The following is a 54,036-nucleotide window of genomic DNA, read 5'->3' on the forward strand; positions in this document are numbered from 1 at the left end:
CTGGATGCCGATCAGCGAGCCGTCGCCGACGGTGCAGCCGTGCAGCATGGCCTGGTGGCCTACGGTGACGTTCTTGCCGAGCGTGAGCGGATAGCCCATATCGGTATGCATCACCGTGCCTTCCTGTACATTGCTGTTCTCGCCGACCGTGATGCGCTCGTTGTCGCCGCGGATCGTCACGCCGTCCCAGACCGAGGCTTTCGCTTCGATCGTCACCTTGCCGATCAGGTTGGCCGAATCGGCGACATAGCTCGAAGCGTCGATCTCGGGCGCATGCTCGCCCAGCTGGTAGATTGCCATGGATGTGCTCGCAGAAGAGTAAAGGGGTTGTAATACCGCTATTTTACGCCCTCGTGCCAGCTGTCGTCCGGCAAGGGGCAGAGATGGGGACGGTGAGCGGCAAATCAAGCTTTCGGCATATAATCTGAACGGTCGTTCTATTTTCCACCATTCAAGCAGGCTCGTCATGACTCCTTCCCGTTCCGAATTCCTCACCATCCGCGGTCTGCGCACCCACGTCCGGCACTGGGGACGGGAAGGCGCACCCAAGCTCTTCATGGCCCACGGCTGGATGGACATGTCGGCTTCCTTCCAGTTCGTGGTCGACGCCCTGCAGGGCGACTGGCACGTCATCGCCCACGACTGGCGCGGCTTCGGCCTGACCGAGCGTCCGGGCACGGACACCTACTGGTTCCCGGATTACTTTGCGGATCTCGACGCCATCCTCGACCATTACGCGCCGGGCGAGGCGGTCAAGCTGCTGGGGCACAGCATGGGTGGCAACATCGTCAGCGTGTACGCGGGCATCCGGCCGGAGCGCGTGGCGCGCCTGATCAACCTGGAAGGCTTCGGCCTGGCGGCGACCCGCCCGGAATCGGCGCCGGGCCGCTACGCCGCCTGGCTGGACGAACTCAAATCGCCGCCGGCCATGCGTCCCTACGCCAGCCTCGAGGAGGTGGCGTCGCGCCTGCGGAAGACCAATCCGCGCCTGCCGGCGGAGCGTGCCGCCTTCCTGGCGCCGCACTGGGCAGCGCGGAACGCCGACGGCGAATGGGAGATCCTGGGCGACCCGGCCCACAAGATGCGCGGCCCGCTGCTGTACCGCATCGAGGAAGTGCTGGCCTGCTGGCGCCGCGTCACGGCGCCGGTGCTGTGGGTCGAGGCCGAGCACACGAATATGTGGCTGTGGATGGGACCGAAGGAGGAGGCGCGCAGCGAAGTCGAGCGCCGCATGGGCCACCTGGCGAAGGTGACGCCGCGCATGATGCCGGATGCGGGCCACATGCTGCATCATGACCAGCCGGAAATGCTGGCGCGGATGATCGAAGAGTTTCTGGCGGTATGAGGTAAGGCGTGGGCACGGAGTGCCCACGCGTAACGCATCGTGACCGCCCGATGCAGGTACAATGAAGGCATGCTGAAAGTCGATCTCCACTGCCATTCCAATGTCTCCGACGGCGTACTCGCGCCAGCCGCCGTCGCTGCCTATGCCCGCAAGGGCGGGGTCGACGTCTGGGCGCTGACCGACCACGACGAGGTCGGCGGCATCAAGGCGGCGCGCCAGGCTGCCGGCGAGCTCGGCATGCGCTTCGTGCCCGGTGTCGAGATTTCCGTCACCTGGGGCGGCGAAACCGTGCACGTGGTCGGCCTGCAGGTGAACGAGGACGAGCCCGCGCTGGTGCAGGGCCTGGCGGCAACCCGCCATGGGCGCGATGCGCGCGGCCGCGAGATCGCGACCCAGCTCGACCGCGCCGGCATTCCGAATGCCTACGAGGGCGCGCTCAAGTACGTCGGCAATCCCGACCTGCTGTCGCGCACCCATTTCGCGCGTTACCTGGTCGAGATCGGCGCCTGCGGCAGCACCGCCGAGGTGTTCCGCAAATACCTGACCGAAGGCAAGCCCGGCTATGTGCCGCACCGCTGGGCCGGCCTGGCCGAGGCGGTCGGCTGGATCCGCAAGGCCGGCGGCGTTCCCGTGATCGCCCACCCGGGCCGCTACCGTTTCACGCCGGTGGCCGAGGGCGCGCTGTTCGACGAGTTCAAGCAGCTGGGCGGCAATGCCATCGAAGTCGTCACCGGCAGCCACACGCCGGACCAGTACGAGACCTATGCGGAGACCGCGCGCCGCTACGGCTTCCTGGCGTCGCGCGGCACCGATTTCCATGCGCCGGGCGAGGCGAGGGTCGAATTCGACAAGCTGGCGCCGCTGCCGGCGGGCCTGACCCCGGTGTGGCACGACTGGTTCTGAGAGGAGGCTTCATCTCATGAAAAGAGTCATCCTGTTCCTGGCCACCAATCTTGCGGTGGTGCTCGTGCTGACCATCGTGCTCAACGTCCTCGGCGTCGGGCGCACGGTGGGGCCGGGCGGTCTCAACATCGGCGCCCTGGCGGTATTCTCGCTGGTGGTCGGCTTCACGGGTTCGATCATCTCGCTCCTGATGAGCAAACCGATGGCCAAGTGGAGCACCGGCGCGCGCGTGATCGAACAGCCGGGCAACGGCACCGAGGCCTGGCTGCTGAATACCGTGCGTTCGCTGGCCGAGCGCGCCGGCATCGCGATGCCGGAAGTGGCCGTGTACGACGGCGAGCCGAACGCCTTCGCCACCGGCGCCTTCAAGAACTCCTCGCTGGTGGCGGTGTCCACCGGCCTGCTGGCAAGCATGAACCATGAAGAGATCGAGGCCGTGCTCGGCCACGAGATCGCCCACGTGGCGAATGGCGACATGGTCACGCTGACCCTGATCCAGGGCGTGGTCAACACCTTCGTCGTGTTCCTGGCGCGGGTGGTCGGCTTCTTCGTCGACAGCATGCTGCGCCGGGGCGACAGCGACCGCGGTCCCGGCATCGGCTATGCCATTACCGTGTTCGTGTGCCAGATCGTGTTCGGCCTGGTTGCGTCCATCATCGTGGCCTGGTTCTCGCGCCAGCGCGAGTTCCGCGCGGACGCCGGCTCGGCCCGTCTGCTGAACAGCCCGCTGCCGATGCAGCATGCGCTGATGCGCCTGGGCGGCACCCACGCCGGCGGCCTGCCGCAGTCGATGGCGGCCTCCGGTATTGCCGGCGGCGGCAGTGGCTGGGGCGCCCTGTTCGCCACCCACCCGCCGATGGAAGAACGGATCGCGGCCCTGCAAACCCTGCAACAGCCGGGGTTTGCACGATGAGCCAATTCTTCGAGATCCATCCGGAAAACCCGCAGCCGCGCCTGATCCGCCAGGCCGCCCAGATCATCCAGTCGGGCGGCATCGTCGCCGTCCCGACCGACTCGGCCTATGCCCTGGTCTGCCGCCTCGACGACAAGGGCGCGGTCGAGAAGCTGCGCCGCATCCGCGGCGTCGACGAGAAGCACCACCTGACCCTGCTGGTGCGCGACCTGTCCGAAATCTCGACCTATGCGCGCGTCGACAACCGCCAGTACCGCCTGCTGAAGGCGGTCACGCCCGGCCCCTACACGCTGATCCTGGACGCCACCCATGAAGTGCCGCGCCGCCTGTCGCATCCTTCGCGCAAGACGATCGGCATCCGCGTGCCCGAGAGCCCGATCCTGCTGGCCCTGCTGGAAGAGCAGGGCGAGCCGCTGATCGGCACCACCCTGCAGCTGCCTGGGGACGACCACATGCTGTCCGATCCGGAAGAGGTGAGGGAGCGCCTCGGCAAGCAGCTCGACCTCATCATCGACGGCGGCGCCGGCACTCTCGAGCCAACCACCATCGTCGACCTGACCGGCGACGAGCCTGTGCTGCTGCGCGCAGGCCGCGGCGATCCGGCCGTCTTCGGCCTCTAGCCGGCCCTGACGGCCGGCCCGTCCGCGGCGTCTGTTAGAATCTCCTTTATGGATGAACTCATACGCAACCTCGCAGTCTATGCACTGCCCGTTCTTTTTGCGATCACGATGCACAACGCCGCCCAGGCGTATGCCGCAAAATATTTTGGAGACATGACGCCGTTCGCCGCCGGACGCGTCACCACCAACCCGCTGGCGCATATCGATCCTTTCGGTACCGTGATCCTGCCGATCATGCTGTATCTGGTTTCCGGCTTTGCCTTCGGCTACGCCAAGCCGCTGCCGATCGACTACGGCCGCCTGCGCAACCCGAAGCGCGACATGGCCTTCGTGGCGCTGGCCGGCACCGCCGCCAACTTCGCCATGGCGCTGCTGTGGCTGCTGCTCGGGATTTTCCTCGAATACTTCGGCGTCTCCGAACCATTCCCGAACCGGGTTGCCAAGGCAGGTGTCCTCACCAACCTGGTGCTGCTGGCCTTCAACCTGCTGCCGATCCCGCCGATGGACGGCGGCCGCATCGTCTTCAGCCTGCTGCCGAACAAGCTGGCCTATAAATACGCGAAGATCGAGCCCTACGGCTTCTTCATCCTGCTGGGCCTGATGCTGCTGAAGCTGCTGGCATACTGGGTGGTGCCGATCATGGCGGTGGCGAACCTGCTGCTGCAGCTGATCGTCTATCCGCTTAATCTCGTGCTTGGCTAAGCCCATGTTTCCCGATCGTGTCGTTTCCGGCATGCGCCCGACGGGGCACATGCACCTCGGCCATTACCATGGAGCCCTGAAGAACTGGATCCGCATGCAGTCCGAACTGCCTTGCCTGTTCTTCGTGGCCGACTGGCATGCCCTGACCACGCATTACGACGACCCGAGCATCATCGAAAAGAGCACCTGGGACATGGTGATCGACTGGCTCGCCGCCGGCATCGATCCGTCCCAGGCCACCATCTTCATCCAGTCGCGCGTGCCCGAGCACGCCGAGCTGCACCTGCTGCTGTCGATGGCCACGCCGCTGGGCTGGCTGGAGCGCGTGCCGACTTATAAAGACCAGATCGAGAACCTGGCCAACCGCGACCTCGCCACCTACGGCTTCCTCGGCTATCCGCTGCTGCAGGCGGCCGACGTGCTGATCTACCGCGCGACCCAGGTGCCGGTGGGTGAGGACCAGGTCCCGCACATCGAGATGATGCGAGAGATTGCGCGGCGCTTCAATCACCTGTATGGCAAGGAGCCGGGCTTCGAGCAGAAGGCGCTGGATGCCGTGAAAAAGCTCGGCAGCAAGCGCGCCAGGCTCTACACCGAGCTGCGCACCGCCTACCGCCAGGAAGGCGACGCCGCCGCGCTGGAACAGGCGCAGGCCATGCTGATCGATGCCGGCAGCCTGTCGAACATCGACCGGGAACGCCTGTTCGGCTACCTCGAAGGCAGCCACAAGATCATCCTGGTCGAGCCCCAGGTCAAGCTGACCGAGGCGTCCCGCCTGCCGGGCCTGGACGGCCGCAAGATGAGCAAGAGCTACGGCAATTCGATCTCGCTGCGCGAGGATCCGGCGTCAAGCACCAAGAAAATCCGCACCATGCCGACCGACCCCGCGCGTGTGCGCCGCAGCGACGCCGGCGATCCGCTCAAGTGCCCGGTGTGGCAGCTGCACGAGGTTTATTCGGACAGCGATACCAGGGACTGGGTCATGAAGGGCTGCACCAGCGCCGGCATCGGCTGCCTGGAGTGCAAGCAGCCGGTGGTGGAAGCCGTGCTGGCCGAGCAGGCGCCGATGCACGAGCGCGCCCAGCAATACCTGGACGATCCTTCGCTGGTGCGCGCCATCGTCGCCGACGGCTGCGAAAAGGCGCGCAAGCTGGCCCAGGAAACCATGCGCGACGTGCGCGAAGCGATGGGCTTGTCGTATGTCTGAGCGTATGTCCGAGGTGTCGCCATGGGTGGCGCGCTGGGCGCCGCTGGTGCCGAACGGGCGGGTGCTCGACCTGGCCTGCGGCAGCGGCCGCCATGCACGCCTGTTTGCCGGCCTGGGCCATCCCGTGACCGCACTCGACCGCGATGCCGGGGCGCTGGCCGCCGCGGCAGGGCCGGGCATCGTGACCTTGCAACACGACCTGGAAGCGCCGGGCGCGGTCTGGCCCATCGCGCCGGGCAGCCTGGCGGGACTCGTCGTCACCAACTACCTGCACCGCCCGCTGTTCGGCGATATCGCCGCGGCGCTGGCGCCGGATGGGGTGCTGATCTACGAAACTTTCGCCCACGGGAACGAAATCTTCGGCAAGCCGTCGAACCCGGACTTCCTGCTGAATCCCGGTGAGTTGCTGGAACTGGCCGCGCGCGGCGGCTTGCGCGTGGTGGCTTACGAGGATGGCGTCATCGATGCGCCGAAACCTGCGCGCGTACAGCGCCTGTGCGCGGTGGGGCCGGCCTTCGATCCCGGCATGGCAAATTTGGTTTCTGGTAATTTGTAACTGAGCTGTAAATGTCCGATAAGTGAGGTCATTTATCTAAGGCGTAATGAACCATAACCGCGGGCTATCCAGTACAATCGAATTTTTATTTATTAACGGCACGGTCCACTGATTATGATTAAGGGCAGCATAGTAGCAATCGTCACTCCGATGTTTGAAGACGGCAGTCTGGACAAAGACAGCCTCCGCAAACTGATCGACTGGCATGTTGCGGAGGGTACGGACGGCATCGTCATCGTCGGCACGACCGGCGAATCCGCCACCGTCAGCCCGGAAGAGCACTGCGAACTGATCAGGCTGACGGTCGAGCACGTCGCTGGCCGTATTCCGGTGATCGCCGGTTCGGGCGGTAACTCGACCGCCGAAGCGATCGCACTGACCCGCCATGCCAGGGACGTCGGCGCCGACGCCTCGCTGCAGGTGGTTCCGTACTACAACCGTCCGACCCAGGAAGGCATGTACCGGCACTTCAAGGCGATCGCGGAAGCGGTCGACCTGCCGGTGATCCTGTACAACGTGCCGGGCCGAACCGTGGCGGACATGAGCAACGAGACCGTGCTGCGGCTGGCGCCGATCGACAACATCGTCGGCATCAAGGATGCGACCGGCAACATCGGCCGCGGGGCCGAGCTGCTGCGCGACCTCGATCGCTCATTCGCCGGCGGCAAGCCTTTCGGCGTGTATTCGGGCGACGATCCGACCGCGATGGCGCTGATGCTGATGGGCGGCGCCGGCAATATCTCGGTGACGGCCAACGTCGCACCGCGCGCCATGCACGAGCTGTGCGAGGCGGCGATGGCGGGGCAGGTTGCCCGTGCTGTGGAAATCAATAACCGCGTGCTGTCGCTGCACAGCAAGCTGTTCGTAGAACCGAATCCGGTCCCGGTCAAATGGGCGCTGGCTGAAATGGGCAAGATGCCGGCGGGCCTGCGTTTGCCGCTGGCGCCGCTGTCCGCGCAATACCACGACACCGTACGCGCCGCGTTGCGCGACTCCGGCGTCCTTTGATAGCTTCAGACTCAGAACGACATGATGAATCGCAAGTTCAAGACTCACCACGCAGCCCGCACCGTCGCCCTGGCCACCGTGGCGCTCAGCCTGGCCGCCTGCACGACCGTGTTCGAATCGGATAAAGTGGACTACCGCTCGGCCAAGAAAGCCGCGCCGCTGGACATCCCGCCCGATCTGACCCAACTCCAGAAGGACAACCGCTACGCCGTGCCTGACGGCCGCGGCATCGCCACCGCTTCCGGCTTCCAGCAGGCACGCGGCACCCCGGCCGCCGGCCCGGCAGCCGTGAACGGCGCCGTGGGTCCGGTCTCGACCGATGCCGTGCGCATCGAGCGCGCCGGCAACCAGCGCTGGCTGGTGGTCAAGGAGACCCCGGAACAGCTGTGGCCGCAGCTCCAGGCCTTCTGGCCGAGCGTCGGTTTCACGGTGGAATCCGAGAACCTCCAGACCGGCATCATGGAGACCAACTGGGCCGAGAACCGCGCCAAGATCCCGCAAGACATCATTCGCCGCACCATCGGCAAGGTCTTCGATTCGGCCTACTCGACCGGCGAGCGCGACAAGTACCGCACCCGCCTGGAGCGCCGTCCGGACGGCTCGACCGAGATCTACATCAGCCACCGCGGTGCAGAGGAAGTGCTGGTTGGTCCGCAGAAGGAAAGCACGACCTGGACCTCGCGTCCGAGCGATCCGGGCCTGGAAGCCGAATTCCTGGGCCGCCTGATGGCCCAGCTGACCGGCCAGATCAAGCCGGCGGAAGTCAAGCAGGCCACCGAGGCCGTCGCCAGCGCCGCGCCGGAAGCCCAGCACGCCAAGCTGGAAAACGGCAAGGTCGTCGTCGACGAAGGCTTCGACCGCGCATGGCGCCGCGTCGGCCTGGCACTCGACCGCGTCGGCTTCACCGTCGAAGACCGCGACCGCGTGCAGGGCATTTACTTCGTGCGCTATGTCGATCCGGACAAGGCCAGCAAGGAAGGCTTCTTCAGCAAGCTGTTCGGCAGCGAAGACAAGAACAAGGAAGCCCAGCGCTACCGCGTGCTGGTCTCGGCGGTCCCGAACGCGACCACCACCGACATCACCGTCCAGAGCAACGACGGCAAGCCGGAGACCTCGGAAACCGGTGCCAAGATCCTGAAGCTGCTGGCGGATGAGCTGAAGTAATCGGGTTCGAGCCCAAAGAAAGACCGGCCTTTGGCCGGTTTTTTTATTGTTGACTCCAAAGCGTCATTCCCGCATTCGCGGAAATGACGTGTTCGGCTAGTACAGGCGTAAAAAAACCGGCCCGCAGGCCGGTTTTTTTCTGAAGCAATTCAGAATTACTTCGAAGCAGCCGGAGCAGCAGCAGCGGCAGCAGCGTCAGCAGCAGCCGAAGCGGCCGAAGCAGCAGCCGAAGCGGCCGAAGCAGCAGCCTCAGCAGCGGCCGGAGCGGCCGGGGTTGCAGCGGCGTCAGCCGGAGCGGCCGGAGCAGCAGCCGGAGCGGTGGCTTCAGCAGCCGGTGCCGGAGCAGCAGCAGGAGCTTCTTCTTTCTTGCTGCAAGCAGCCAGAGCAACAGCCAGCAGGGACACGATCAGCAGAGATTTTTTCATGATTTTTCCTTAGTAAATTCAAAAGGTAAGGTACATCTAATGCGATGAATAATTACCGGTAATTATCGCTCGTTAGGAATTTCGATACGGAATCTTCCTAACCCGATATTATAGCCAAATTTACTGAATCGCAATAGAAAACTCATGCCAGGATGGCACGTTTAGAGGTAACAACAACATTCATATTGTATCAACTTGTAACACGAATGTGCAGCTAGCGTGTCATAGGGAAACCGGCTCACAGCCCGGTCGTGGACGGGCTCAAACCCGGCTGCGATTCTTCCCAGATTGCCGCAAAACGCTCACGCGGGATTTCACTTTCTTGTGGCGCATCAAACGCCGCTTCGCCCCGTAAATGGTCGCTGTGGAAGCGCCGCACGAGGTGCACGCCGTCCGCGATGCAGAAGGAATCCGTGAGCTGGCGGATGCCGCGCCCGGTGAGCCGGCATTCGATCCGGTGGCCGTGGTCGCGCAGCAGGCGCAGGAAGCGCGGAAAGTGGCGCTCGGTGTGCGCGCTGTCATGCATCGCCAGGCGCAACCGGCCGCCGCCCAGAAAGAAGCGGCGCAGGGTAGTGTCGACATCCGGATCGCCCAGCGGGAATAGCGAGAAATCCGGATCGAACATGTCGAGCGAGGCCTGCGCCCGCTCCAGCACCGCGCGCAGCTGGCGCTGGAACTCGGCACGGGTGTCGAAGCGCAGGATGTCCATCGTGCTCAGTCTACGCCTTCAACCCAGTTCCAGCCAGCCGTCCGAATACCAGGTGTGGAGCGCTTCCAGCACGTCATCGGAGGCCTGGTCCAGCATCGCGCCGTCAAGGCCGCGCTGGTTTGCCAGCACGTCGAGCACGGCTTTGTCCGCACGGCCAACGGCAAACGATTCGCCGTTGATGAACACGTGCTTGCCGCGGTAGAGCATCAGGGTCTTGGCCGACAGCTTCAGCCCGCGCTTGGCGGCCTGTTCCATGAAGCGGCCCACGGTCAGCGGTTTGGCGACCGGCGTGAAGAACACATTGTGTTTGGGTTCGGACAGGTATTCACCCAGGAAGATGGTGACGTCTTCCTCGTCCCAGCGCACCTTGTTCAGTTCTTCGGTGATGCTGCTCAGCATGTCCTTCGGGATCTCGGCCGGATTCCTGGCCGGCTGCAGTTCCGGGTCGGCGTAGCGGCCCGGCAGGTCGATCGAATCGGCCATGAACTGCAGGAAGGCTTCGCCCAGTTCCTGGAAGGACGGGGAGCGGAAGCCGATCGAATAGGTCATGCATTCGCCCTCGGCCACGCCGTCATGGGCGTAGTGGGGCGGCAGGTAGAGCATGTCGCCCGGCTCGAGCACGAATTCCTCTTCCGGTTCGAAGTTGGCGAGGATCTTCAGTGGCAGGCCCTCGACCAGGCTCAGGTCCTGCTGGGCGCCGATGCGCCAGCGGCGCCGGCCCTGGGCCTGCAGCAGGAACACGTCGTAGGAATCGAAGTGGGGACCGACACCGCCGCCGTCGGTGGCGAAGCTGACCATCAGGTCGTCCAGGCGCGCGTCCGGTACGAAGCGGAATTCGCGCAGGAGTTCGTCGGCTTTCGGATCGTGCAGGTTGACGCCCTGGACCAGCATGGTCCACTCGCGCTCGCTGCGCGGCGGCAGTTCCTGGAGCGGGCCGTGCTGCATGTCCCATTGCTTGCCGGTCTGGGTGACGAGGCGCGATTCGACGTGGTTGAGCTTGGCCAGTTCGGCCAGCTTGTCGAATTTGAGCAGGGGTTTGAAACCGGGGATGGCCTGACGGATCAGCAGCGGCTTCTTGTGCCAGTAATCACGAAGAAACTGGGCGGGAGTAATGTTCCCGAGGAGCTGTAATTTTTTCATGCGACATTATAACCAGTGCTCGGAAGGCTTCGGCGAGCATCGCAGGCCGACAGTGCAACGCGCGGCAGGTTTGCGAGGCTTCCGCGTTAGCGGGGTTATAATCCGAGCCTTATCCACGAAAGGAAGCGCAATGAAGATTGCCCAGAACACGGTAGTATCGGTCAACTACAAGCTGTCCGACGCCCAGAACAACCTGATCGAAGATGGCGCCCAGCCGATGGTGTACCTGCACGGCGGCTACGAGAACACGCTGCCGAAGATCGAAGAGGAACTGGACGGCAAGGAAGTGGGCTACTCGTCGACCATCCAGATCGAGCCGGAAGACGCCTTCGGCGACTACGACCCGACCCTGCTGAAAGTCGAAGAGCGTTCGCGCCTGCCGGAGCCGCTCGAAGTCGGCATGCAGTTCGAAGGCGTTGCCGAGGGCGGCGAAGACGAACCGACCATCTTCACCGTCACCGAAATCGCGGACGACAAGGTCGTGCTCGACGGTAATCACCCGCTGGCCGGCATGGCCCTGCGCTTCGACCTGTCGGTCATCGACGTGCGCGCCGCCACGGCGGAAGAAATCGCCCACGGTCACGTGCACGGCGCTCACGGCCACCACCACGGCCATGACGACGACATGGACGACGGCGAGGAAGGCGACCACTTCCGCAGCCAGCCACTGAACTGATCGGCCTGGCCCGGCAACGGACCGCAACGCGCGGTCCGTGCTCATTTGCGCACTTTTTTCTGCTCGATTGAGCACTTATTTGGCGCTGTCCTTGCCTGCTTCCTTGACCGCCTTGGGATGACGCCCGTCGTCCTGTTTGTCCTGCTTTTCCGGCCTGGCCTTCGCGCCGGTATCTTCCAGCTCGCTCACCTTGAACAGGGTCCTGGCCCCCGGATCCACCGCGACGTCGATTTCGTCATGCCCGACCGATAGATGGCCCAGGTTGCCGCGCCATTCGATCGCCGGCTTCGCCCCTTTGGCCAGCGGCGCGCCGTCGACCAGCAGCACCTTGCCCGGGAATTTCTGCGCCAGCGCCAGCACCTGGCGGCGCGTCTCGGCAAAGCCGTCGTTGTCCGGCACCGCGCGGCGCAGCAGGGCGCGCAGGCCGGTCGGCTGCGACAGCGCCTTCAGGTCGCCTTCGCTGAACAGCACGATGGCTTCCGCCTTGTCGCGCCGGGCGATGGTGAACAGGCGGTTCAGCCAGAAGCGGTTGGCCACCAGCCGGTCTTCGTATTCGCTGTTGCGGCCCGCTTCCGTCAGGTAGTGATTGTTGTTGGCCGGGAGGTTGAGGGTGGCGTACAGCACCTTGCCGACCGACCAGTGGGCATTCTCCGCATAGCTGCGAAAACGCGGGCTCATCGACTGGCGCGTGAGCGGCAGCTTGCGCGCGCCCAGCGATTTCGGCTCGCCGTAGAACAGTTCGCGCATGCGGTTCAGGCGCTCGATCGCATTCGAGCGGCCGGCGCTGTTGCGGCACTCGGTCCAGTCGCTGGCGGCCGGCACCACGATGGCGGGCCGGCGCGCATCGCCGATCAGCTCGCGCCGCTGCTGGTAGACCTTGTCGCTGCAGGCTTCCTTGACGCCCTTGATGCCGGTGACCACCATGAAGGCGCTCGACTGGTCGTCGCTCTGGTCCAGGGCCTGCTTCAGGCGTCCTTCGAAGCCGTCGGCGAAGCTGTGGCCGATCACCGCGAAGGTGTGCGCCTCGTCGGCTTCCTTCGTGGCTTTCGCGCCTTTCGTATCCTTGGCCGCCAGCGCGCCGGCCGAGACCAGCAAGGCGGTCAGCAGGATGCCGATGCGCCGGCGCGCGCGTGGACCGGTCAAGCGCATTATGCGCTGGCCAGGCGCTTGAGCTCGTACAGGCGCTCGAGCGCTTCGCGCGGGGTCAGGGCATCCGGATCGATGGTGTCGAGCAGCAGCAGGGCGGGCGACTCCTCGGCTGCCGGCGCCGCCGCTGCCATGGCTTGCGCCGCGGTGGTGGGCGCCGGTTCGGCATCGGCATCGTCGCAGGGCGGTGCGGCGAACAGGTCGAGCTGGGGCGTGGCGTCCAGCGCCTGCGATTCCAGCCGCGCCAGGTGCTTGCGCGCGGCGCGGATCACCGCGGGCGGCACGCCGGCCAGTTGCGCCACCTGCAGGCCGTAGCTCTGCGAAGCCGGGCCGTCCTGGACCGCGTGCAGGAACACGATGCTGTCCTTGTGCTCGACCGCCGACAGGTGCACGTTGGCCGCGCTCGGATGGGCTTCCGGCAGCTGGGTCAGCTCGAAATAGTGGGTCGCGAACAGCGTGAAGCTGCGGCTGCTGTCGATCAGGTGGCGCGCGATCGCCCAGGCCAGGGCCAGGCCGTCGAAGGTCGAGGTGCCGCGGCCCACTTCGTCCATCAGCACCAGCGAATGCTCGGTGGCGCCGTTCAGGATCGCCGCCGATTCCGTCATCTCGACCATGAAGGTGGAGCGACCGTTGGCCAGGTCGTCGGAGGCGCCGATGCGGGTGAAGATGCGGTCGATCGGGCCGATGGTAGCAAGGGTCGCGGGAACATAGCTGCCCACGTAGGCCAGCAGCGTGATCAGGGCGACCTGGCGCATGAAGGTCGATTTACCGCCCATGTTCGGACCGGTAATCAGGAGCAGGCGCTTGTCGTTCGACAGGGCGCAATCGTTGGCGATGAAGCGCTCGATCTGGTTCTCGACCACCGGATGGCGGCCCTCGACGATGGTCAGGCAAGGGGCATCCACCAACTGCGGACGGCACCAGTTGTTGCGCGTCGCATGCGAAGCCAGCGCCACAAGCGCGTCGACCTGGGCGATGCCGCCGGCGACCTTCTGCAGGCAGACGATGTGCGGGGCCAGGTCGCCGAGCAGCTGGTCGTACAGCAGCTTCTCGCGCGAGAGGGCGCGGTCCTGGGCAGACAAGGCCTTGTCTTCGAAGGCCTTCAGTTCCGGCGTGATGTAGCGCTCGCAGTTCTTGAGGGTCTGGCGGCGGCGATAGTCCTCGGGCACCTTGTCGGCCTGGCCGTTGGTGACTTCGATGTAGAAGCCATGCACCTTGTTGTACTCGACGCGCAGGTTGGCGATGCCGGTGCGGGCGCGTTCGCGGGTCTCGAGATCGACCAGGAACTGACCGGCGTTCTCGGACAGCGCGCGCAGCTCGTCCAGTTCGGCGTCGAAGCCGCGTGCGAACACGCCGCCGTCGCGCACCATGGCGGCCGGTTCCTCGGCGATGGCGCGGGCCAGCAGGTCCAGGCAATCCTCGGGGATCGCGATGGCTTCATGAATGTCGCGCAGCAGCTTGGCGTCGCCCGGGATGAAGCAGCGCGCCACCTGCTCGCGCAGCACCGGCAGCTGTTTCAGGCCGTCGCGCAGGGCGGCCAGGTCGCGCGGGCGCACGGTCAGCAGGGCGATGCGGGTGGTGATGCGCTCGACGTCCGGCACATGGGCCAGCGTGCCCGAGAGGGTGGCCATGGCATCGTGTTCGGCCAGCGCGGCGATCGCCTCGTGGCGGCCGCGCGCCACCGACTGGTCGCGCTTCGCATGGTGCAGCCAGTGGCGCAGCAGGCGCGAACCCATCGCGGTGCGGCAGCCGTCCAGCAGCGAAAACAGGGTAGGTGCTTCGGTACCGCGGATGGTCTCGGTCAGTTCCAGGTTGCGGCGGGTGGCGGCATCGAGGCCGATGAATTCGCTCTCGGATTCGACGGCCAGGCTCTTCACGTGCTGCAGGCCGCGTCCCTGCGTCGACTGGGCGTAGCGCAGCAGCGCGCCGGCCGCACCGAAGGCGGCGCCGAGGCCGTCCGCGCCGAAGCCGCTCAGGGTCGACACGCCGAGCTGGTCGAGCAGGGCCTTGTGGCCGTGCACCACTTCGAAATGCCACTCGGGCACGCGCTGGTTGTGGCCGATGCTGGTCTCTTCGAACATGTCGCCGCCGTTGGCGTCCGCGCGCAGCACTTCGGCCGGTGCGATCCGTTCCAGTTCCTGCACCAGGCGCAGGGCGGCGGTCTTCGAATCCGCCGTGAACTCCATCAGCTTCAATGCGCCGCTGGCCAGCGACAGCCAGGCCAGGCCGGTGGTCACCTGCTTGCGGTTCGGGACCGTGCACACGGCCAGCAGCGGACGCTCGGCCTTCTCCGGCAGCAGGTCCGAATCGGTCAGGGTGCCCGGCGTGACCACGCGCACCACCTTGCGCTCGACCGGCCCTTTGGACAGGGCCGGATCGCCGATCTGTTCGCAGATCGCGCAGGACTCGCCCAGCTTGACCAGCTTGGCCAGGTAGGGGTCGAGCGAGTGGAAGGGCACGCCCGCCATCTTGATCGGATTGCCGTTCGAGTTGCCGCGTGCCGTCAGCGTGATGCCCAGGATGCGCGCGGCCTTCTCGGCGTCCTCGAAGAACAGCTCGTAGAAGTCGCCCATGCGGTAGAAGACCAGCATGGTCGGGTACTCTCCCTTGATCCGGAGGTACTGTTGCATCATCGGCGTGTGTTTTTCGGCGGTGGCAAGAGCCTTGGCCGCGGCGGCATTGATTTCGTGTGGGACGTTCATGGCTTGGCAATTTGAAGCCCGGCAGGTGGCCGGGCGCGCCATTTTACCGCGTTAGGGCTGGGCGGGGAGAGCCAAGGAGATTGTTTGGCAACAGTCGGGGCGGATTCACTGCCCGCATTGCCGCCGCCACTCGGGCTTGGCCAGCACCCGCAGCGCCGTCGCCAGATCGATATGCTGATGCTCCAGCGCCTGCGCCGCCGCGTGGACGCTGCGCGCTCGCAGCGCGTCGCGGATCTTTTCCGCCGTGACGAGGTCGGTGCGGCGTTCGCCCAGGGTGTCGCTGCGCGGAATACGCGAGCGGCCGTGATCGTCGATCCATTGGTAGCTCATATCTGCCTCCGTTGTTGAAGTTTCATCATCGCGCCTTGTTGAGTTGGCAACTTAGCGGACGTCAACGAAAGACGGGGCTTCAAGCAACGAAGTCCTGCCCGGCAAATGCCGGCGCAGGACTTCGAAAAATAAAGAGGGGAAGCTTGACGATTCAGGTGCCGGGGCCGTTCTCGCGCCGCTTGCCGCCGCGGTCGTCGTTGGTGCCGGCCAGCACCCGCAGCGCCACCTGTACGTCGACTTGCAGATGTTCCATTGCCATCGCCGCTGCCTGGACGCTGTCCGCGCGCAGGGCGTCGCCGATGTCCTTGGCGGTGCGCTCGTCGATGCGGCGCTCGAAGCTGCGTTTGCCCGGATACATTCTGGGGATCATGTTTGCCTCCATGGTAGTTGTCGCTAGAGGCATCTTCGCGCATTTGCGCATAGGAAAAATTAGTTATCGTCAAGAAATCTACGACAGGCGGACGTTGGTCAGGATGAGCCAGGCCACCGTGATCACCACCATGCCGGCCAGGGTCACGCAGCTCCAGGTGAAGAACCAGGCGGACAGCAGCCCTGCCTGCAGCACTTTCTCGAACAGCAGGCCGAGGGCGAAGTCGAAGGCCGTCAGGAAGGACCAGCGGCGCAGGTAGACCGGCAGGTAGCGGCTCATCCGGCGGTTGTGCTGGAAGGCGGCGTGGCGTTCGATGCGGGTGCGCGCGGCGCTGACGTCGCGGAACAGCCAGTCGAAGAAGAGGAAGCGGTAGAGCAGGGAGCGGAAGGGGAGTTCCGGGGCTTCTTCGCTTGCTTGCTTGTCAATGGTCATGATCTCACTGCCTTGCCGGTATCGTGATCGGTCAATGGTAAGGCATGACGCGTTTGCGGCTGGTGCGATTGCCAACTGAATCGTGTGGGACGGGTGGTGTGCGAGCAAACTTGGGTCCCCGTCTTCGCGGGGACGACGAGGTGAGGCGCGGGGACGACGTGCTTACGCAAACGAAAATGGGCGCCGAAGCGCCCATCGTTCAACCAACATCGGTCGGGTTCAGACTTTCGCTTCCGCCACCCGCTTGCCGATATGCGCCAGCGCCTCGTCCACCTGGTCGATCAGGATCAGCGACAGGTCGCCCGGCTGCAGCAGCTCGAGTGCGCGGTCGATGGCGACGAATTCGCCCCTGATCTCTTCGATGCGGCTGGTGCGGGGCGCTTCCCGCAGGCCTTCGCGCAGCAGGGCCACGACTTCGCCTTCGGAACGGCCGCGCTGGCACTGGTCTTCGTAGAGCAGCACGTCGTCGAAGGCGCGGCCCAGAATGCGGGTCTGGTCGCGGATGTCTTCGTCGCGGCGGTCGCCGGCGCCGCTGATCACCACCGAGCGGCGCTTGGCCGGCATGGCTTCGACGGCGTTGCTCAGGGCCTGGATCGCGTCCGGGTTGTGGCCGTAGTCGGCGATCACGGTCGCGCCCTTGTAGTCGAACACATTGAAGCGGCCCGGCGCGTTGTCGCTCTCGCCGACGAAGGTCTTCAGGCCGGTGCGGGTGACGTTCCAATCGATGCCGACGGCCCAGGCCGCGGCCACCGAGGCCATCACGTTCTCGACCTGGAAGCCGATCACGCCGCCGCGGGTGATGGGCACCTCGGACAGCGGGATCCGTTCTTCGGCCTTGCCCTGCGCCGCCACCAGATGGCCCTCGTCGACGTAGACGATGCGGCGGCCCTGGGCGCGGTGCTTCTGCATCAACGGCAGCGAGCAGTCCATCGCGAAGTAGGTGACGTCGCCGCGGGTGTTCTCGGCCATCGCGGCGACGATCGGGTCGGCCGCGTTCAGAACGGCCATGCCGCCCGGCGCCACGTTCTGCACGATCACGCGCTTGAGTACGGCGAGGTCTTCCAGGGTGGTGATGTAGTTCAGGCCGAGGTGGTCGCCGGCGCCGATGTTCGTCACCACCGCCACCTGGCAGCGGTCGAAGGCCAGGCCTTCGCGCAGCATGCCGCCGCGCGCGGTCTCGAACACGGCGGCGTCGACGTCCGGGTGCAGCAGCACGTTGCGGGCGCTGCGCGGACCGCTGCAGTCGCCGCTGTCGATGCGGCGGCCCTGGATGTACACGCCGTCGGTGTTGGTCATGCCGGTGCGCAGGCCGGAGGCGCCGAGCAGGTGGGCGATCAGGCGCACGGTGGTGGTCTTGCCGTTGGTGCCGGTCACGGCCACCACCGGGATGCGGCCGTCGTCGCCGGGCGCGTACAGCGTGTCCATGATGGCTTCGCCGACCGCGCGGCCCTTGCCGAAGGACGGCGAGATGTGCATGCGCAGGCCGGGCGCGGCGTTGACTTCGACGATGCCGCCGCCCTGGTCTTCGATGGGTTTCAGCACGCTGTCGCACACCAGGTCGACGCCGCAGATGTCGAGGCCGACCATGTGGGCGGCGGCGATGGCGCGCGCGGCCACTTCCGGATGCACGTCGTCGGTGACGTCGGTGGCCGAGCCGCCGGTCGACAGGTTGGCGTTGTTGCGCAGGGTGACGCGCTGGCCTTTCGGCGGCACGGATTCGGCGTCATAGCCCTGCTTGGCCAGGCTGGCCAGGGCGATGTCGTCGAAGCGGATCTTGGTCAGGGAGGTAGCATGGCCGCTGCCGCGGCGCGGATCGAGGTTGACGGTGTCGACCAGCTGGCGCACCGTGTGCACGCCGTCGCCGACCACGTGCGGCGGGTCGCGGCGGGCCGCTGCGATCAGCTTGTTGCCGATCACGAGCAGGCGGTAGTCGTGGCCCGGCAGGTATTTTTCGACCAGGATGTCGTCGCGGAATTCGGACGCCGCATGGAAGCCGGCGGTGAGCTGTTCGCGTGTGTTGACGTTGACGGTCACGCCCTTGCCCTGGTTGCCGTCCTTCGGCTTGATCACGACCGGCAGGCCGATCTCCTGGGCGGCGGCCCAGGCGTCATCGGGATCCACCACGACGCGGCCCAGCGGCACCGGCACGCCGGCGGCGTCGAGCAGCTTCTTGGTCAGTTCCTTGTCCTGGGCGATGGTCTCGGCGATGGCGCCGGTGGCGTCGATCTCGGCGGCCTGGATGCGGCGCTGGCGGCTGCCCCAGCCGAACTGCACCAGGCTGCCTTCGGTCAGGCGGCGGAAGGGGATGCCGCGGGCGACGGCGGCGTTCACGATCGAGCCGGTCGAGGGGCCGAGGCGCACGTCTTCGTCGAGTTCGCGCAGCTGGTGGAGGGCGCCGTCGAGGTCGAAGGAGCGGTCGTCGCGCGCAGCCTGGATCAGCTGCCCGGCGAGCGTGAGCGCCAGGCGGCCGACGTCTTCTTCGCTGTACTCGACCACGACCTGGTAGATGCCGCGCTCGACGGTGGCGGTGGTGCGGCTGAAGGTGACCGGGCAGCCGGCCTGGGCCTGCAGGGCCAGGGCCGCCACTTCCAGCACCTGGGCCAGCGGGATGGTGTCGTCATGCCCGGTCGGCTGCAGCGGCCAGATCTGTGGGAACAGGGCGCGCAGGCGCGCTTCGAAGCCGGGCAGGGCGCTGATCGATTCTTCGTCCGCCGTGCAGGAGACGATCGCCTCGACCGACGTGTGATGGCTCCAGAGGTTGGGGCCGCGCAGGGCCCGGACGCGTGATACTTCCATAAAACTCGAATCCTTTATTTGTTCTCGAAGCTGCGCAGACCGGCGCAGATCAGGTCGGTCGGCACATCCAGCGCCCAGCTTGCGGCGGCGGCGGCCAGCACGGCTTCCGGCTGGCTCGCCGTGGCCGGCTTCAGCTTGGACAGGCCGAGCAGCGGTGCGTCCTCGCTGCCCTGGGCCAGCACGATGTGCTGGTCGCGCAGGAAGGCGACGCGTCCGCCGCCGGCGCGGTGCCGCTTGATGACGTCGTTGTTTTCGTCCACTGCATAGAAGATCACGGCGCCGTCGGACAGTCCGGCCAGTTGCACGACCTGCGGATCGGCGGCGTTCAGCACGGCCGCGCCCTCGGACAGCACGACGTCGACCTGGCTGCGCACCACGTTGAACAGGGCGTCGTCGTCGCGCACATACAGGTCTTCCACCTCCGCCACCCGGCCCAGGTCGGTCACCACGCCCACCAGGCAGCGGTCGTAGGGCAGGCCCTCGGACAGGATCGCGCGCGCGTTCGATTCGAACACGGCGGCCTGCACGTTGCGGTTGATGAGGAGGCGCTGGGCGGCGTCGAAGCGGGTGGAGTCGGCCGCGCTGACGCGGCGCTGGTCGAGGAACAGGCCATTGCGATTGGCCACGCCCACGTGCTTCCCGGACTGGAACAGCACCATGCCGACCAGGTTGGCGACCAGGCTGGCGTCGGCGCTGCCGGTCACGCCCACCACGGGGATGCGGCCGCACTCGCCGTCCACGCAGCCGGCGTCCGCGAACAGGTGCTCGACGATGGCCTTGCCGACTTCGCGCGGCTGGCCGGTGGCCGGCTTGATGTGGGCCAGCAGGCCGGGGCTGGAATTGACTTCGATGATGGCGCCGCGCTGCTCTTCGAGCGGGCGCGAAATGTCTTCGCATACCAGGTCGATGCCGGCGATGTCGAGACCGACCACGCGCGCGGCCAGCGCCGCCACATAGGCCACGTCCGGGTGCACCTCGTCGGTGACGTCGTCGGCGACGTTGCCGTTCGGCTGGATCAGCACTTTCTGGCCGGCTGGCGGGACGGATTCCGGGCTCAGGCCCTGGCGCTGCAGGTCGAGCTTGATTTCGTCGTCATTCGGATTGACCAGGCCGAGCGGGTGTTCCTCGCTCTCGCCGCGGCGCGGATCGATATTGATCTGGCTGTTGCACAGCGCGATGACGTTCGACTTGCCGTCGCCCGTCACGAACAGCGATTCGCCCTTGGCGGCGGCCACGACCTTCGAGCCGACCACCAGCAGGCGGTGCTCGTTGCCCGGCACGTAGCGCTCGACCAGCACGGCGCTGGAGTCGCCCGCTTCGGCGGCGATCGCATAGGCGGCTTTCACGTCCGCTTCGTTCATCAGGTTGAGGGTCACGCCGCGGCCGTGGTTGCCGTCGACCGGCTTGACCACCACCGGCAGGCCGATGTCCTCGGCTTCTCCCCAGGCGTGCTCGGCGCTGCGCACGACGCTGCCTTCCGGCACCGGCACGCCACAGGAGGCGAGCAGGGTCTTGGTGAGGTCCTTGTCGCTGGCGATGCTTTCGCCGATGGCGCTGGTGCGGTCGGTTTCGGCGGTCCAGATGCGGCGCTGGGCGGCGCCGTGGCCGAGCTGTACCAGGTTGCCTTCGGTCAGGCGGATCGAGGGGATGCGGCGCTCGGTGGCGGCATCGACGATGTTGGCGGTCGAGGGGCCGAGGCAGTAGCGGTCGACCAGTTCGGTCAGTTCAGCCACCGTGGTCTTCATGTCGAAGGGGGTGTCGTTGATGGCGGCCATCAGCAGCTTGTGGCCGGCCTGGAGGGCGGCGCGGCCGACCACTTCGTCGCGCGTGCGGAAGGCCATCTTGTAGATGCCGTAGTCGACGGTGGAACGGGTCTTGCCGAAGCCGGTCTTCATGCCGGCCAGGTTCTGCAGTTCGAGGACCACGTGTTCGAGGATGTGACCGGCCCAGGTGCCGTCGCGCAGCCGTTCCAGGAAGCCGCCGCGTTCGCCGACGCCGCAGCGATGTTCGATCAGCCCCGGCAGCCAGGCGGTCAGCCGCTCGTTGAAGCCGGGGAGGGTGTTCGAAGGACATTCTTCGAGCTCGCCGATGTCGAGCCAGGCCTCGATGACCGGGCGGTAGGTCCAGATGTTCGGGCCACGCAAGTGGGTTACACGAAGAATCTTAATGTCTTTCTTGTTTGTCATGAAAAATATCTTGCCCCGCAGTGACCGCTCACTCACCGCTCGGCGTTGCCTTATGTTTGTGCCATTACACCATGGTCTGCCCCACCGGGGAGGCCCATTTGCTGCAGTGCACATGTTGTATACTTGCGGGAACGAAGCTTACCGCGCTGAACCGAATTCTGCCAGTCACGCCCCGCCGATAGAATACCGTACGCCTGTCAACCGGCGTGCCATGCTCAGCGTTCCATCCCAATGACCTTGACGACCTTGCGGTCGCCGCGCAGTTCAGCGCAAACCCTGTTTCCAAAAGCACATGACGAATCAACAACTTGTTCCTTCCGCACCGCTGGCGGTCACCGCCAGTTTCCTGCCTGAGCACTGGCAGGCGGACGTCCAGAAAAAGCTTGCGCCAGGGGAAAACGTTTTAAGCGCCCTTGAGGTTGACCTCGACGCGAAATTACGTTTCACCAAAGGGATACTGGTCGTTACCAGCCTCCGTCTACTGACTCTCAGCCCCGGCGACAAGCACTGGCGCGACTGGCCTTACCGGGCCGGCCTGGCCCTGCGTCATTACGACCACGCCGGCGTCGGCCACATCGAGCTGGTCGACGCCAACGGCCTGCTGGCGTCCTGGCGCTTTACCCTCGGCCAGAACCTGCAGGCCATCCGCCTGGTGGACCAGTTCCACGACCAGGTCGAAGGCTATCTGAGCGGCGTCGCCGTCCAGCCGCCCGAGCAGCACACCTGCCCGAGCTGCAAGGCGCCGCTCGAGCCGGACCAGGAAGACTGCCCGATCTGCACCAAGGTGCTGCACACCCCGCCGTCGACCTGGACCCTGTTCCGCCTGTGGCGCTTCGCCATGCCGTACAAAGGCCAGCTCCTGGTCGGATTCTTGCTGATGCTGGCGAGTACCGGCGCACACTTGATCCCGCCATATCTGACGATGCCCCTGATGGACAACGTCCTGATCCCTTACCAGAACGGCAAGCAGATCGATACGTCGCTGGTCTATATGTACATGGGTGGCCTGTTCGGCTCCGCCATCCTGGCCTGGGCGCTGGGTTGGGGCCGTACTTATATCCTGGCGCTGGTGTCGGAACGGATGGGCGCGGACATGCGCTCGGAAACCTATGAGCACCTGCTGCGCCTGTCGCTGGAATTTTTTGGCGGCAAGCGAACTGGCGACCTGATGAGCCGCATCGGCAGCGGCTCCGACCGCATCTGCGTGTTCCTGTCGCTACACCTGCTGGACTTCCTGTCCGACGTCCTGATGATCATCATGACGGGCGTGATCCTGTTCTCGATCAACGCCAAGCTGGCCCTGATCACCCTGGTGCCGCTGCCCTTCATCGCCTGGATGATCCACGTCGTGCGCGACCGCCTGCGCACCGGCTTCGAAAAGATCGACCGCGTCTGGGGCGAGGTCACCAACGTGCTGGCCGACACCATTCCCGGCATCCGCGTGGTGAAGGCCTTTGCCCAGGAAAAGCGCGAGGCTTCCCGCTTCCGTGAAGCGAACAAGCACAACCTGGCCGTCAACGACAAATTGAACAAGGTCTGGTCGCTGTTCTCGCCGACCGTGTCGCTGCTGACCGAACTGGGCCTGCTCGTGATCTGGTGCTTTGGCATCTGGCAGATCAGCCGCGGCGAGATCACCGTCGGTACGCTGGCCTCCTTCATCGCCTACAGCGGCCGCTTCTACGTGCGCCTGGATTCGATGAGCCGCATCGTGTCGGTGACCCAGAAATCGGCCTCCGCCGCCAAACGCATCTTCGACATCCTCGATCACGTGTCGAGCGTGCCGGACCCGGTCAATCCGGTGAAGCTGGACAAGGTCGACGGCAATATCGAGCTGCGCGAAGTCGGCTTCCGCTATGGCAACCGCGCGGTCAACCGCGGCATCTCGCTGAAGATCAAGGCCGGCGAGATGGTCGGCCTGGTCGGCCATTCCGGTTCCGGCAAGTCGACCCTGGTGAACCTGATCTGCCGCTTCTACGACGTGGCCGAGGGCGCCATTCTGCTGGACGGCAAGGACGTGCGCTCCTTCGCCGTGTCCGACTACCGCCGCCACATCGGCCTGGTGCTGCAGGAACCTTTCCTGTTCTTCGGCACCATCGCCGAGAACATCGCCTACGGCAAGCCGGATGCGACCCGCGAACAGATCATCGCCGCCGCCCGCGCCGCCCACGCCCACGAGTTCATCCTGCGCCTGCCGCAGGGCTACGATTCGATGGTCGGCGAACGCGGCCAGGGCCTGTCCGGCGGCGAGCGCCAGCGTATCTCGATCGCGCGCGCCCTGCTGATCGACCCGCCGATCCTGATCCTCGACGAAGCGACTTCGTCGGTGGACTCGGAAACCGAAAAAGAGATCCAGAAGGCGCTCGACAACCTGGTGCAAGGCCGCACCACGATCGCGATCGCGCACCGGCTGTCCACGCTGCACCGCGCCGACCGCCTGGTGGTGCTGGACCGCGGCGTGGTGGTCGAAGAGGGCAACCACGACGAACTGATGGCGAAAGAAGGCGCCTACTACCGCCTGTACGAGGCGCAGGCGCGCAACGTCGACCAGGATCCGGACGACTCCAGCCAGGAAGATTGATGATGATGACTGCTTTTGAATTACGCCGCGACGCCTTCGGCAAGCTGGTGCTGAAGAATAAGGAGGGCGAGGAATTCGTCGGCGTGGCGCCGGTGCGTTCCTTCCCGGTGCAGGCCCCGACCCGCGGCATCTCCCTGGTGCGCGAAGGCGGCAAGGAAGTCGGCTGGATCGACGACCTCGAGACCATGCCGGCCGAGATCCGCAAGCTGGTGACCGAAGAGCTGGAAGGCCGCGAATTCATGCCCGAGATCCAGTCGATCAAGGGCGTGTCCAGCTTCGCCACGCCCTCCACCTGGACCGTCAGGACCGACCGTGGCGACACCGAATTCGTGCTCAAGGGCGAAGAAGACATCCGCCGCCTGGGCGCCTACTCGCTGCTGATCGCGGACAGCCACGGCATCCACTTCCTGATTCGCGACATGTTCGCGATCGACAGGGGCAGCCGGAAGATCCTCGACCGCTTCCTGTAGTCTCAGCGCCAGCCCTCCGGCGTCCAGTCGATCCGGTGGCTCGGATCGAGCCGCGCCAGGAAGCGCTCGTCGTGCGACACCACCACCAGCGCTCCCGGCCACGACCGCAGCATCGCTTCCAGCGCCTCGATGCCCTGCAGGTCGAGGTGGTTGGTCGGCTCGTCCAGCAGGAGCAGGCGCGGCGCCGGTTCGCGCAGCACCGCGCACAGCAGCGCCCCGCGCATCCTTTCCCCGCCGCTCAGGCTGTCCGCCGGGCGCAGTACGCGGTCCTGCTTGAGGCCGGCCAGGGCCAGGTACTGGCGCAGCCGGCCGTCGTCGTGGCGGGGGGCGGCGCTGCGCAGCTGGTCCAGCAGGCTGCGCGCCGGATCGAGCAGGGCCAGGTGCTGGTCGAGCAGCACCGAAGATAAGGTGCGGCAGCGGCCCGACAGCGGCGCGATCTCGCCCGCGATGGTGCGCAGCAGGGTCGACTTGCCGCAGCCGTTCGGTCCGCGGATGGCGATCCTGGCCGCGCCGTGCGCGCTCCAGTCCAGCGGCTGGCGCGGGCCCCAGGACGCCACCAGTTCTTCCAGCACCAGCGCGGCCTGGCCCTCCGGAATCTGCAGGTCCAGCATCGGAAAGCTGGGCTGCTCCAGGGCGCCGTCCAGCGCTTCGAAAGCCTCGTGCAGGTCCTGCTGCAGCTCCTGGCGGCGCTGCGCATGGCGTTCGGCGCGCGCGCCGTCCGTTTTCTCGGCGCGCTGCGGCAGGGCGTTGAGGACGATCTTCGGCTGGCCGCCGGCCGCCTTTGCGCGCGCGCCGCGGGCGTTCCTGCGCGCGGCGCGTTCGGCATCGAGCCGCATCGCCGCTTCCGCGGTCTTGCGTTCGACCCGTGCGCGCTCCAGCCGCGCGCCGGCCGCCGCCAGTTCGGCGCCGCGCTGCTGCTCGACCAGCGACCAGCCGCCGCCATAGCGCCGCAGTCCGCAGGCATGCACTTCCAGGGTGCGCTCGGCGTGCTCCAGCAGTTCGCGGTCGTGGCTGACCAGCAGCAGCCCGCGGCCCGCCGCGCGCCAGGCCCGCATCTGGTCGATGAGGAAGCGCCGCCGTTCGCGGTCCAGGTGGTTGCTGGGTTCGTCCAGCACCAGCAGGCCGGCCTCGCTGCAGAAGGCGCCGATCAGGGACAGCAGGGTGCGCTGGCCGCCGGACAGCGATTGCGGCGTCATGGCCTCGTCCAGCCCGGCCTGGTCCAGCATCGCCTGCCAGCGCGCTTCGAGGTCCCAGCGTTCGCCGATCAGGTCGAAGTCCTCATCGCGCGCGTCGCCGGCCGCCAGCCGCCGCAGCGCCTCCAGCGGCGCATCGAGTCCGGCCAGCTGCGCCAGGCTGGCGGCGAAGGTGGGGCCGGTCTGCTGTTCGACGTAACGGCTGGGGACGACGCGCTCGATACGGCCGCGTGCCGGCTGCGCAAGTCCGGCGACGACGCGGCCGAACGAGGACTTGCCGCTGCCGTTGGGGCCGATCAGGGCGACGGTCTCGGCTTTGAAGCTGTCGTGGATGTCCTGGAACAGGATGCGCCCGTCGGGGAGGGCGATGTCGACCCCGTGCAGGGCCAGGTGGTAGGGATGGGCCATGAGTACTCCTTGTAATGCGTCGAAGCCGCACCAGGTCCTTGCGAACGTGGCGATGAGGTTTCTGTGCTGTCGCGGCGGGCGCGAGAGCGGGCATTACAGGCGCATCGGTGGAATCCCCCTTGTATATGGATCAGTCATTTTAGCAGGATCCGCCGCACCTCATTGCCGAAATCCTGCGCCAACCGTGCTCTGGCCGCTTTTCGCGTAGAGTATGCCCAGCGCAACGCAAGGGATAGGAGGAGCGGGTATCGATACGCCAGCAGCAGGCAGGACGCATTTCGTGGTGGTCACCATCGGCTCGGCCGGCGACCTGTTCCCCTTCATGGCGATGGCCCTGGTCCTGCGGGATGCGGGCCATCGGATCAGCTTCCTTGCGCCGCAACAGCATGAACCCTATGTGCGCGGCACCGGGCTGCACTTCGTCGGCCTGCCCGCCGACCCGGCCGTGCTGCTCGACCCCGACCTCTGGCATCCGACGCGCGGCTTCGGGGTGGTCTGGCGCGCCACGCGGCCGGCTATGGCCGGGATCCTGCCTTTCGTCGACGCCTTGCCGCATGACGAAGCGGTGGTGCTGCTGGCGCATCCGCTGGCGCTGCCGGAGGCCGACCTGTGCCGGGGCGCGCGTCCCGGTTTGAAAGTGGCGGCGGCTTATCTGGCGCCGCAGAACCTGCCGACCGTCCACGACCCGCTGATGTTCGGACCATGGCCAGTGCCGCCCTGGGTACCGCCCGGGCTGCGGCGCTGGCTGTTGCGGCGGCTGGCGGCGCGTTTCATCGATCCGGTGGCGCTGGGCGAGGTGAACGCGGCGCGCCGGGCGCGCGGCATGCCGGAGGTGGCCGGCATGCTCGAGCACCTGTTCGCGGTGCCGGACCTGTCGGTGACCCTGTTTCCGGAATGGTTCGCGCCGACCCAGCCGGACTGGCCCAAGCCCTTGTACCGCGCCGACTTTCCCCTGTTCGACCCGCATCCGGACGCGGCCCTGTCGCCCGCACTCGAATGTTTCCTGGACGACGGGCAGGGCAGCGCGCCGGTCGTCTTCACCCACGGCACCGGCAACACCCAGTCGCGCGCCTACTTCGAGCATGCGCGCGCGGCGGTGGAACTGCTCGGCCTGCGCGCCATCTTCCTGACCCCGCACCGCGAGCAGCTGCCCGCCGAGCTGCCGCCTTCCATCCTGTGGCAGGACTACGTGCCCCTGCGCCGCCTGCTGCCGCGGACGATGGTGCTGGTCCACCACGGCGGCATCGGCACCACGGCCGAAGCCCTGCGCGCCGGTACGCCCCAGCTGGTGGTGCCGCTGGCGCACGACCAGTTCGACAACGCGGCGCGCGTGGCGGCGCTGGGCGTGGCCTTTCGTGCGAGGGCGCCGCGGCTCAACGGCGTGCGGCTGGCGCGGGCGCTGCAGCAGCTGCTGGGGGATCGGGAGCTGGTCCCGCACTGCCGCAAGATCAGCCGCCGCTTCGCACTCGGACATGGGCTGCAGGGCTTGCGCCTGCGCCTGGAAGCATTGGCCGGCCAGGCCAGCCGATGAGCCAGGGCAACGGCGCGCCAGCGAGCCGGGAAGCACGCAAGAATGAGGCATCGGCAAACATGGAAGGGATCACTATGCAACGAAGCGCACTGGTCGTCGGCGCCAGCGGCATCGGCGGCCGCTACACGGCACGCGAACTGCTGGCACATGGCTGGACCGTGTACGGACTGGCGCGCCGTCCGCCGCGCGACCTGCCGGGCCTGATTCCGGTGGTCGCCGACCTGCTCGACGAGGTCGGCCTGCAGGCGGCCCTGGCGGACGTCGCCCCGACCCACGTCTTCATCACGACCTGGATGCGCCAGGACAGCGAGGCCGAGAACATCCGCGTCAATGCCCTCATGGTGCGCAACCTTCTCGACGCGCTGTCGCCGAAGAAGTCGCTGCGCCACGTGGCCCTGGTGACCGGGCTGAAACACTATCTCGGCCCCTTCGAAGCCTATGCGAGCTCCGGCACCCTGCCGGATACCCCGCTGCGCGAGTCGCAGCCGCGGCTGCCCATCGAGAATTTCTACTACGCCCAGGAAGACGAGGTCTACGCCGCGGCGGCGCGCGACCGTTTCACCTGGACCGTTCACCGCCCGCATACCGTCATCGGCATGGCGGTCGGCAACGCCATGAACATGGGCACGACCCTGGCCGTGTACGCCTCGATCTGCAAGGAGACCGGCCGCCCCTTCCAGTTTCCCGGTTCGGCGGCGCAGTGGAACGGCCTGTCCGACGTCACCGATGCCCGCATGCTGGCGAAGCAGCTGCGCTGGGCCGCCGACTGCGATTGCGCGCGCGACGAAGCCTTCAACATCGCCAACGGCGACTACTTCCGCTGGAGCTGGCTGTGGCGCCGCCTGGCGGCCTGGTTCGGCGTGCCGGCGGCCGGCTTCAGCGGCACGGTGCAGCCGCTGGAAGGCATCATGGCGAACGATGCCGAACTGTGGGCCGACATGGCGCGCCGCCACGGCCTGCAGGAAGCCGATCTGAAGCGCCTGGCCTCGCCCTGGCACACCGACCTCGACCTCGGCCGCCCGCTCGAGGTGATGACCGACATGGCCAACAGCCGCCGGCTGGGTTTTTCGAACTGGCAGTCGACCGAGGATTCCTTCTTCGACCTGTTCACGGCCTTGCGGGCGGAGCGCCTGATTCCCTGATTCCTGAACGGGGACGGCAGGGAGTACTGCGTGCGGCAGCGCACCGCCAGCGAGGCCGGAGTAGGCTTCAATAGGCGCATGAAGGCATCCGACAACCCATTGGCCCGATCCAACCACGGTTTCGTGCGCGTGCGCGGCGCGCGAGAGCACAATCTCAAGAACGTCAACGTGGACCTGCCGCGCGATGCGCTGGTCGTGTTCACCGGCGTCTCCGGTTCCGGCAAGTCCTCGCTGGCCTTCGGCACGCTGTACGCGGAGGCGCAGCGGCGCTACCTGGAATCGGTGTCGCCCTATGCGCGCCGGCTGTTCCACCAGATGCCGGTGCCGGAAGTCGACGAGATCGACGGCTTGCCGCCGGCCGTGGCCCTGCAGCAGCAGCGCGGCACGCCCACCGCGCGCTCCTCGGTCGGCAGCGTCAGCACCTTGTCGAATTCCCTGCGCATGCTGTACTCGCGCGCCGGCGACTATCCGCCCGGCCAGCCGCTGCTGTACGCCGAATCCTTCTCGCCCAATACCGCCGAAGGCGCCTGCCCGCAGTGCTCGGGCCTGGGCCGCGTCTACGAAGCCACCGAGCAGTCGATGGTGCCCGACGATAGCCTCACCATCCGCGAGCGGGCGGTGGCCGCGTGGCCACCGGCCTGGCATGGCCAGAACCTGCGCGACATCCTCGTCACCATGGGCTACGACGTCGACACGCCCTGGCGCGAACTGCCGAAGAAGGACCGCGACTGGATCCTGTTCACCGACGAGACCCCGACCGTCCCGGTGTATGCCGGCCTGACGCCGGACGAGACGAAGCGGGCCCTGAAGCGCAAGGAAACGCCCAGCTACCAGGGCACCTTCAGCGGCGCGCGCCGCTACGTGCTGCAGACCTTCGCCAACACCGAAAGCGCGGCGATGAAGAAGCGCGTCGCGCGCTACATGGTCAGTACCGAGTGTCCGCTGTGCCGGGGCCGCCGCCTGCGCCGGGAAGCCCTGTCCGTCACCTTCGCCGGCCTCGACATCACGGAAATGTCGCGCCTGCCCCTGGAGCGGCTGGCGCAGCTGATGAAGCCCTTCGCCAGGGGCGAGGTGCCGCCCGATACCGCCGCCGCCAGACACCCGGAACAGCTGATCGTCACCAGGCGCATCGCCGCCGACCTGTGCGCGCGGCTCGGCGTGCTGCTCGACCTGGGGCTCGGCTACCTGGCGCTGGAGCGCAGCACGCCGACCCTGTCTCCCGGCGAGCTGCAGCGCCTGCGGCTGGCGACCCAGGTTCGTTCCAGCCTGTTCGGTGTGGTGTATGTGCTGGACGAGCCCTCGGCCGGCCTGCATCCGGCCGATACCGAGGCCTTGCTGGCGGCGCTGGCCCAGCTGAAGGCGGCCGGGAATTCGCTGTTCGTGGTCGAGCACGCGCTGGACGTGATCCGACGCGCCGACTGGATCGTCGACGTCGGTCCGCAGGCGGGCGAGGGCGGCGGCCAGATTCTGTATAGCGGGCCGCCCGATGGACTCAAGAAAGTCGATGGCTCGCATACGCGGCGCTACCTGTTCGACGACGTGCGGCCCGAGCCGCGCACTTTGCGCGAGCCCAGCGGCTGGCTGAAGCTGGAAGGCGTCACCCGCAACAACCTCCATGAGCTGAAGGTCGAGTTCCCGCTGGGCGTGATGAGCTGCGTGACCGGCGTCTCCGGCTCCGGCAAGTCGAGCCTGGTGAGCCAGGTGCTGGTCGACCTGGTGACCGCGGCGCTGGGCCAGGGCGCGCCGGACGAGGAGGCGGAGCAGGAGCCCGGCCTGGAACAGGAGCCGCGGATCGCAACGGAAGGCCGCATCGCCGCCGGCATGGAGGGGATAAAACGCCTGGTGCGGGTCGACCAGAAGCCGATCGGCCGCACGCCGCGCTCGAACCTGGCCACCTATACCGGCCTGTTCGACCAGGTGCGCAAGCTGTTCGCGGCGACGCCGGCGGCAAAAAAGCGCCGCTACGATGCCGGCCGCTTTTCCTTCAACGTCGCCAAGGGCCGCTGCGAACATTGCGCGGGCGAGGGCTTCGTGATGGTCGAGCTGCTGTTCCTGCCCAGCGTGTACGCGCCATGCCCGACCTGCAAGGGCGCGCGCTACAACGCCGACACCCTGAAGATCACTTACAAGGAAAAGAACATCGCCGACGTGCTGCACATGACGGTGGACGAGGCCCACGCCTTCTTCAAAGACCAGGAAGCGGTGGCGCGGCCGCTGCAGGTGCTGCGCGAAGTCGGGCTCGGCTACCTGCGCCTGGGGCAGAGCGCCACCGAGCTGTCCGGCGGCGAAGCCCAGCGGATCAAGCTGGCGACGGAACTGCAGCGCGCCACCCGCGGCGGCGCCCTGTACGTGCTGGACGAGCCGACCACCGGCCTGCACCCGCTCGACACCGACCGCCTGGTGGCGCAGCTGAACCGCCTGGTCGACGCCGGCAATACCGTCATCATGGTCGAGCACACCATGCGGGTGGCAGCCGCCTGCGACTGGGTGATCGACATCGGTCCGGGCGCGGGCGAGGCCGGCGGCACGGTGGTGGCATCCGGTCCGCCGGCGCGGATCGCGGCCAGCAGGCGCAGCAGAACTGCACCGTATCTGGCTGAATATTTACGATAAAAGCCCGGGATCTTCTGCTAATTTCTGCTCGGCAATGCAAGAAGAGCCAGTCAACAGAACACGCGGGATTTTGCAATTGCGTTACACTTAGGATATTTTTTTCCTAAGAGTACACATATAAGCATGACCGGATCGAGTATCGATAGCAGCCAGTTCCGCCGCATCCTGTCGCGCAATGTCGCCATGCCGCTGGGCATGGGGGTGTTGAGCGCACTGGTCTTCGTCGGCATCATCGCTTACCTCATCAATGTGCTCACCTGGGTCGAGCATTCCGAGCGCGTGATCGGCAAGGCCAACGAGGTCAGCCGCATGTCGGCCGACATGGAATCCGGCATGCGCGGCTACCTGTTGTCCGGCGACGACGACTTCATGGCGCCCTATCTGCAGGCCAAGCCGAGGATCGACGCCGAACTCACTTCGCTGGCCGGCATGGTGGAGGACAATCCCAATCAGCTCGATCGGGTCCGGCGCATCCGCGCCGCACAGCAGGAGTGGCAGCGGTATGCCGAAGAAGTGATTGCCCGCCGCACCAAGAACGACGACGTGATCGCGCTGGTCAAGAGCGGCCGCGGCAAGCTGCTGACCGACGAGGTGCGCACCCAGTTCGGCGCATTCATCGCCAACGAGGAGCGTCTGCTGCAGGAGAGAAATACCTCTTCGCGCAGCGTGATCGGCTGGTCGGTCGGCGCCTTCCTGCTGTTCAGCCTGTCGGTGGCCGGCCTGCTGGCCCTGTTCGGCCGCCGTGAGTTGATGAGCCTGTCAAACTCCTATGGCGAGATCCTGTCGCACGAGGCCGAGCACAATGCCCAGCTGCGCCACCAGGACTGGCTGCGTGGCGGCCAGACCGAACTCGCCGGCAAGACCGCAAACATGCATGAGCTGGAGCCGCTGGCCACCGCCGTGCTGAATTTCGTGACGCCCTACCTCGGCGGCGTAGTGGCCGCGATGTACGCGCGCAGCGACGAAGGCACCCTGACCCGCATCGGGACCTACGGTTTCGCCCACCAGGACGGCCATGCCAAGGTAATCGGGTCCAGGGAATCGTTGGCCGCCCAGGCCGCCAACGAGAACCGCATCCTGACCCTGCGCGAACTGCCGCCCGACTATATCAAGGTGGGTTCGGGACTGGGCGAAACCGCGCCGCGCGAACTGCTGATCGCGCCGATCTCGAACCACGGCAAGATCAAGGGCGTGATCGAGATCGGCTTCCTGCACGCGGTACGCGAGCGCGATACCGAGTTCATGGAGCTGATCGGCCCGGCCGTCGGCGCCTCGGTCGCCTCCGTCGTCTACCGCCATCGCCTGCAGGTGGCGCTGGAAGAGCAGCAGGCCATGAACGAGGAACTGCAGGTGCAGCAGGAAGAGCTGCGCACCGCCAACGAGGAGCTGGAAGAGCAGTCGCGCGCCCTCGAGGAATCGCAGACGGCGCTGGAAAACCAGCAGGCCGAGCTGGAGCAGACCAACGAGCAGCTGGCCGAGCAGGCCGCCAACCTTGACCTCAAGAACGCAGCCCTGACCACGGTCCAGGAACAGTTGCGCGATCGCGCCCTGGAGCTGGAGCGCGCCAGCCGCTATAAATCCGAGTTCCTGGCGAATATGTCGCACGAACTGAGGACGCCGCTCAACAGTTCGCTGATCCTGGCAAAGCTGCTGGCGGACAATGCCGGCGGCAACCTGAACGAGGAGCAGGTGCGCTTTGCCCAGACCATCTATTCGGCCGGCAACGACCTGCTGAACCTGATCAACGACATCCTCGACATCTCCAAAGTCGAGGCCGGCAAGCTGGAGCTGGTGCCGGAAGAGCTGCCGCTGCGCCGCGTGATCGAGGGCCTGGCGCGCACCTTCGAGCCGCTGGCTCACCAGAAGAACCTGGAGTTCTCGCTCACCGTCGAGCCGGGCGTGCCGGTGGCCATCCACACCGACCGCCAGCGCCTGGAGCAGATCCTGAAGAACCTGCTGTCGAACGCGGTCAAGTTCACCGATGCCGGCCGCGTCAGCCTGACGGTCAGCGCGAATGCCGAGGGCTGGGTGCAGTTCGAAGTGCAGGATTCCGGTATCGGCATCGCGCCCGAGCAGCAGGACAAGATCTTCGACGCCTTCCACCAGGCCGACGGCTCGACCGCGCGCAAGTACGGCGGCACCGGCCTGGGCCTGTCGATCTCGCGCGACCTCACCAGCCTGCTGGGCGRCACGCTCACGGTCGCCAGCACGACGGGCGAGGGCAGCACCTTCACCCTGAGCCTGCCGCGCAACGGCGCCGTCGCCGCGACCCCGCCGGCGCCCCAGCTGGTCCATGCGGCCAAGCCGGTGCGCGCACAGGCGCCGGTGCCGGCCGTGGCCGAAGCCGAACCCGCCGTCCCGGCCGGTCCGCGCTTCGACGACGACCGCGCCGAAGCGCCGTCGGGCCGCCGCACCGCGCTGGTGATCGAGGATGAGCCGGAATTCGCGCGCATCCTCTACGGCCTGGCCCACGACATGGACTTCCGCTGCCTGGTCGCGCTGACCGCGCAGGAGGGCCTGGAACTGGCGGCCGGCGAGAACCCGGACGCCATCCTGCTCGACATGCGCCTGCCGGACCGTTCCGGCCTGTCGGTGCTGCAGCAACTGAAGGACAATCCGGCCACCCGCCACATCCCGGTGCACGTGGTGTCGAGCATGGAGAACGGCGGCGAAGCCCTGCACCTGGGCGCGATCGGCTACGCCCTGAAGCCGACCACCCGCGAGCAGCTGGAGGAGGTGTTCCGCAAGCTGAAGGACAAGTCCTCGCAAAAGGTCAAGCGGGTGCTGCTGGTCGAGGACGACGAGCGCCAGCGCGACAGCGTGGTCCGGCTGATCTCCGATAACGACGTCGAGATCGCGGCTGTCGGCTCGGGCGAGGAAGCGCTGACCCTGTTGCGCACGCAGATTTTCGACTGCATGATCATCGACCTGAAGCTGCCCGACATGCAGGGCAACGAGTTGCTGCAACGCATGTCGCTGGAAGAGCTGTGTTCCTTCCCGCCGGTCATCGTGTACACCGGACGCAACCTGACCCGCGAGGAGGAAGCGGAGCTGTTGAAATACTCGCGCTCGATTATCATCAAGGGTGCACGTTCGCCGGAACGCCTGCTCGACGAGGTGACGCTGTTCCTGCACAAGGTGGAGTCGCAGCTGTCGTCCGAACGCCAGACCATGCTCAAGAACGTACGCGGGCGCGACCGGGTGTTCGAAGGCCGGACCATCCTGCTGGTGGATGACGACGTTCGCAACGTATTCGCATTGACCAGCGCGCTGGAGCAGCGCGGCGCGCATGTGGAGGTGGGCCGCAATGGCTTCGAAGCCATTGCTAAGCTGAATGAAGTGGACGCGATCGACCTGGTGCTGATGGATGTCATGATGCCCGGCATGGACGGTCTGGAAGCGACGCGCAGGATCCGCCAGGACGCGCGTTTCACGCGCCTGCCGATCATCGCGATCACGGCCAAGGCGATGAAGGATGACCAGGAACAATGCCTGGCCGCGGGCGCCAACGACTACCTCGCCAAGCCGATCGACCTGACCCGGCTGTACTCGCTACTGCGGGTATGGATGCCTACCCTGGAGCGGATTTGAGTATCGACATCGAACTGCGGATGCTGGTCGAAGCTGTCTATCTCAAGTACAACTACGACTTCCGCGACTATACCGGCGCTTCGCAGAAGCGCCGCGTGCAGGCCGCCATGCGCGCCATGGACTGCGACACCGTGTCCGCGCTGCAGGCCAGGGTGATGCACGAGCCGGCCGCCTTTGCCCAGCTGCTGCAATTCCTGACCATTCCGGTCACGGAAATGTTCCGCGATCCCGAGTACTTCCTGGCGCTGCGCCAGCAGGTCGTGCCGCACCTGGAGACCTATCCCTCGCTGAAGATCTGGGTGGCCGGCTGCAGTACCGGCGAAGAGGTGTATTCGCTGGCCATCCTGCTGAAGGAAGAGGGACTGCTGGAGCGCAGCCTGATCTACGCGACCGACATCAATCCGGAATCGCTGGAAGCGGCGCGGCGCGGCGTGATGCCGCTTGAGCGCATGCGCCTGTACACCGAGAATTACCAGAAGGCGGGCGGCACCCGTGCCTTCTCGGACTATTACACGGCGGCCTATGGCGGCGCGCTGTTCGAGCGTTCGCTGGTGGAGAACGTCACCTTTGCCGACCACAGCCTCGCCACCGACAGCGTGTTCGCCGAGACCCATTTCATCAGCTGCCGCAACGTGATGATCTACTTTAACCGCCGCCTGCAGAACCGGGTGCTGGGCCTGTTCCACGAATCGCTGGTGCACCGCGGTTTCCTCGGCCTGGGCAGCAAGGAGAGCATCGACTTCTCCAGCTACGCCCAGCGCTTCGAACCGCTGGCCAGGCGCGAGCGGGTATTCCGCAAGGTGGGGCCGTGATGGACACCGCCGACCTGCACGCCGCGCTCGCCGGCCGCCGCATCGAAGCGGTGGTGATCGGCGCCTCGGCCGGCGGGGTCGAGGCGCTCGGCACGCTGCTGCCCACGCTGCCGGCCGGCTACCGCCTGCCGGTGGTGTGCATCCTGCACCTGCCGGCCGACCGGGAGAGCCGGCTGCCCGAGCTGTTCGGCGAACGCTTGCCGCTGCCGGTCAGGGAAGCCGCCGACAAGCAGGCGATCGAGCCCGGCACCGTCTACTTTGCCGGTGCGGGCTACCATCTGTCGGTGGAGCGGGATTTCACTTTCTCGCTGAGCTGCGAGCCGCCCGTGCATTTTGCTCGCCCGGCCATCGATGTGCTGATGGAATCGAGCGCCGACGCCTACGGCCCCGGCCTGGTGGGCATCCTGCTCACCGGCGCCAACCAGGACGGCGCCGCCGGCATGGCCGCCATCCATGCCAGCGGCGGCCTGACCGTCGTGCAAGATCCCGATGACGCCCAGGTGGCCACGATGCCGCAAAGCGCCATCGACCGTTTTTCCCCGCACCTGATCCTGCCCCTGGCGCGCATCGGGGCGTTGCTGCCCATGTTGGAGACTGAATTGCCATGAGCGCACAAGACCCAAGCAAATTGCTGATCGTCGACGATCTGCCGGAAAACCTGCGTGCCCTGGACGCCCTGATCCGCGACGACAAGCGCCAGGTGTTCCAGGCAAGCTCCGGCGAGGAAGCGCTGACCTTGATGCTCGAGCACGAATTCGCGCTCGCCATCCTCGACGTGCAGATGCCGGGCATGGACGGCTTCGAGCTGGCCGAGCTGATGCGCGGCACCGAACGCACCCGCAACATCCCGATCGTGTTCGTCTCGGCCGCCGGACGCGAGCTGAACTATGCCTTCAAGGGCTACGAGCAGGGCGCCGTCGACTTCCTCTACAAGCCGCTCGACCCGGACGCGGTGCGCAGCAAGGTCAACGTCTTCGTCACGCTCGACCAGCAGCGCCGCGAGATGCGCCGCCAGATGGAGGCGCTGGAACGCAGCCGGGGCGAACAGGAAACCCTGCTGCGCGAGCTGAACAAGACCCAGGAAGAGCTGCAGCGCTCGCTGCGCATGCGCGACGACTTCATGTCGCTGGTGGCCCACGAGCTGCGGACCCCGCTCAACACCCTGTTCCTGGAAACCCAGATGCGCAGCCTGCAGCTCAAGCGCGGCAATATGCCGGCTTTCGACCCCGAGCAGATGGCGAACATGATCAAGCGCGACGAACGCCAGATCAAGGCCATGATCCGCCTGATCGACGACATGCTGGACGTCTCGCGCATGAAGAGCGGCACGCTGTCGATCAGGCCGGGCAAGGTCGAACTGATGGGCTTGCTGGAGCGGGTCGTCAACGACCTGTCCCTGCAGGCGACCGCGGCGAACACGACCCTGCAACTGTCCGTGCACGCACCCGTGGAAGGCTGGTGGGACGAGTTCCGCATCGAACAGGTGATCGTCAACCTGCTGACCAATGCCCTGCGTTACGGCGGCGGCGGCACGGTCGAGGTCGACGTTCAGGAAGTCGGCTGCAATGTGCGCATCGACGTGCGCGACCACGGCAAGGGCATCGCCCCCGACTACCTCGACCGTATCTTCGAACCCTACGAGCGCGGCGCCAGGAGCGGCGAGCCGAAGGGTCTCGGCCTGGGCCTCTACATCTCGCGCCAGCTGGCTGCGTCGCATGGCGGCGAACTGACCGTGCAGAGTACGCCGGGGCAGGGCGCGACCTTCAGTCTGCTGTTGCCTTGTACCGAGGCGGCGATGCCGGTGGTGGCTTCCGCCTGAATCGCTCGACGCGGCACCCCGTGCCCATGCACCGTGATAGCTAAAATCAATTGATGAAATCCGTTCAATTAATTTCACATTCACCGGCGTGCGCGGTATAGTGCGTACCTAACGTTTTTTTTAACCCCGAAAGAGGAGTTTTCATGTCCATCATCAACACCGAAATCAAACCGTTCAAGGCAACCGCTTTCCACGACGGCAAGTTCGTCGACCTGACCGAAGCCGATTTCAAGGGCACCTGGTCGGTCCTGATGTTCTACCCGGCTGACTTCACCTTCGTCTGCCCGACCGAACTGGAAGACCTGGCTGCTTTCCAGCCGGAATTCGCGAAGATGGGCGTCAAAGTCTACGGCGTGTCGACCGACAGCCACTTTGCCCACAAGGCATGGCACGACACCTCGGAAGCCATCAAGAAAGTGAACTACCCGCTGATCGGCGACCCGACCGGCACCCTGTCGCGTAACTTCGAAGTCATGATCGAAGAAGAAGGCATGGCCCTGCGCGGCACCTTCGTCATCAATCCGGAAGGCCAGATCAAGGTCATGGAAGTGCACGACAACGGCATCGGCCGCGACGCATCGGAACTGATGCGCAAGGTCAAGGCTGCCCAGTACGTCGCAGCGCACCCGGGCGAAGTCTGCCCGGCCAAGTGGACCGAAGGCGCCGAAACCCTGAAGCCGTCGCTGGACTTGGTCGGCAAGATCTAAGCCGAATGTGCGTGGGCACGGCGTGCCTACGCCGGCCGCGCCCACCCTGCGGGACAAGAAGTACAAGCAGTACCAGGCGCCGTCCGCGAGGGGCGGCCGGCGCCGACCCCTCCTCAGAGGCAGTCCATGACGATGGACCTGCCACGCAGTACTGACAGGCGATCCAACTAGTCGATCTGCCGGTCCAGATTCACTATTTAGATTACCGGATGCGCCCGCATGTGAATTCATATGTGTCCGCCATCGGCCTGAACACGACTGAAGAAAAGGAAATGACCATGAGCGTTCTCGACAATGACCTGAAAACCCAGCTCGGCGCCTACCTGCAACGCGTGCAGCAACCCTTCGAACTGGTCGCTTCGCTCGACGACAGCGAGACCTCGAAGCAGATGCTCGACCTGCTGCAGACCATCCAGGGCCTGCGCGCCGACAAGATCATCCTGCGCCTCGATGGCAACGACGCCCGCAAGCCGTCCTTCAGCCTGCAGCGCACCGGCAGTGACACGAGCCTGCGCTTCGCCGGCCTGCCGCTGGGCCACGAGTTCACCTCGCTGGTGCTGGCCCTGCTGTGGACCGGCGGCCATCCGCCGAAGGTCGAGCAGGACGTCATCGACACCATCAAGGCGCTCGACGGCGACTACGAATTCGACGTCTACATGTCGCTGAGCTGCCATAACTGCCCGGACGTGGTGCAGGCCCTGTCCCTGATGGCGATCCTGAACCCGCGCATCAAGACCACCGTCATCGAGGGCGGCGCCTTCCAGAAGGAAATCGAGGCGCGCCAGGTGATGGCGGTGCCGATGGTGTTCCTGAACGGCGAGATGTTCGGTTCCGGCCGCATGATGATCGAAGAGATCGTGGCCAAGCTGGACAAGGGCGCCGGCGAACGCGACGCCGCCAAGCTGAACGCCAAGGAACCGTACGACGTGCTGATCGTCGGCGGCGGCCCGGCCGGCTCGGCAGCAGCCGTGTACGCGGCCCGCAAAGGCATCCGCACCGGCATCGCCACCGGCCGCATGGGCGGCCAGGTGAACGACACGATGTCGATCGAGAACTACATCTCGGTGCTGGAAACCGACGGTCCGAAGTTTTCAAGCGCGCTGGAAGCCCAGGTCCGCCATTACGGCGTCGACATCATGACCCAGCAGGAAGCCGCGCAGCTGATCCCGCCGTCGGCCCCTGGTGAATTGGTCGAAGTCCGCTTCGCCAACGGCGGTTCGCTGAAGTCGAGCACCGTGATCCTGTCGACCGGTGCGCGCTGGAGGAACGTCAACGTGCCGGGCGAGCAGGAGTACAAGAACGCCGGCGTGAACTATTGCCCGCACTGCGACGGCCCGCTGTACAAAGGCAAGCGCGTGGCCGTGATCGGCGGCGGCAACTCGGGTGTGGAAGCGGCGATCGACCTGGCCGGCATCGTCCAGCACGTTACCCTGATCGAGTTCGCGAACCAGTTGAAAGCGGACGCGGTGCTGGTCAACAAGCTGAACAGCCTGCCGAACGTGACCGTCCACGTGAATGCCCAGACCACGGAGATCCTAGGGGACGGCAAGAAGGTGGGCGGCATCAGCTTCAAGGACCGCGTGTCGGGCGAAGACAAGCACGTGGAGCTGGAAGGCGTGTTCGTGCAGATCGGCCTGGTGCCGAATACCGAATGGCTGAAGGGCAGCGTGGAGCTGTCGCGCTTCGGCGAGATCGTGGTCGACGCCCACGGCCGCACCAATATCCCGGGTGTGTTTGCCGGCGGCGACGCCACCACCACACCGTTCAAGCAGATCGTGATCGCGGCCGGCGACGGCGCCAAGTGCGCACTGTCGGCTTTCGACTACCTGATCCGCATGCCGGTGGCAGTCGAAGCCGCGTAAGCAGCGCCGCGCAAGGCAGTATCGGCAGCGGTATCAGGCACGCACGCGGTCCGGGGTCGCGTGCGTGGCTTCCGGCAGGGCCCGCAGGCGGCGCGCCAGTTCGGTGCCGTCCATGTCGATCAGAGCGATGCACGCGCTGGGGTGCGCGATGCTCGCGATCCATTCAACGCGCACACAGCCTTTGACATTGGACGTGTCGTGAGAGTTCGCGAGATTTCTGGGCGGAAATTCCATGTAGGATAGACAGCGCCGGCGGCCATGGTGGCTGCCCTAGCCGCCAACCGGAGATGCCATGACCTTTCTCGAATCGATCCAGACCTGCTTCAGCAAATACGCCACCTTCGAAGGAACGGCGGCACGCTCCGAATACTGGTGGTTCGCGCTGTTCCTGTTCCTGGGTTCCTGCGTATGCGGGGTGTTCAGCGAGAAGCTGCAAATGGCATTCAATCTCCTGACCTTGCTGCCTTCACTCGCGGTCGGCGCCAGGCGCCTGCATGACACCGACCGCAGTGGCTGGTGGCAGCTGCTGGCCATCGTGCCGCTGATTGGCTGGATCGTGCTGATCGTGTTCTGGGTGCAGGAGTCGCGTCCGAATCGTTACGATTCGGCGAAGGCGTATGCCTGAACAGGCTGAAGGAGCAGGGACGTGGGAAAGCGCGCCGACCCGTGAGGACTCAGGGTAGCGTCGCCTGGGAACTGCAGATGCGGTAAGACTGCGGGGTCTGCAGCATCGCTCAGTGGAAGAACATGGGGGCCATGCCGTTCAGGGCATCGGTTTCCACCACCAGCCAGGTGGCGATGCTGATCAGTCCGACGTGGAGCGCGGTCCAGGTGGCGGGGAAGATGCGGATCATGATGAACCTCCAGGGTATGCCGGTTTGGGGAGAATATGCCTCCATCATAGGTCGGCTGCTGTCTAGCAACTATCGGCGGGCAATCCGCCGAGTTGTAGGAAAACACCTTGTCGCTCTGTCTGAGCTCGTGTCGAAAGCTCTGGTGCGCCTCCTACGGTAACTGTAGGTTGCGTCCTATACCGGCCCAGTTCGGCCCATTTTAAAGTTGGGTCATCATGACCCGACACGAACCCAAACTCCTGCACAAAGGCCTGCTTGCGGTGCGCCGCAACACCATCCGCCGGCTCCTGAATACCGTCTTCGGTATCGAACAGCTGCGCGACGGCCAGCAACGCGTGATCGACAGCGTCCTCGACGGCAAGGACACGCTGGCGATCATGCCTACCGGCAGCGGAAAATCGCTGTGCTACCAGATCCCCGCCCGCATCCTCGAAGGGATGACCATCGTCGTCTCCCCGCTTATCTCCCTGATGAAGGACCAGCTCGAAAAGTTGGACGAGATGGGCATCCGCGCGGTGCAGGTCAACAGCAGCCTGTCCGCGGAAGAGGAGCGCGTGGCGCTGGCCGCGATCCGCGAGAACCGCTGCGAGATCGTGTTCTGCACGCCCGAACGCCTGGTGATGACGGAGTTCGTCGAGGTGCTGAAGCACGTGAAGATCGCCCTGGTGGTGATCGACGAAGCCCACTGCATCTCGCAATGGGGTCACGACTTCCGTCCGGCTTACCTCGAGATGGCCGGCGCGATCGACGCCCTGGACCAGCCGCCGGTGCTGGCCCTGACCGCCACCGCCACCGAGGACGTGGTCGAGGATATCGGCCGCCAGCTCGGCCGCCCGCGCATGAAGGTCATCAATACCGGCATCTACCGCCCGAACCTGCACTACCGCGTGCTGCAGGTGACGAATCCGGACGAGAAGCTCTCGGCCGCCTTGCGCCTGGTCCGCGAGACCGAAGGCAAGGGCATCGTCTATGCCGCCACCGTGAAGATGGCCGAAGAGATGTACCACTTGCTGCAGGAGCAGGGCGAGTCCGCCACCATCTACCACGGCAAATTACCGTCCGCCGAGCGCAAGTCCAACCAGGACCTGTTCATGGACGACGAACGGCGCGTGATGGTGGCTACCAACGCCTTCGGCATGGGCATCGACAAGCCGGACACGCGCTTCGTCATCCACCTGCAGATTCCCGCCAACCTGGAAGCCTATTACCAGGAATCCGGACGCGCCGGGCGGGACGGCAAGGATGCCAAATGCACGCTGCTGTTCCTGCAGGACGACAAGCGGGTGCAGCAGTTCTTCCTGGTGAAGCACTACCCGACGGCCGACGAGATCCGCGCCGTCTACGAAGCCGTGCGCGAACTGGCGGACAACGAGACCGCGACCCCGGAGCGCGTCGACGACGTCGCCGGCGAGCTGGCCGGGCCGCACCTGAAGGTCTGCCTCAAGCTGCTGAAGGATGCGAAACTGCTGCGCCAGTCGCGCAAGCTGGCCTACAACGTGACCGCCCAGGCGCCGAAGGACAGCCTGTTCGCCGCCATGGCCGAGGTCTACCGCCAGAAGCAGGAGCGCGACAAGGAGGCGCTGGAGCAGATGGTCGGCTATGCCGTCAGCGGCTTCTGCCGCTGGAAGCTGCTGCTGGATTACTTCGGCGACGAGGTAGAAGGCTTCGAGAAGTGCTGCCGCTGCGACAACTGCCTGAACCCGCCGGCGGCCGTGCTCACGGAAGAGATCGAAATCCGCGACGACGAATTCGACCGCGAGCCGGAACCGGAGCCCGATCCCTCGTCCATCTTCGAAGCAGGCCTCCGCGTGAAGGTGCCGAAGTACGGGGAGGGTGTGGTGCTGGCCGCGGTTGGAGAGCAGGTGACGATCGAATTCCCGGACGGCGAACAGCGGTCTTTCGTGAAGGATTTCGTCGAACACATACACTAGCCCGAGAAAGGATCACATGACGGACATGGTCGTCGTAAGGAAGGAGGGCCTGTACTGCGTACCAGGCGATTTCTACATCGACCCCTGGCGGCCGGTGGACCGCGCCGTCATCACCCATGCACACGGCGACCATGCGCGCTGGGGGCACAAGCACTACCTGGCATCCGGCCAGAGCGTGAACATCCTGAAGTCGCGCCTGGACGCCGACATCGATATCGACGGCCTGGCCTACGGCGAACGCATCGTGCACAAGGGTGTGACGGTCTCGCTGCACCCAGCCGGCCACGTGCTGGGGTCCGCCCAGGTGCGCATGGAACACGAAGGCGAGGTCTGGGTCGCGTCCGGCGACTACAAGGTCGAACCAGATAAAACCTGCGTGTCGTTCGAAGCCGTGCGCTGCCATACCTTCATCACCGAATCCACCTTCGGCCTGCCGATCTACCGCTGGGACCCGCAGCAGGAAGTCTTCGACGAGATCAACCGCTGGTGGCGCCGCAACGCGGAGGAAGGCCGCACCAGCGTGCTGTACGCCTATGCCTTCGGCAAGGCCCAGCGCGTGCTGTCCGGCCTGGATACCTCGATCGGGCCCATCGTCTGCCATGGCGCGGTCGAGCCGCTGAACCGCGTCTACCGCGAGGGCGGCATTGCCTTGCCGGATACCCAGCTGGTCAGCGAGACCGGCAAGGAGGAGATGAAGCGCGCCCTGGTGCTGGCGCCGCCATCGGCCGCCGGCTCGACCTGGACCCGCCGCTTCGGCGACTATTCCGATGCCTTCGCCAGCGGCTGGATGCTGCTGCGCGGGGCGCGCCGGCGGCGCGGCGTCGACCGCGGCTTCGTGCTGTCCGACCATGCCGACTGGCCTGGTCTGTTGAGCGCCATCGAAGCCACCGGCGCGCAGCAGGTGGTGGTCACCCATGGCTCGATTCCGGTGATGGTGCGCTGGCTGTGCCAGATCGGGCTGGATGCGAAGGCCTTCGATACGGAGTTCGGTGACGATGAGGCGACCGACGTCGCGTCATCGAACGACGAAGCCAGCGGCTCGGCAGCGCCGGAGGAGGGCGAGAAGGAGACCAAGGATGCGTGAATTCGCCCGCCTCTACGCCGACCTCGACGAGACCACCGCCACCAACCGCAAGCTCGAGGCCCTGCAGGACTACTTCGAGCACGCCGCGCCCGAGAACGCCGCCTGGGCCGTCTACTTCCTGGCCGGCGGCAAGCCGCGCCAGGCGGTGCCGACCAAGGTGCTGCGCGAGGCGGCCATCGCCTACGCCGGCCTGGACGAGTGGCTGTTCGAGGAATGCCATGCGGCGGTCGGCGACACGGCCGAGACCATTGCCCACATCCTGCCGGCGCCGAAGCGCCATAGCGACGTCGGCCTGGCCGTGTGGATGGAAGAGCGCATCGGCCCGCTGCGCGGCGCCGACCCCGGCTTCATCCGCGAGAAGCTGTTCGAATACTGGGACGAGCTGACCTGGCGGGAGCGCTTCCTGTTCGTCAAATTGATCGGTGGCGGTTTCCGGGTCGGCGTATCGAAGCTGCTGGTGACGCGCGCCCTGGCCGCCATCGCCGCCGTCGACGCCAAGCTGATCGCCCAGCGCCTGATGGGCTGGACCGACGGCCGCGTGCGCCCGACCGCGACCGGTTTCCTGCAGCTGATCGCGGCCCAGTCCGAGGACGAGCACAAGCTGCGCGGCGGCCAGCCCTATCCCTTCTTCCTGGCGCACCAGTTGCAGGGCGAGCCGAGCGAACTGGGCGACATGGCCGATTGGCAGGTCGAGTGGAAGTACGACGGCATCCGCGCCCAGCTGGTGCGGCGCGGCGGCCAGAACTACCTGTGGTCGCGCGGCGAGGACCTGATTACCGAACGCTTCCCGGAGCTGGCCGCATTGGGCCTGCCGGATGGGACAGTGGTCGACGGCGAGGTGCTGATCTGGACCGGTGGCGACGCGCCGGCGCCGTTTGCCGACCTGCAGAAGCGCATCGGGCGCAAGACCTTGAGCAGCAAGTTGCTGGCGGAGCTGCCGGCGGTGCTGCTGGCCTACGATCTGCTGGAACTGGACGGTGTCGACCTGCGCAGCCTGCCCCAGCACGAGCGGCGCGCATTGCTGGAGACCCTGGTGACCGGCGTCGCCAAACCGCAGCTGCGCATCTCGCCGCTGGTGACGGCCGATACCTGGGACGACCTGGCCGGCCTGCGCGAAGAGTCGCGCGCCCGCGGCGTCGAAGGCATGATGCTGAAGGCGAGGAATGCCCGGTACGGCGTGGGCCGCACCAAGGACGTCGGTACGTGGTGGAAGTGGAAGATCGATCCCTATGCCGTCGACGCCGTGCTGATCTACGCCCAGCCGGGCAGCGGCCGCCGTGCATCCCTCTATACCGACTACACCTTCGCCGTGTGGGACGGGGAGGGCGAGCAGCGCCGGCTGGTGCCCTTCGCGAAAGCCTATTCCGGGCTGACCGATGCCGAGATCCGCCAGGTCGACGCCACCATCCGCCGCACCACGGTCGAGAAGTTCGGGCCGGTGCGTTCCGTCAAGCCGACCATGGTGTTCGAGCTGGGCTTCGAAGGCATCGCGCTGTCGCCGCGCCACAAGGCGGGCATCGCGGTGCGCTTCCCGCGCATCCTGCGCCGGCGGGACGACAAAGCGGTCGAAGAGGCGGATACCCTCGATACGCTCAAGGGGCTGCTGCAAGCAGCGTCGCCATGAGCAAGTCGCAGGCAGAGCAGGCCGTCGATGCCTGGTTCGCGGCGCGCGGCTGGAAGGTTTTCCCCTTCCAGCGCGCCGTATGGAAGGCCGCGCTGGCCGGCCAGTCCGGCCTGCTGCACGCGAACACGGGCGCCGGCAAGACCTATGCCGTGTGGTTCGCCGCCATGTTGCGCGGGGCGAAGCGCTCGCGCCGCGACCGCACTGGCCTGCGCGTATTGTGGATCACGCCGATGCGCGCGCTGGCGGCCGATACCCAGCGCTCGCTGGAAATCTCCGCCGCCGAGCTGGGCGCGGCCAGCCCGGAAGCGATCGGCGCCTGGACCCTGGGCGCGCGCACCGGCGACACCGGCTCCGCCGAGCGCGCGCGTCAATCGAAGAGCCTGCCCGGCGCCCTGATCACGACGCCGGAATCGCTGTCGCTGCTGCTCTCGCACGCGGCCGCGCGCGAGCAGTTCAAGCACCTCGACATGATCATCATCGACGAGTGGCACGAACTGATGGGCAGCAAGCGCGGGGTGCAGGTGCAGCTGGCGCTGGCGCGGCTGCGGCGATGGAATCCGGAACTGGTCGTGTGGGGCCTGTCGGCGACCATGGGCAACCTGCAGGAGGCGCGCCATGTGCTGCTGGGGACCGATGCGGACGAGGCGGCGGGGGTGCTCGTGGAGGGCGACCTGAAAAAACAGATCGTGGTCGACTGCCTGATCCCGGAAAACGTCTCGCGCTTTCCCTGGGGCGGCCACCTGGGCCTGCAAATGCTGCAGCCAGTGATTGACGAGATCGAGAAGCACGAGGCCACGCTGGTCTTCACCAACACCCGCTCGCAGTCCGAGGTGTGGTACCAGAACCTGATCGAGGCCCGTCCCGACTGGGCCGGCCTGGTGGCGCTGCACCACGGTTCGCTCGACCGCGAGGTCAGGGAATGGGTCGAGGGCGGCCTTAAACGCGGCGAGCTGAAGGCCGTGGTCTGCACCGCCAGCCTGGACCTGGGTGTGGACTTCCTGCCGGTCGAACGCGTGCTGCAGATCGGCAGCGCCAAGGGCATCGCACGGCTGCTGCAGCGGGCCGGGCGCAGCGGCCACGCGCCGGGGCGGATCTCGCGCGTCACCCTGGTGCCGACCAACAGCCTGGAGCTGCTGGAAGCGGCCGGTGCAAAGCGCGCCGTCGCCACCCGCCGCATCGAGGCCAGGCTGGTGCCCAACAAGCCCTTCGACGTGCTGGTGCAGCACCTGGTGACGGTGGCGCTGGGCGGCGGTTTCCGCTCCGACGAGCTGTACGAGGAAGTGACGAGCGCGTGGTCCTACCGCAAGCTCACGAAGGAAGAGTGGCAGTGGGCGCTGGACTTCGTCGCGCATGGCGGTGCGAGCCTGTCGGTGTATCCCGAGTATCGGCGCGTGCTGCCGGACGAGGAGGGCGTCTACCGGGTGCCCGACGCCACCATCGGCCGCCGCCACCGGATGAGCATCGGCACCATCGTCTCGGATGCGCAGATGCAGGTGAAGTACATGAGCGGCGGACGGATCGGCAGCGTCGAGGAATCCTTCATCGGACGCCTGAAGCCGGGTGACCACTTCCTGTTCAGCGGCCGCATCCTGGAACTGGTGCGGGTGCACGAGATGACGGCCTACGTGAAGCGCAGCACGAGCACGAAAGGTGCCATCAGCCGCTGGAACGGCACCAAGATGCCGCTCAGTTCCGAGCTGGCACACGCCGCGCTGGAAGAGCTGCGCCTGGCCGCCGGGGGCACTTACGAAGGCCCGGAGATGCGGGCGCTGCGGCCGCTGCTGGAAATCCAGCAACGCTGGTCGGCCCTGCCCAGCAGCGACGTGCTGGTGGTCGAGAGCATGAAAAGCAGGGAAGGATTCCACTTGTTCGTGTACGCCTTTGCCGGGCGCTCCGTGCACACGGGGCTGGCCTCGCTGCTGGCCTTCCGCGTCGGGCGCATGAGGCCGTCGACCTTCTCGGTGGCCGTCAACGACTACGGTTTCGAATTGCTGTCGCCGGAGCCGGTCGACTGGGCCGGCATGTTTGCGGCGGAGACCGGCGCGGGTGTCGGCCTGTTCGATACCGGCCGCCTGCTGGAAGACGTGCTGGAATCCCTGAACGCGACCCAGCTGTCGCAGCAGCGCTTCCGCGAAGTGGCGCGCATCGCCGGCCTGGTGTTCCAGGGTTATCCGGGTCAGCATAAATCGATGCGCCAGGTGCAGGCCTCGTCCTCGCTGTTCTTCGAAGTCTTCCGCAAGCACGACAGCGCCAACCTGCTGCTGACCCAGGCCGAGCGCGAGGTGCTCGAGCAGGAACTCGAGCTGACCCGCCTGCGCGACACACTGCTCGAACTGCACGCGCGCCGCATCGCTTTCCATGAAGTCAAACGCGCCACGCCATTCGGCTTCCCGCTGATGGTGGAGCGCTTTCGCGAAAAGGTCTCGACCGAGAAGCTGTCCGATCGCGTGGCGCGCATGGTGCGCGAACTGGAAAAGGCGGCCGCGGCATGAATGCGACGCCGATAGCGGGCGCGCTGGCGCTCGAGTTGAAAGGCGAGCAGCTGGTCCTGCTGGCCCAGAAGGCCGCGTTCTGGCCGCGCGAGCGCATGCTGATCATCGCCGACATCCACTTCGGCAAGGCTGCGGCATTCCGCTCCCTGGGCATCCCGGTGCCGCGCGGGACCACCAGCGAGAACCTGCATGCCCTCGACGAGCTGGTCGAACTGACCGGCGCCCGGCACGTGCTCTTCCTCGGCGACTTCCTGCATGCGCGCGCGGCCCACGCGGCCAGTACGCAGGCGGCGATGCTGGCCTGGCGCCGCCGCCGTTGCGAACTGGTGCTGACCCTGGTGCGGGGCAACCACGACAGGCATGCCGGCGATCCAGCCACCCAGCTCGGCATCGACCTCGTCGACGAACCTTATACCGTCGGGCCGTTCTCCTTCTGCCACCATCCCGACATCGATGCGCCCGGCTATGTGCTGGCCGGCCACGTGCATCCGGTGTATGTGCTGACGACGCGTTTCGATGCCCTGCGCCTGCCCTGTTTTATCGCCGGGCCGCGCCGCATGATTCTTCCTTCCTTTGGGGCATTTACCGGCGGGCATGCGATGCGTCCGGCGCCGGATGAGCGTGTCTGGGTCAGCTCAGGCGAGGCCGTGCACAGCGTTCGTTAGCGCACCGAGCCACTGTCGCGTGCGGCGTAAGCTGGCCATATTGATAATTTGCGCGCTGGAGGACATCATGGCAACAACCCGACAGACACTGGCCGCGGCAGTGGTTGCCGCGCTCCCTCTTTTCACGGCCGCGGTACCGGTTCCCGTGCAGGCCCAGGACCATCCGCGGGCCCGCGCGATGGAGCCGCGCATCGAAGGCTTCAACGTCAACGAGCTGCGCCGCATCGAGCCTGGCGCCGAGCTGAACTTCGAGGTCTACGGCACGCCGGGCGGCAGCGCCACCGTGCGCATCGACGGCGCCACCCGCAACCTGAACCTGACCGAAACCCGCCCCGGCACCTACCAGGGCACCTACACGATCGGCGTGCACGACCGCATCCGTCCGGACAGCTCGATCACCGCCAACCTGCGCGTGAACGGCATGGTCAGGACCCAGGCGCTGGCCGCGACCATCGTGCGCGTGCCGGACCGTGTGTCTCCCGGCGACCGCGAGATGGCGGCGGCCCCTGTGGTCCGCACCTTCGACGTGCGCGGCAGCGACGACCTCGGGCCCGGCAACGAGCTGAAGTTCACCGTGGTCGGCACCCCGGGCGCCAAGGTCGAGGTCCAGATCGCCGGCACCAAGGGCATCTTCACCCTGCCAGAAGTGCGTCCGGGCGAGTACGCCGGCCTGTACACGATCCGCCGCGGCGACAATATCGCGCCAGACGCATCCGTGACCGCGACCATCCGCGCCAACGGCCGCTACTCGACCGCGACCCTGGGCCAGCCGCTGCTGGCCGGCGGCCGCATCCGCGACGACCGCATGGACGACCGCCGCGAGGATCGCCGCTCCGGCGACAGCCAGCGCGTGGCGCGCTACTGCACCAATTGCGCGACGGTGGAATCGGTGAACGTGATCCAGGGCGAAGCCGGCGCGGCCGGCACCCTGGGCGGCGCCGCGGTCGGTGGCCTGCTGGGCAACCAGGTCGGCAGCGGCAGCGGACGCACGGCGGCGACGGTGGCCGGCGCGGTCGGCGGTGCGATCGCCGGACGGGCGGTCGAGCGCAATGCCCGCGCCCCGCGCTACGAGGTGGTGGTGCGCTACGAAAACGGCGCGACCCAGTCTATCCGCTACGATAACGACCCGGGCTTCCGCGCCGGCGAGCAGGTGCGTGTGACGGATGGCGTGCTGACGCGGGATTGATCGCACTCACGCCGGAAACGACAAAGCCGGCTCCGCGTGAGCCGGCTTTTTTTCGGCGGGATTGCCAGGGCTTCAGACCGCGGCCAGCACCTGGCCGTCGCCCGAGGATTCGGCGTCCGCCTTGTGCTTGGCATTCTGCTTGGCGCGCGAGCGCGAGGGCGGCAGGCGGCGCAGGGTCTTGAGCGCTTCCGGATCCTTGATGCCGATGGTGCGCTGGTCCACGGTGATCAGGCCGATCTCGTTGAAGGCCGACAGCGTACGGCTGACGGTTTCGAGGGTGAGGCCGAGATAGCTGCCGATCTCGTGGCGCGTCATGCGCAGGTTGAACAGTTTGCTCGAATAGCCCATCGCGGCAAAGCGTTCGGCCAGCGAGATCAGGAAGCGGGCCACCCGCGCTTCCGCCGACAGCGCGCCGAGCATGCCGATCATGGCCTGTTCGCGCACCAGTTCGCGGCTCATCACCCCGTACATCAGGTTCTCGAGCTCGGCATGTACTCTCCCCAGGGCCGTGAGTTTCTTGAACGGGACGAGGATCAGGTCGCAGTCCGACAGGGCGACCGCTTCCGACGCGTAATGGCGCGTGTGGATGCCGTCGACGCCGAGCATGTCGCCCTTCATGGGGAAGCTCAGCACTTGTTCGTTGCCGAATTCGTCGATCAGCACTGTTTTCAGGAAGCCGGAATTGACGATGTAGAGGGTGTCGAAGGCCTGGCCGATCGTGTGGACACGCTGGCCAGTCTTGAACTGTACGTGCTGGAACAGGAGTTCTTCTGAATTCATCGATACGGCGGCCGGGATATGGAGCAGGTCGCAGACCTCTTTCAGGTTGGACCACAGGCGACCCTGGCGTTGGCGCCCGGCCTCCATCTGTGATGAGTGCAGGGTCGATGGGGAGGGGTTGCGTTGTTCTGACATTGGCTGGGACTGCATACTCATCTCCAGGTTTATGAAACACTGTTTCAGGCGGCTCAATGCGGAGAATGGACCGCAAGCAAGTCGAAACGCTGGAAGTCAGTATGCCAACACGAGTTCGGCATTCATATCAGCAACGGCTGAATGTGTAGGTAGGAAGGGGAGTCAGTCTGTAGGAAATTTCTTACTGCCTGACTGCGGTTCCGAGTGGAGGAGGGGTAAAAAGGGCATGAGGAAGAGCACGTCTCATGCGCGCCACGCGGACGGTGACGGGCACCAATGGCGTGGCCAGTGGGTCAAAAAGTGGTTCAGTCGGCGCTCAGGCCCTCATGGGCGCCAGCAGGCGGTGCGCGACCGCGTACTGCACCATCTCGGACAGCGAGGTCATGCCCATCTTCTGCATGATCCGGGTCTTGTGGGTGCTGACCGTCTTCACGGACAGGTGCAGGTTGTTGGCGATCTCGGTGATCGACTTGCCGCCGACGAGCAGGGAAAACACCTCGAATTCGCGGTCCGAGAGCTGCTTGTGCAGCAGCTGCTCGTTCGGCGCCATGATGTTCAGCGCCAGCTGCTCGGCCACTTCGGTACTGATATAAGGGCGGCCCGAAGCGACCTTGCGGATCGCGCCGACCAGCTGGGTGCCGGCGCTTTCCTTGGTCAGGTAGCCCTGGGCGCCGGCGCGGATCGCGCGCACCGCATACTGTTCTTCCTCGTGCATGGTGAGGATCAGGATGGCCAGCTTGGGCGCCTCGCTGCGCACCTGGCGGATCAGGTCGACGCCGCTGCGTCCCGGCATCGACAGGTCCAGCAGCAACAGGTCGAAGCCGCCCTGGCGCACCAGCGACAGGACTTCGAAACCGTTGATGGCCTCGCCGACGATCTCGATATCGAGCGCGCCGTCGAGGATGCGCTTGAGGCCTTCGCGCATGATGGTATGGTCGTCAGCGATGACTATGCGGATCATGGGGCTTTCCTGTGAGTGCAATACGGATGCGGTTGCCACGCTACCACATTGCAAGATAACAAACAGTATTATTTTTGGAATAAGTCCATTCCTTGGGGAGATGGCTCAGGTGCCCGGCTCGCGGATCAGGCGGTGTACCAGTACCGGCTTGCTGGTCTGGGACAGAACCTTGTTTGTTACGCTGCCCAGCAGCAACTGGCCCCAGCCGCTGCGGCCGTGCGAACCCATGAAGATCAGGTCGCAGTGTTGTTGTTCTGCCACGTCGACGATCTTCAACGCGGCCGAGTCCGAGAACGCGGTCATGCAGGAGTGCTTCAGCCCGCAGGTATCGCACGAGCGCATGATCTTGCCCATGTATTCCTCGCCCATGCGCCGCATCTGCGCGATGTATTCCTCTTCGCTGGGGTAGGACGGCGGGATGATTTCGACATACACGGGGTACTGGTACTCGGGCGCGACGAACAGCGCCAGCACTTCGGCGCCCATCTGTTGCGCGAACTGTACGCCGGCGCAGGCGGTGTGCTGGGACACCGCGGAACCGTCGGTGGTGATCAGAATTTTCTGGTACATGGTGAGTCCTCCCTCACGTCACGTTACCTCTATATTGTAGTCCTCGTTTTCATCCTTAGCAGATGGTAAATGCTTGATCTTGCTCAGCGATATGTTCGCTTGCCTGCGCGAAAACAACGAATGTCACAAAAGGCCGTGCGATAAAAAAATACAACACTTGCTTTGTGAAAATATTCAGAAACTGGTGGAAATAATTGTCGCGGAACTAAGTTTACGATCCCAATCGACAACGGTCCCTGTTCCGAGATTTACCTACGGCAACCACACTGCTACACTCGTGCAATACCCCAGACCGTCAGTATCGACGGCAGCAAGCACAGTACAGATCATCGCGACATTTACACATTATGGAGAAGCAGGGACTATGACCGACGCCGCTGACGATTTCGACGCATTATTCGAGGAAGTGGCAGCGCAACGAGCCAGCGCGCCCGCTCCCGCACCGGCTCCGGCGCCCGAACCGGCCGCCGGCGGCGACAGTGGGGACGACGACGACCTCGAGGCCCTGTTCGACCAGGTCGCCTCGAGCTCCGCGCCGGCCGCCGCGCCCCCCGCGGCCGCCCCCGCAGCCCCCGCCGCAGCCGCCGCAAGCGCGGCGACCGGCCATGAAGGCGCCGACGACCCGGACGGCCAGGTGATGTACGCCCGTCTCGGCAGCATCGTGCGCATCATGCACGACTCGCTGCGCGAGCTCGGCTACGACAAGGCGCTCACCGAGGCTTCGTCCCAGATCGTCGACGCCCAGGACCGCCTGGAATATGTCGCGAGCCTGACCGAGCAGGCCGCCAACAAGGTGCTGAACACCCTGGACGACGGCATGCCGGCCCAGGACCAGCTGTCCAAGCAGGCCAAGGACATGGAAGGCCGCTGGGCCGACCTGTTCGCGGGCAAGCTGTCGATCGAGCAGTTCAAGGCGCTGGCCGGCGATTCGCGCGGCTTCGCCCAGGCGGTGTCGGAAGCCACCGAGGCCGAGAAGGCGCGCCTGCTCGAGATCATGATGGCGCAGGACTTCCAGGACATCACCGGCCAGCTGATCAAGAAGGTGGTCAAGATCACGCAGACCGTCGAGAACGAGCTGGCGCAGCTGCTGCGCGACAGCGCGCCGGCCGACGTCAAGGAAAAGCTGGCGCAGAAGCAGGCCGCCCAGGAACAGGAAAAGCCCGCGGAACTGATGCAGGGTCCGTCGGTGCCGTCCGCCGCGCTGGACCAGGATAGTGTCGATGATCTTCTTGCCGATCTGGGATTCTAATGGATGAGATGCTCAAGGATTTCGTCGTCGAGGCGCTGGATCTGTCGACCAACGTCGAAGAGCACCTGCTCCTCCTCGAACGCGATCCGGATAACAAGGAAACGCTGAACGCGGTGTTCCGTTCGTTCCACACCATCAAGGGTGGCGCGGGCTTCATGGGACTGCCCGCGCTGGTGACCGCCTGCCACCTGACCGAGAACCTGTTCGACGCGCTGCGCACCGGCGCCGCGCCGGTCACGCCGTCGGCCATCGAGGCGTCGCTGCAGGCATCGGGCTTCGTCGCCGACCAGCTCAACGACCTGAACAACGGCACGCCGCCGGAAAAGCTGGCCTCGATGCCGGCCGACCTCGAGCGCATGCTGAAGGATGCGATCGCCGGCATGGATGCGCCGAAGGCCGCGCCGGCGCCCGCCGCTGCGCCGGCGCCGGCCGCAGCCCCGGTGGTGGCC

The 54,036-nt window shown here is 66.0% G+C and carries 46 protein-coding genes (1 of these 46 only partly in view); 30 read left to right on the top strand and 16 right to left on the bottom strand.

The features are described from left to right. Positions 1-300, bottom strand: the 5' portion of a protein-coding gene (locus tag AB4Z32_RS19365) for a gamma carbonic anhydrase family protein (protein ID WP_442123495.1). It extends 225 nt beyond the left edge of the window; only the first 300 of its 525 coding nucleotides appear in the window; it begins with the start codon at positions 298-300; its stop codon lies off the left edge, out of view. A gap of 166 nt (positions 301-466) precedes the next feature. Here AB4Z32_RS19365 and AB4Z32_RS19370 point away from each other — a divergent pair, with 166 nt between their 5' ends. From AB4Z32_RS19370 to bamC, 9 genes are all read left to right on the top strand, one after another. Continuing rightward, entirely contained in the window at positions 467-1,345 is an 879-nt protein-coding gene (locus tag AB4Z32_RS19370; protein WP_442123496.1) for an alpha/beta fold hydrolase, read from the top strand. A gap of 69 nt (positions 1,346-1,414) precedes the next feature. Continuing rightward, complete coding sequence (locus tag AB4Z32_RS19375) at positions 1,415-2,248, top strand: 3',5'-nucleoside bisphosphate phosphatase (RefSeq protein ID WP_442123497.1); 834 nt, start codon at positions 1,415-1,417, stop codon at positions 2,246-2,248. A 16-nt stretch (positions 2,249-2,264) separates the two neighbouring features. Beyond that, on the top strand, positions 2,265-3,161 hold the full coding sequence (gene htpX / locus AB4Z32_RS19380) for a protease HtpX (protein WP_442123498.1): 897 nt from the start codon (positions 2,265-2,267) through the stop codon (positions 3,159-3,161). Next, entirely contained in the window at positions 3,158-3,781 is a 624-nt protein-coding gene (locus tag AB4Z32_RS19385; protein WP_442123499.1) for an L-threonylcarbamoyladenylate synthase, read from the top strand. The genes htpX and AB4Z32_RS19385 overlap by 4 nt, the downstream gene beginning before the upstream one ends. Before the next feature lie 48 nt (positions 3,782-3,829). After that, positions 3,830-4,483 carry a site-2 protease family protein gene (locus tag AB4Z32_RS19390; protein ID WP_442123500.1) on the top strand — a complete coding sequence of 218 codons (654 nt, stop codon included), beginning with the start codon at positions 3,830-3,832 and terminating at the stop codon, positions 4,481-4,483. A 4-nt stretch (positions 4,484-4,487) separates the two neighbouring features. Further along, positions 4,488-5,690: a tryptophan--tRNA ligase gene (locus AB4Z32_RS19395; protein ID WP_442123501.1), complete on the top strand. Its 1,203-nt coding sequence runs from the start codon at positions 4,488-4,490 to the stop codon at positions 5,688-5,690. Beyond that, complete coding sequence (locus AB4Z32_RS19400; RefSeq protein WP_442123502.1) at positions 5,683-6,246, top strand: class I SAM-dependent methyltransferase; 564 nt, start codon at positions 5,683-5,685, stop codon at positions 6,244-6,246. The genes AB4Z32_RS19395 and AB4Z32_RS19400 overlap by 8 nt, the downstream gene beginning before the upstream one ends. Positions 6,247-6,360: 114 nt before the next feature. Continuing rightward, on the top strand, positions 6,361-7,254 hold the full coding sequence (gene dapA, locus AB4Z32_RS19405; RefSeq protein WP_442123503.1) for a 4-hydroxy-tetrahydrodipicolinate synthase: 894 nt from the start codon (positions 6,361-6,363) through the stop codon (positions 7,252-7,254). 24 nt (positions 7,255-7,278) lie between these two features. After that, on the top strand, positions 7,279-8,418 hold the full coding sequence (gene bamC / locus AB4Z32_RS19410) for an outer membrane protein assembly factor BamC (protein ID WP_442123541.1): 1,140 nt from the start codon (positions 7,279-7,281) through the stop codon (positions 8,416-8,418). Positions 8,419-8,573: 155 nt separating this feature from the next. Here the strand turns inward: bamC and AB4Z32_RS19415 are convergent, their stop codons facing one another. The 3 genes from AB4Z32_RS19415 to AB4Z32_RS19425 form a co-directional block, all read right to left on the bottom strand. Then, positions 8,574-8,843, bottom strand: coding sequence for a hypothetical protein (locus tag AB4Z32_RS19415; RefSeq protein WP_442123504.1), 270 nt, complete (start codon positions 8,841-8,843; stop codon positions 8,574-8,576). A 238-nt stretch (positions 8,844-9,081) separates the two neighbouring features. Next, positions 9,082-9,552, bottom strand: coding sequence for a DUF7931 domain-containing protein (locus tag AB4Z32_RS19420; protein WP_442123505.1), 471 nt, complete (start codon positions 9,550-9,552; stop codon positions 9,082-9,084). 18 nt (positions 9,553-9,570) lie between these two features. After that, a complete protein-coding gene (locus AB4Z32_RS19425) occupies positions 9,571-10,692 on the bottom strand; it encodes a ribosomal protein uL16 3-hydroxylase (protein ID WP_442123506.1) in 1,122 nt (373 codons plus the stop codon). Positions 10,693-10,822: 130 nt separating this feature from the next. Between AB4Z32_RS19425 and AB4Z32_RS19430 the strand changes: the two genes are divergently transcribed. Continuing rightward, entirely contained in the window at positions 10,823-11,368 is a 546-nt protein-coding gene (locus tag AB4Z32_RS19430; protein ID WP_442123507.1) for an FKBP-type peptidyl-prolyl cis-trans isomerase, read from the top strand. A gap of 75 nt (positions 11,369-11,443) precedes the next feature. Here the strand turns inward: AB4Z32_RS19430 and AB4Z32_RS19435 are convergent, their stop codons facing one another. The 7 genes from AB4Z32_RS19435 to AB4Z32_RS19465 form a co-directional block, all read right to left on the bottom strand. Further along, positions 11,444-12,511: a hypothetical protein gene (locus tag AB4Z32_RS19435; RefSeq protein WP_442123508.1), complete on the bottom strand. Its 1,068-nt coding sequence runs from the start codon at positions 12,509-12,511 to the stop codon at positions 11,444-11,446. Between the two features lie 5 nt (positions 12,512-12,516). Continuing rightward, positions 12,517-15,216: a DNA mismatch repair protein MutS gene (gene mutS / locus AB4Z32_RS19440; protein ID WP_442123509.1), complete on the bottom strand. Its 2,700-nt coding sequence runs from the start codon at positions 15,214-15,216 to the stop codon at positions 12,517-12,519. 105 nt (positions 15,217-15,321) lie between these two features. Beyond that, on the bottom strand, positions 15,322-15,546 hold the full coding sequence (locus AB4Z32_RS19445) for a hypothetical protein (protein WP_442123510.1): 225 nt from the start codon (positions 15,544-15,546) through the stop codon (positions 15,322-15,324). 151 nt (positions 15,547-15,697) lie between these two features. After that, positions 15,698-15,916: a hypothetical protein gene (locus AB4Z32_RS19450; protein ID WP_442123511.1), complete on the bottom strand. Its 219-nt coding sequence runs from the start codon at positions 15,914-15,916 to the stop codon at positions 15,698-15,700. 78 nt (positions 15,917-15,994) lie between these two features. Then, positions 15,995-16,348 (bottom strand): hypothetical protein, encoded by a 354-nt coding sequence (locus AB4Z32_RS19455; RefSeq protein ID WP_442123512.1) that lies wholly within the window; start codon positions 16,346-16,348, stop codon positions 15,995-15,997. 219 nt (positions 16,349-16,567) lie between these two features. Then, positions 16,568-19,144, bottom strand: a complete 2,577-nt coding sequence (gene cphA, locus AB4Z32_RS19460) for a cyanophycin synthetase (RefSeq protein WP_442123513.1) — start codon at positions 19,142-19,144, stop codon at positions 16,568-16,570. Between the two features lie 14 nt (positions 19,145-19,158). Continuing rightward, a complete protein-coding gene (locus AB4Z32_RS19465; RefSeq protein WP_442123514.1) occupies positions 19,159-21,330 on the bottom strand; it encodes a cyanophycin synthetase in 2,172 nt (723 codons plus the stop codon). 292 nt (positions 21,331-21,622) lie between these two features. On the opposite strand from AB4Z32_RS19465, the gene AB4Z32_RS19470 reads away from it, so the two are divergent. Both AB4Z32_RS19470 and AB4Z32_RS19475 read left to right on the top strand, forming a co-directional pair. Further along, positions 21,623-23,908 (top strand): cyanophycin metabolism-associated ABC transporter, encoded by a 2,286-nt coding sequence (locus AB4Z32_RS19470; protein WP_442123515.1) that lies wholly within the window; start codon positions 21,623-21,625, stop codon positions 23,906-23,908. After that, complete coding sequence (locus tag AB4Z32_RS19475; protein ID WP_442123516.1) at positions 23,908-24,378, top strand: cyanophycin metabolism-associated DUF1854 family protein; 471 nt, start codon at positions 23,908-23,910, stop codon at positions 24,376-24,378. The genes AB4Z32_RS19470 and AB4Z32_RS19475 overlap by 1 nt, the downstream gene beginning before the upstream one ends. A gap of 2 nt (positions 24,379-24,380) precedes the next feature. Here the strand turns inward: AB4Z32_RS19475 and AB4Z32_RS19480 are convergent, their stop codons facing one another. Beyond that, positions 24,381-25,979, bottom strand: a complete 1,599-nt coding sequence (locus AB4Z32_RS19480; protein WP_442123517.1) for an ATP-binding cassette domain-containing protein — start codon at positions 25,977-25,979, stop codon at positions 24,381-24,383. A gap of 280 nt (positions 25,980-26,259) precedes the next feature. Here AB4Z32_RS19480 and AB4Z32_RS19485 point away from each other — a divergent pair, with 280 nt between their 5' ends. From AB4Z32_RS19485 to ahpF, 9 genes are all read left to right on the top strand, one after another. After that, the gene (locus AB4Z32_RS19485) at positions 26,260-27,510 is read left to right on the top strand and encodes a glycosyltransferase (protein ID WP_442123518.1); all 1,251 of its coding nucleotides are present in this window, start codon (positions 26,260-26,262) and stop codon (positions 27,508-27,510) included. Between the two features lie 74 nt (positions 27,511-27,584). Further along, complete coding sequence (locus AB4Z32_RS19490; protein ID WP_442123519.1) at positions 27,585-28,652, top strand: SDR family oxidoreductase; 1,068 nt, start codon at positions 27,585-27,587, stop codon at positions 28,650-28,652. A gap of 78 nt (positions 28,653-28,730) precedes the next feature. Further along, positions 28,731-31,265, top strand: a complete 2,535-nt coding sequence (locus AB4Z32_RS19495) for an excinuclease ABC subunit A (RefSeq protein WP_442123520.1) — start codon at positions 28,731-28,733, stop codon at positions 31,263-31,265. Between the two features lie 123 nt (positions 31,266-31,388). Further along, positions 31,389-34,856, top strand: coding sequence for a response regulator (locus AB4Z32_RS19500; RefSeq protein ID WP_442123521.1), 3,468 nt, complete (start codon positions 31,389-31,391; stop codon positions 34,854-34,856). Continuing rightward, positions 34,829-35,668, top strand: a complete 840-nt coding sequence (locus AB4Z32_RS19505; RefSeq protein WP_442123522.1) for a CheR family methyltransferase — start codon at positions 34,829-34,831, stop codon at positions 35,666-35,668. The genes AB4Z32_RS19500 and AB4Z32_RS19505 overlap by 28 nt, the downstream gene beginning before the upstream one ends. Further along, positions 35,668-36,276 carry a chemotaxis protein CheB gene (locus AB4Z32_RS19510; protein ID WP_442123523.1) on the top strand — a complete coding sequence of 203 codons (609 nt, stop codon included), beginning with the start codon at positions 35,668-35,670 and terminating at the stop codon, positions 36,274-36,276. Before AB4Z32_RS19505 ends, AB4Z32_RS19510 begins: the two co-directional genes overlap by 1 nt. After that, the gene (locus tag AB4Z32_RS19515; protein ID WP_442123524.1) at positions 36,273-37,487 is read left to right on the top strand and encodes a hybrid sensor histidine kinase/response regulator; all 1,215 of its coding nucleotides are present in this window, start codon (positions 36,273-36,275) and stop codon (positions 37,485-37,487) included. The genes AB4Z32_RS19510 and AB4Z32_RS19515 overlap by 4 nt, the downstream gene beginning before the upstream one ends. 143 nt (positions 37,488-37,630) lie before the next feature. Then, positions 37,631-38,194 carry an alkyl hydroperoxide reductase subunit C gene (gene ahpC / locus AB4Z32_RS19520; RefSeq protein ID WP_442123525.1) on the top strand — a complete coding sequence of 188 codons (564 nt, stop codon included), beginning with the start codon at positions 37,631-37,633 and terminating at the stop codon, positions 38,192-38,194. Between the two features lie 278 nt (positions 38,195-38,472). After that, positions 38,473-40,056 carry an alkyl hydroperoxide reductase subunit F gene (ahpF, locus tag AB4Z32_RS19525; protein ID WP_442123526.1) on the top strand — a complete coding sequence of 528 codons (1,584 nt, stop codon included), beginning with the start codon at positions 38,473-38,475 and terminating at the stop codon, positions 40,054-40,056. Between the two features lie 33 nt (positions 40,057-40,089). Here ahpF and AB4Z32_RS19530 read toward each other — a convergent pair whose 3' ends face one another. Further along, the gene (locus tag AB4Z32_RS19530; protein ID WP_442123527.1) at positions 40,090-40,230 is read right to left on the bottom strand and encodes a hypothetical protein; all 141 of its coding nucleotides are present in this window, start codon (positions 40,228-40,230) and stop codon (positions 40,090-40,092) included. A gap of 118 nt (positions 40,231-40,348) precedes the next feature. Between AB4Z32_RS19530 and AB4Z32_RS19535 the strand changes: the two genes are divergently transcribed. The 7 genes from AB4Z32_RS19535 (at position 40,349) to AB4Z32_RS19565 (ending at position 49,892) form a co-directional block, all read left to right on the top strand. Next, on the top strand, positions 40,349-40,681 hold the full coding sequence (locus AB4Z32_RS19535) for a DUF805 domain-containing protein (protein WP_442123528.1): 333 nt from the start codon (positions 40,349-40,351) through the stop codon (positions 40,679-40,681). 444 nt (positions 40,682-41,125) lie between these two features. Continuing rightward, complete coding sequence (locus AB4Z32_RS19540; protein ID WP_442123529.1) at positions 41,126-42,841, top strand: RecQ family ATP-dependent DNA helicase; 1,716 nt, start codon at positions 41,126-41,128, stop codon at positions 42,839-42,841. A gap of 16 nt (positions 42,842-42,857) precedes the next feature. Beyond that, positions 42,858-43,925 carry a ligase-associated DNA damage response exonuclease gene (locus AB4Z32_RS19545; RefSeq protein ID WP_442123530.1) on the top strand — a complete coding sequence of 356 codons (1,068 nt, stop codon included), beginning with the start codon at positions 42,858-42,860 and terminating at the stop codon, positions 43,923-43,925. Then, complete coding sequence (locus AB4Z32_RS19550; protein WP_442123531.1) at positions 43,918-45,549, top strand: ATP-dependent DNA ligase; 1,632 nt, start codon at positions 43,918-43,920, stop codon at positions 45,547-45,549. Before AB4Z32_RS19545 ends, AB4Z32_RS19550 begins: the two co-directional genes overlap by 8 nt. Beyond that, on the top strand, positions 45,546-48,041 hold the full coding sequence (locus tag AB4Z32_RS19555) for a ligase-associated DNA damage response DEXH box helicase (protein WP_442123532.1): 2,496 nt from the start codon (positions 45,546-45,548) through the stop codon (positions 48,039-48,041). Before AB4Z32_RS19550 ends, AB4Z32_RS19555 begins: the two co-directional genes overlap by 4 nt. Continuing rightward, positions 48,038-48,706: a ligase-associated DNA damage response endonuclease PdeM gene (gene pdeM / locus AB4Z32_RS19560; RefSeq protein ID WP_442123533.1), complete on the top strand. Its 669-nt coding sequence runs from the start codon at positions 48,038-48,040 to the stop codon at positions 48,704-48,706. The genes AB4Z32_RS19555 and pdeM overlap by 4 nt, the downstream gene beginning before the upstream one ends. A 67-nt stretch (positions 48,707-48,773) precedes the next feature. Then, a complete protein-coding gene (locus AB4Z32_RS19565; protein ID WP_442123534.1) occupies positions 48,774-49,892 on the top strand; it encodes a glycine zipper 2TM domain-containing protein in 1,119 nt (372 codons plus the stop codon). A gap of 72 nt (positions 49,893-49,964) precedes the next feature. On the opposite strand, the gene AB4Z32_RS19570 is transcribed toward AB4Z32_RS19565, so the two are convergent. The 3 genes from AB4Z32_RS19570 to AB4Z32_RS19580 form a co-directional block, all read right to left on the bottom strand. Next, positions 49,965-50,759, bottom strand: coding sequence for a Crp/Fnr family transcriptional regulator (locus AB4Z32_RS19570; RefSeq protein ID WP_442123542.1), 795 nt, complete (start codon positions 50,757-50,759; stop codon positions 49,965-49,967). A 364-nt stretch (positions 50,760-51,123) separates the two neighbouring features. Next, on the bottom strand, positions 51,124-51,768 hold the full coding sequence (locus AB4Z32_RS19575) for a response regulator (protein WP_442123535.1): 645 nt from the start codon (positions 51,766-51,768) through the stop codon (positions 51,124-51,126). A gap of 105 nt (positions 51,769-51,873) precedes the next feature. Further along, entirely contained in the window at positions 51,874-52,338 is a 465-nt protein-coding gene (locus tag AB4Z32_RS19580) for a universal stress protein (RefSeq protein ID WP_442123536.1), read from the bottom strand. A 364-nt stretch (positions 52,339-52,702) separates the two neighbouring features. On the opposite strand from AB4Z32_RS19580, the gene AB4Z32_RS19585 reads away from it, so the two are divergent. Together AB4Z32_RS19585 and AB4Z32_RS19590 are read left to right on the top strand one after the other, a co-directional pair. Next, entirely contained in the window at positions 52,703-53,587 is an 885-nt protein-coding gene (locus AB4Z32_RS19585) for a protein phosphatase CheZ (RefSeq protein WP_442123537.1), read from the top strand. Beyond that, a partial coding sequence (locus AB4Z32_RS19590) for an Hpt domain-containing protein (RefSeq protein ID WP_442123538.1) occupies positions 53,587-54,036 on the top strand: 450 nt, incomplete at its 3' end. The genes AB4Z32_RS19585 and AB4Z32_RS19590, both read left to right, overlap by 1 nt.

Origin of the sequence: Massilia sp. 2TAF26 (assembly GCF_052115005.1) — a bacterium.
Classification (GTDB): Bacteria; Pseudomonadota; Gammaproteobacteria; order Burkholderiales; family Burkholderiaceae_D; genus Telluria.

Excerpts from the sequence above, each read along its gene's own strand:
- AB4Z32_RS19370 (WP_442123496.1), top strand. The coding sequence starts at position 467 with ATGACTCCTTCCCGTTCCGAATTCCTCACCATCCGCGGTCTGCGCACC.
- AB4Z32_RS19375 (WP_442123497.1), top strand. The coding sequence starts at position 1,415 with ATGCTGAAAGTCGATCTCCACTGCCATTCCAATGTCTCCGACGGCGTA.
- htpX (WP_442123498.1), top strand. The coding sequence starts at position 2,265 with ATGAAAAGAGTCATCCTGTTCCTGGCCACCAATCTTGCGGTGGTGCTC.
- AB4Z32_RS19385 (WP_442123499.1), top strand. The coding sequence starts at position 3,158 with ATGAGCCAATTCTTCGAGATCCATCCGGAAAACCCGCAGCCGCGCCTG.
- AB4Z32_RS19390 (WP_442123500.1), top strand. The coding sequence starts at position 3,830 with ATGGATGAACTCATACGCAACCTCGCAGTCTATGCACTGCCCGTTCTT.
- AB4Z32_RS19395 (WP_442123501.1), top strand. The coding sequence starts at position 4,488 with ATGTTTCCCGATCGTGTCGTTTCCGGCATGCGCCCGACGGGGCACATG.
- AB4Z32_RS19400 (WP_442123502.1), top strand. The coding sequence starts at position 5,683 with ATGTCTGAGCGTATGTCCGAGGTGTCGCCATGGGTGGCGCGCTGGGCG.
- dapA (WP_442123503.1), top strand. The coding sequence starts at position 6,361 with ATGATTAAGGGCAGCATAGTAGCAATCGTCACTCCGATGTTTGAAGAC.
- bamC (WP_442123541.1), top strand. The coding sequence starts at position 7,279 with ATGAATCGCAAGTTCAAGACTCACCACGCAGCCCGCACCGTCGCCCTG.
- AB4Z32_RS19415 (WP_442123504.1), bottom strand. The coding sequence starts at position 8,843 with ATGAAAAAATCTCTGCTGATCGTGTCCCTGCTGGCTGTTGCTCTGGCT.
- AB4Z32_RS19420 (WP_442123505.1), bottom strand. The coding sequence starts at position 9,552 with ATGGACATCCTGCGCTTCGACACCCGTGCCGAGTTCCAGCGCCAGCTG.
- AB4Z32_RS19425 (WP_442123506.1), bottom strand. The coding sequence starts at position 10,692 with ATGAAAAAATTACAGCTCCTCGGGAACATTACTCCCGCCCAGTTTCTT.
- AB4Z32_RS19430 (WP_442123507.1), top strand. The coding sequence starts at position 10,823 with ATGAAGATTGCCCAGAACACGGTAGTATCGGTCAACTACAAGCTGTCC.
- mutS (WP_442123509.1), bottom strand. The coding sequence starts at position 15,216 with ATGAACGTCCCACACGAAATCAATGCCGCCGCGGCCAAGGCTCTTGCC.
- AB4Z32_RS19445 (WP_442123510.1), bottom strand. The coding sequence starts at position 15,546 with ATGAGCTACCAATGGATCGACGATCACGGCCGCTCGCGTATTCCGCGC.
- AB4Z32_RS19450 (WP_442123511.1), bottom strand. The coding sequence starts at position 15,916 with ATGATCCCCAGAATGTATCCGGGCAAACGCAGCTTCGAGCGCCGCATC.
- AB4Z32_RS19455 (WP_442123512.1), bottom strand. The coding sequence starts at position 16,348 with ATGACCATTGACAAGCAAGCAAGCGAAGAAGCCCCGGAACTCCCCTTC.
- cphA (WP_442123513.1), bottom strand. The coding sequence starts at position 19,144 with ATGGAAGTATCACGCGTCCGGGCCCTGCGCGGCCCCAACCTCTGGAGC.
- AB4Z32_RS19465 (WP_442123514.1), bottom strand. The coding sequence starts at position 21,330 with ATGACAAACAAGAAAGACATTAAGATTCTTCGTGTAACCCACTTGCGT.
- AB4Z32_RS19470 (WP_442123515.1), top strand. The coding sequence starts at position 21,623 with ATGACGAATCAACAACTTGTTCCTTCCGCACCGCTGGCGGTCACCGCC.
- AB4Z32_RS19475 (WP_442123516.1), top strand. The coding sequence starts at position 23,908 with ATGATGATGACTGCTTTTGAATTACGCCGCGACGCCTTCGGCAAGCTG.
- AB4Z32_RS19480 (WP_442123517.1), bottom strand. The coding sequence starts at position 25,979 with ATGGCCCATCCCTACCACCTGGCCCTGCACGGGGTCGACATCGCCCTC.
- AB4Z32_RS19490 (WP_442123519.1), top strand. The coding sequence starts at position 27,585 with ATGCAACGAAGCGCACTGGTCGTCGGCGCCAGCGGCATCGGCGGCCGC.
- AB4Z32_RS19495 (WP_442123520.1), top strand. The coding sequence starts at position 28,731 with ATGAAGGCATCCGACAACCCATTGGCCCGATCCAACCACGGTTTCGTG.
- AB4Z32_RS19505 (WP_442123522.1), top strand. The coding sequence starts at position 34,829 with ATGGATGCCTACCCTGGAGCGGATTTGAGTATCGACATCGAACTGCGG.
- AB4Z32_RS19510 (WP_442123523.1), top strand. The coding sequence starts at position 35,668 with ATGGACACCGCCGACCTGCACGCCGCGCTCGCCGGCCGCCGCATCGAA.
- AB4Z32_RS19515 (WP_442123524.1), top strand. The coding sequence starts at position 36,273 with ATGAGCGCACAAGACCCAAGCAAATTGCTGATCGTCGACGATCTGCCG.
- ahpC (WP_442123525.1), top strand. The coding sequence starts at position 37,631 with ATGTCCATCATCAACACCGAAATCAAACCGTTCAAGGCAACCGCTTTC.
- ahpF (WP_442123526.1), top strand. The coding sequence starts at position 38,473 with ATGAGCGTTCTCGACAATGACCTGAAAACCCAGCTCGGCGCCTACCTG.
- AB4Z32_RS19535 (WP_442123528.1), top strand. The coding sequence starts at position 40,349 with ATGACCTTTCTCGAATCGATCCAGACCTGCTTCAGCAAATACGCCACC.
- AB4Z32_RS19540 (WP_442123529.1), top strand. The coding sequence starts at position 41,126 with ATGACCCGACACGAACCCAAACTCCTGCACAAAGGCCTGCTTGCGGTG.
- AB4Z32_RS19545 (WP_442123530.1), top strand. The coding sequence starts at position 42,858 with ATGACGGACATGGTCGTCGTAAGGAAGGAGGGCCTGTACTGCGTACCA.
- AB4Z32_RS19550 (WP_442123531.1), top strand. The coding sequence starts at position 43,918 with ATGCGTGAATTCGCCCGCCTCTACGCCGACCTCGACGAGACCACCGCC.
- AB4Z32_RS19555 (WP_442123532.1), top strand. The coding sequence starts at position 45,546 with ATGAGCAAGTCGCAGGCAGAGCAGGCCGTCGATGCCTGGTTCGCGGCG.
- pdeM (WP_442123533.1), top strand. The coding sequence starts at position 48,038 with ATGAATGCGACGCCGATAGCGGGCGCGCTGGCGCTCGAGTTGAAAGGC.
- AB4Z32_RS19565 (WP_442123534.1), top strand. The coding sequence starts at position 48,774 with ATGGCAACAACCCGACAGACACTGGCCGCGGCAGTGGTTGCCGCGCTC.
- AB4Z32_RS19570 (WP_442123542.1), bottom strand. The coding sequence starts at position 50,759 with ATGGAGGCCGGGCGCCAACGCCAGGGTCGCCTGTGGTCCAACCTGAAA.
- AB4Z32_RS19575 (WP_442123535.1), bottom strand. The coding sequence starts at position 51,768 with ATGATCCGCATAGTCATCGCTGACGACCATACCATCATGCGCGAAGGC.
- AB4Z32_RS19580 (WP_442123536.1), bottom strand. The coding sequence starts at position 52,338 with ATGTACCAGAAAATTCTGATCACCACCGACGGTTCCGCGGTGTCCCAG.
- AB4Z32_RS19585 (WP_442123537.1), top strand. The coding sequence starts at position 52,703 with ATGACCGACGCCGCTGACGATTTCGACGCATTATTCGAGGAAGTGGCA.